Source organism: Curtobacterium sp. PhB137, from assembly GCF_003814955.1.
Taxonomy (GTDB): domain Bacteria; phylum Actinomycetota; class Actinomycetes; order Actinomycetales; family Microbacteriaceae; genus Curtobacterium.
In genome coordinates, this window is the sequence record NZ_RKQO01000004.1 from 954,034 (window position 1) to 1,011,704 (window position 57,671).

Sequence of the window (57,671 nt, forward strand, 5' to 3'; positions counted from 1 at the left end):
CCGCGAAGGCGTTCACGATCGACCCCGCCGACGGCTCGATCGTCGCGCAGGTCGCCCCGGCCGCGAACGGCGGGTCCGCGGGGCTGCTGCGGGTGGCCGCCGTCGGTGCGGGTGCCGGGTCCGGTTCTGGTTCTGGTTCGGGTGCGGTGACCGAGGTCGGCACCAGCCCCGCTGGCGGGACCGTCCGCGCCGTCACCCGCACGGCAACCCTGATCGGCTCGGTCACCGGGACGATCTCGTCGGTCGGCGTCGACTGGACCGGCAAGCGCGCCGTCGTCTTCGACCAGGCCGCCGCCCTCGCCCGCGTCGTCGCCCTCGACACCGGGGCCTCGGTCGCCGACGTGTCGATCGGCGCCGCCGCGACGTCCGGGGCCACCGGCGGGACCGTCGTCGACTCCCGAGGCCGGGCGTGGTGGAGCAACGACGGCGACGCCACGCTCCGAGCCGTCTCGCTGCGCGGGACCCCGGCCGTGACGACCTCGATCGACCGGGTCGGCGGTGCCGCGTACCTGGCCGTCGACGAGTCCGCGAAGCGCCTCTGGGTGTCGGCCGCCGGCAGCACCGACACCGGCAACGTCGTCCGCGCCTACGCGATCGACGGCAGCACCGCGCCCACGCTCGGTGCCGAGTACCAGCCCGGCACCACCTACACCGGCGACCCGATCGTGGTCGCTGCCGACGGCCGCGCGGTGGTCGGCGTCGTGAACGCCGCGACCGACGCCGCCGACCAGGGGCTCCGAACGTTCACAGTCGTGACCACCCCGACCATCACGGCGCAGCCGGCCGACGTCGCCGTGACGCTGACCGGCGCGACCACCGGAACCGACGGCAGCACGACCCCCGCCACGCCGCAGCAGGTGTCCTTCGCGGTCACCACGACCGGGACCCCGACGCCCACCGTGCAGTGGCAGCAGCACACCCCGTCCGGCTGGGCCGACCTGCAGGACGGCCCCTCGGTCGCCGGCGCGACGACCAGCACACTCCGCATCACGGCCACCGAAGGGCTGAACGGCGACCGGTACCGCGCGGTCGCCACGAACGTCCTCGGTGCGACCGTCGTCGGTCGGGTCGCCTCGGACACCGCGACCCTGCGCGTCACCGTGCAGGCGCCGACGAACCCGGGCGGCGGCACCGGCGGCGGGGGAACGGGCGGCGGCGGCACCGGCGGCGGGTCGACCGTGGTCGGTGCGGACGGGTCGATCACCGGGGCGGAGAACGCCCGGGGTGCCTCGACGAACGTGCGGCCGGCCACCGGCCTCTCGACCGCCGCGGCGGGCACGAAGCTCACCGTGACCGGCTCCGGCTTCACGAAGAACACCAACGGCTCCGGGTTGTACGTGCTGTTCGGGTACGTCACGAAGCACCCGAGCGCCGGGGGAGCGGCCGGCGCGGGCTACGACTACGTCCCCGGGTCCGGCGGCACCGGGCAGGACGGCCAGGGCTTCGTCGCCTGGCCCGACAACACCGGCACCGGCGCCGCAGCGACCGCGAAGTTCAGCGGCACGAAGAACGCCGGCTTCACGCAGGGCGGCGTCATCGCGCGCTCCACCTTCACCGGCCAGTCGACGAAGCGTGTCGACTGCCTGTCCGGGGCCGTGCAGTGCGGGGTCCTGACCATCGGTGCGCACGGCGCCGCCGACGCTGCGCTCGAGACCTTCACACCGGTGTACTTCGCCGGACAGACGGTCCCCGGCACCCTGCCGACCGGTCCGACCACGGGTGGTGGTACCGGCGGCAACGGCGGCACGGTGATCCAGCCGCCCGTCGTGCAGCTGCCGCCGGCCGCCACAGCACCGACCATCACGAACGCTTCGGACACGGCGCCGACGGCCGCGCCGACCGCAGCGCCGCGGAACACCGCCGCCCAGCCCCGGAACAGCGCGAAGGCCCCCTCGGCCGCCGAGCCGCCCACGGCCCCCGCCGCGGACTCCGACGAGCTGGCACGCAAGATCGAAGCCGGCGACATCACGACCGTCGCGGCCGCCGACGCCGGGATCCCCGACGAGGTCACCGCCGGTGACCAGCTCGAGCTCCGCCTGCCGTGGACGGGCGACGACGAGGGCGGGAGCGTGTGGACCTACTCCGAACCGGTGCAGGGCGACGACTTCACCGTCGAGGACGGCACAGCCACCGCCACGGTCGACACCACGGGCCTGGAGGTCGGCGACCACCACGTCGTGCTCGTCGGTGACCAGGGAACGGTCGTCGCGGTGCCGTTCTCGGTGACCGACGGCGTCGAGGCGGTCACCGAGCAGGCCGACGGGTCGGTCGCCGCCGCGGCCGCGTCCGACGGGAGCAGCGGCGGGGGGATGTCCACCGAGACGCTGCTGCTCGTCGTGATCGGGTTCCTCGCCGGGCTCGTCGTGCTGGCGATCGGGCTCGTGGTGCTGCTGCTGACCGGGGTGCTGCAGGTGCGGACCCGTCGCACGCCGCGGGGGGCATCGGCTGCGGCGGGCGTCTGACGCCGGCGTCGTGCGACGTCAGGTGCGGGCGCGCCCGAGCCCGGCGAGGAACAGCGCCTCGGCCAGGGCCATGTGCTCGATCTCGGACGGATCGACGCTCTCGTCCGGCGCGTGCACGTTCGCAGCCGGCTCGGACACCCCCGCCAGGATGACCTCGACCCCCGGGATCGCCCGTTCGAGCGTCGCGCAGAGCGGGATCGATCCGCCGCCGCCGAGGGAGCCCACGGAGGACACCCGGTACGACGATGCCAGTGCGCTCCGGAACGCCGACGAGTACTGCCCCGCCGTCGCCCGGAAGCCGTCGCCCGTGCCCGTGACCCGCGCGGTGACCTCGACCCCGGCGGGCGCTCGCCGCAGCAGGTGCGCCACGAGCAGATCGCCGGCGGCAGCGGGGTCGACGCCCGGCGGGACCCGGAGGTTCAGCGCGGCACCGGCGGTCGCCTGCACGGACGGCGACGACCCGGCGACCGCCGGCGCATCGATGCCGACGACGGTCAGCGCCGGCCGTGCCCAGACCTGGGATGCCGGGTCCCCGGACCCGATCGGCACCGCGCCGTCGAGCAGCCCGGCGTCGGCGGCGAACCGGTCGGCGTCGTAGGGCAGGCCGTCCCAGGTCTGCGAGGCCTCGAGGCCGTCGACGGTGGTGTCCCCGGCGTCGTCGTGCAGCGTGGCGAGCAGGGCCACCAGGGTCGCGATGGCATCGGGTGCGGCACCGCCGAACATCCCGGAGTGCACGTTGCCGTGCAGCGCACGGACGCGCAGCTCGACGAACGCCGTGCCGCGCAGGGTGGTCACGAGCGCGGGGACCCCGACGGCGGCGTTGCCGGCGTCCATCACGACGGCTGTGTCGACGTCGGCGAAGTCCGCTGCGTGGGTGGACACGTACTGCTCGAGACCGTCGGTGCCCTGCTCCTCGGACCCCTCGACGACCACGACGAGTCCGACCGGGAACGAGCCGTGCACGTCGAGCAGCGCCCGCAGCGCCACGAGGTGGGTGACGACCCCGCCCTTGCAGTCAGCAGCACCGCGACCGTACAGGCGACCCTGGCGCTCGGTCAGGGTCCACGGGTCGCTCGTCCACGCTGCGAGGTCGCCCGCGGGCTGGACGTCGTGGTGGGCGTAGAGCAGGACCGTCGGGGCGCCGGGCGGGGCGGGGTGGGTCGCGAGGACCGCCTGCGAGCCGTCCGACGTCGTGAGGAGGCGCGAGGTCAGCCTGAGGCCGTCGAGCGCACCCCGCACGCGCTCGGCGACGCGGCGGCAGTCGTCGAGCGACTGCACGGCCGGGTCGTGGACGGACGGGATGGCGACGAGCGCCGCGAGCTCGTCGAGCCCCGCGGGCATCCCGGCGCGGACCGCGTCGCGCAGCGCTGCGTCGCCGGTGCTCACGAGCGCCCGATCTCCCAGATGCGGAACTCACCAGAGGCGTCGACCGACTTCGTCAGCCCGGTGAGCGACTTCTGCCCGATGACGTTCTCCTGCCCGGCGAGCAACGGGATGAGCGGCACGGACTCGGCGGTGTCCTGCTGGATCTCCTCGATCTGCTTCGTCCGCTCGGTCGCGTCGGCCTCGACCGCCTGCGCGGCGACCAGTTGCTGCACGGCCCGGTCGTCGAAGTGGTTCGCGAGCAGGTTGACGTCCTCGGAACCGTAGGCCGGCGTCAGGTACGACGAGGCGTCGGGGTAGTCCTGGAAGAACCCGAGCTGGAAGACCGGGTACTCGCCCTTGCCGACGTTCCCGACGTAGGTGTCCCAGCTCGCCGACTGCAGGTCGACCGTGAACAGGCCGGTGTCCTCGAGCTGCTGCTTGATCAGTGCGTACTCGTCGTCCGACCCGGCGCCGTAGTGGTCGGTCGTGTACTCGATCGGCAGCGTGACGGGCGTGCGCACGCCGGCCTTCTCGAGGATGGCCGCGGGGTCGGCGCCGTCGTACTCCGTCTGGAACGCATCGGTCGCGCCGGTGAAGTCGGACGGCACGATCGAGTACGCCGGAGCGTAGGTGCCCTGGTAGACGTCCTTCGCGATCGCCGCGCGGTCGACCGTCGCGGCGACGGCCTGGCGGATCGCGGTCTTCTGCGCGGTGTCGTCACCGGGCATCGTGTCGAGGTTGAAGCCGAGGAACCGGACCTCGCCCGACGAACCCTGGACCCGCTGCAGGCCGTCGTCCTCGGACAACGAGGTGACCTCGGTCGGCGTGAGCTGGCGGTACGCCACGTCGGCGTCACCCTCCTGCACCGCGAGCTTGAGGTCGGCGGACTTCGTGTACTGCTTGATCGTCACGCTCGACGACTCCGGCGCGGTGCCGTCGTACTCCTTGTTCGCCGTCAACGCGATGGTCGCCCCGCCGTCGGCGGACTGCTGCAGCGCGTACGGACCGGACCCGACGACCCCGTCGTCCGCGTGGACCTTCGTCCCCGAGAACACACTGCTGTCGACGATCGCCCCGGCCATGCTCGCCAGGACGTACGGGAACGTCTGGTCGTTCGCCTGCTTCAGGGTGAACGTGACCTCGTCGCCGTCGGCCGCCACGGACGCCATGTTGGCGAGCAGCGACCCCGGACCGTTCTCGGAGCCGATGCCGACCTGGCGCTCGAACGAGAACACGACGTCCTTCGCCGTCAGGGCGTCACCGTTCGAGAACGTGAGCCCGTCACGGATCCGGCACACGTAGTGGGTGCCGTCGGTGAAGTCGCACGACTCGGCGACCTCGGGACTCGTGGTGGTCTCACCTGCCGGGTAGGTGAGCAGGTGCTGGTACAGCTGCGTCTGCACCGTGTAGCTGCCGCGGTCCCAGGCGCCGGCCGGGTCGAGGGACGTGACGGGATCGGTCGTCCCGATCACCAGGCCGTCGGAGACGTCGGTGGACGCCCCGGTCGAGGCGCAGCCGGTGAGCACGGCGGCGACGGCAGCGGAGAGCGCGAGCGCGGAGAGGAGTCGGGTCGTCACGGGGTTCCTGAGTGGGATGGTTTCGAGAGGGAGAAACGGGGATGTGCGGCCCCGCCGGTCGCGAGGTCGGCGATCATGTCGCCGAGCAGCGGTGCGAACTTGAAGCCGTGGCCGGAGAACCCGGTCGCGACGGTGACGGGACCACGTCGGTCGATCACGAAGTCCTCGTCGGGGGAGTTGTCGTACAGGCAGCTGATGAAGGTCGGCTTCGTCGCGTCGACACCGGGCACGTACCGCGCGACGTAGGCCTGCAGCCGCTCGGCCTCGGCCGGCACGGCCGTGAAGTCGCGGTGGTCCGGATCGACGACGGGGCCGGTGCCGTGGAACCCGACCTTGACGCCTTCGCCCGGGGTGAGCAGGCCGTACACGTCGTCGTCGGCCGCCCAGTGCACGAAGCTCGGCCACGCCTGGTCCGGCAGACGGCTGGGGAAGTGCGCGGGCTGCTCCTGGGTGACGCGGATGGCCGGGAGGCCCGCCCCGCGTCCGGCGAGCAGGTCGCCGACCAGCGCGGGTGCCCACGACCCCACGGCCGCCACCACGGACGAGCTGCGGTGGGTGGAACCGTCGGACAGCGTCACGGTCACGTCGTCGCCGTGGTCGTCGAGCCCCGTCACCCCCGTGTCGAAGCGCAGCTCGGCGAGCCCGGTCCGTTCCGCCAGGGTGAGGAACACCTCGATGGCGCGGTCGGACCGGATGCGACCGGCCGTGGCGTGTGCGAGCACGTGGCCCTCGAACGCGATCCCCGGCCAGCGTGCGGCCGCGGCGTCCGGGCTGAGGGTCTCGTGCGGGATGCCGGCGTCCGTCAGTGCGGCGGCGATGGCGTCGACGACCTCGGCGCGGCCGTGGTCGACGGCCCCGGTGCGGACGATGAGCTCCTCGTCCGCAGCGCCCTCGAGCGCTTCCCACAGCGCCAGCGCGCGGGAGGTCAGGGCGACGTACTCGGGGTCGGCGTAGCCCTGCCGGAAGATCCGGGTCGCGCCGTGGGACGAGCCGTTGTGGTGCCCGCGCTCGTGCTGCTCGACGAGCAGGACGCGCTCGCCGCGGAGTGTCAGGGCGTACGCGGTGGCGGCGCCGACGACCCCGCCGCCGATCACGACGTGCGTCGGGGCCCGGTCGCTCAGCACGTCGCTCATGCCACGGCTCCGGCTCGTCGGGCGTCGGCCTCGCGCCGCGCCGGCATCATCGCCACCACCTCGGCCTCGGTCGGGGCCGCCGCCGGGAACCGTGCCGGGGCGTAGCGGCTCGCGTCGCCGAGGGTGGTCGTGCCGGTGACGCTCAGTTCCGCCGCGATCCGCCCGAGGCCGGGACCGTGCGTGACGCCGGACTCGTTGTCGCCACCGGCCACCACGAGCCCGTCCAGCTCGGGGACCGCGCCGACGATGAAGTTCCGGTCGGCGGTCATCGAGACGACGCCTTGCGTGGGGGTCTCGTCGACCCCGAGCACGCTCGCGGCGGCGGGGAGCAGCCGGGCGACGATCGGGTGCAGGTACGTCCGCATGGCGTCGAGCAGGTCCGTGCGGACCGGTCGGCGGTCGGGTTCGTCGCTCCGGTCCGCACCGCCGACGTGCAGCGGCTCGTACCCGGGCCCGGCACCGTACGTCAGGCCGCCGCGGTGCTCACGGATCCACAGGCCGTGCAGCTCCGGCAGCATCAGGGTCGGCAGGGTGCCCGGCAGACCGAACGGCGTCGTCACGAGCCGGCTGGCGACGACCCGGACCGTCGGCAGCTCGCGCCCGAAGGGGGCGAGGAGGGCGTTCGTCCAGCTGCCGGCGGCGAGCACGACCTTCGCGGCGTCGATGACCTCGCCGTTCGCGGTCCGGACGCCCGTGACGGAGCCCCCACGGGCCTCCAGACCGGCGACCGGCGTGTGCTCGCGGATCTCGACGCCCCGCGCACGGACCGCGTGCACCAGCGCTGCGGCCGTGTCCGGCGCACTGATCTGGATGCCGTCCGGATGGAGGAAGCCCGCGGTGACGGCGGTCGGGTCGAGTCCAGGCACGAGGTCGGCCGCCTCGGCCGGGGTGAGCGTGCGCGCACCGGCCGGCCGGATCGGGTGCTGCTCGAACGGCGGCAGGTGGTCGGCCCGGCCCTGCTCGGTGACGGTCAGCCAGACGTTGCCGTTCTGCCGGTACCCGGTCGGGCCGTGGCCGGCGCCGGCGAGGTTGCGGTAGAAGTCGATGCCGTACTGCTCGACGTCGCGTTCGGACTCGTTCCAGTACCAGGCGTACCCGGCTGCCCACTGGCCGACGAACCCGGCGCCCGCGGTGGTGGTGCCCCCGGCGACCGTGCCGCTGTCGAGGAGCAGGACCCGCTGCCCGAGCCCGGCGAGGTGCCACGCGGCGCTCAGTCCGATGATGCCGGCGCCGACGACGACCACGGGGGATCCGGAGGAGGACATGGAGCGAGCGTAGTGTCCCGGGGTCCCCGACAGGTGTCGTTCATGACGCCGTGTGACGCGGTGCAGAACGGCGATCGCCGCCCCGGTCGATCAGCGGTCGGTCAGCGGTCGAACGCGTCGAGCACCGCCGATGCCGACCGGGCCACCAGGGCGTCGTCGTAGGCGGCGTCGGGGTCGTTCCGCGTGGTCAGGACCGAGAGCACGATCGGGTCGCCGCCGGGCGGGGTCACCCGCGCCACGTCGTTCCGGATCGGCCCGGCGCCCCCGGACTTGTCGACCACGACCCAGCCGTCGGGTGCGCCGGCCCGGATGAGTGCGTCGCCGGTCGCGTTGCCGCCCATCCAGTCGACCAGCAGCGCGGTGTCGGCGCGGTCCAGGGTGCTGCCGTCGAGCACGGTCGCCAGGGCTGCGGTGAACGCCGCCGGGGTCGTGGTGTCCTCAGTGCTGCCCGGCTCGATGGTGTTGAGGTCCGGCTCGCCGTGGACCACCTCGGTGGTGGTGTCGCCGAGCTCGGTCAACGCGGCGTCCAGGCCGCTCGGACCGCCGATGCGCGTGAGTACGAGGTTCAGGGCCGTGTTGTCGCTCATCCGGACGGCTGCCTCGGCCAGCTGCTCGTACGACAGCCCGTCGGCCACGTGCTGTTCCGTCACGGGGGAGTACCCGGCAGCGGCGACGTCCGCGGCCGTCCAGTGCACGACCTCGTTCCGGGCGTCCGCGGGCACCGAGCGCAGGAACTGTGCCGCGGCGAACGCCTTGATGGTCGAGGCGTAGCCGAAGCGTCGGTCGCCGTTGTACGCGACCCTCTCACCCGTGACGGTGTCGGTCGCGACGACGCCGACCGTCGCGTCGTACTCGCGTTCGAGGCCCGCGATTGCTCGGCGGACCGTGGCGGTGGTCGCGGCGTCCGTCGTCGGCGGCGGCGTTGTCGCAGGGGTGCTCGTCGGTGTGCTCGTGGACCGTGCGGACGACGTGGCCGACGCGGTCGGTCCGACGGAGCCGCCACCGGAGCACCCGGCGAGGACGAGCACGGCGACGGTGCCGCCGACGACCAGGGGGAGAGCACGGTGCATGGGAGCACCCTGCCGCTCGACCCTGGTCACACGCCGGGAACCGGCACCCCGACCCGGGCGACGGAGACCTGCGTGCCGACGCCCCGCTCGCGGGCGAGGTCGATCAGCCGGGCAGCGACGGCGAGGTCCTGCGCGCCGAGCCCGACCGAGTCGAACACGGTGATCTCGTCGTCCCCGGTCCTGCCGGGTGCGCGTCCGGCGATGACCTCGCCGAGTTCCGCCGGGTGGAGGTCCTGCGGGACCGCCCCCTCGACCACGGCCTCGAGCAGGTCACCCGACTTCGTCCAGGCGGTGGCCCGGCTGTCGACGAAGAGCGTGCCGCGCCCCATCGCCGCGCCGTCGAGCTCCCGGTGCGTCGGGCGGGGCCGGGCCCCGACCGCGTTCACGTGCTGGCCGGCGTGCAACCAGGCGCCGCGGACGATCGGGTCGACCGAGGGCGTCAGGGTGCAGAGCACGTCGGCCTCCTCGACCACGCGACGGACCTCCGGCGCGACCACGCACCGCCGGGCCACGTCCGGTCCGACGGCCTCGAGGAACCGGGTGACCGTCCCCGACGACCGGGACCACAGGACGATCCGCTCGAACGGTCGCGTCGCCTCGAAGGCACGGACGTGCTCGACGGCGAGGTTGCCCGCGCCGAGGATCCCGAGGGTCCGGCTGCCCGAGCGGGCGAGGTGCTTCGTCGCGACGACGGTCGTCGCCGCGGTCCGCGCCCGGGTGATCGTCATGCCGTCGAGCACGGCGACGCACTCGCCGGTGACCGAGGAGGACACCAGGATCGTGGAGCGCTGCGACGGCAGCCCTCGCGCACCGTTGTCGGGGATGTCGGCCATCAGCTTGACGGCGACGAGCCCGAGCCGGTCGGAGCGCACGGCCATCGGCAGGAAGAGCGCGTCGTCGGCGCCGGTCAGGGCGACCGGGGCCGGCTGCTGCATCGCGCCGGTCCCGAGGTCGGCGTGGACGGCCTCCACGGCCCCGACGACGTCGACGGCGTCGATGAGACCGGCGACGTCGGCAGCGCCGAGGACGACGGTCACGACGCGGTGACGGCGGTCGAGGCGCCGAGCAGCTCCTCGAGCGACGGGGTGTGGGTCGTGAGGCCACCGTCGAACAGGATGCGCATCCAGCGGTCGGAGGCATCGCGGTCGACGACCGCGGAGTCCCAGACGCCCCCGGCAGCCATCTCGTCGGCGGCCCGTCGCAGCAGGGCGGCGTCCTTCTCCGGCCACCGGGCGGCGAGCACGGCCGCGATCTCGGCGTCGGCGTCGCCCGCGGTGATCTTGGCCATCGCGGCGGCGATGCCGTCCATGAACCGGTCGACCCGGTCGCCGAGTTCGTCGATGCGGTCCGTGCGCGTGTAGTAGACGCTGTTCGGCATCACGCCACCGGCGTCGAGGTGCCGGAAGACGATCGTGCCCCCACCGGCGGCGACGAGTTCCTGGGCGGAGACGAGGTCGAGGATGATCGCGTCACCGAGCCCGCCCTGGTACAGCTCGATGAGCATCGCGGTCGACAGGTCGCGGACGAAGCGGGTCGCCGCGACGTCGAACCCGGCCTCGCGGACGAGTCCGGCCGTGAACTCGTACGGGGCGCTGCCGCCGGCACCGGGCGCCAGGACGACCTTGCCGGCGAGCCAGTCCAGCGTGATCGGGGTCGTCTCGTCGCGGGCGACGATGGTCATCGGGAACCCGTGGTTGAGCTGCCCCACGACGGAGAGCTTCCGCGGGGTCCCGGCGTACATCGCGGGGACCCAGAGACCGCCGAGGGCGAGGTCGGCCTCGTGCGAGTCGATGTCGTCGAGGACGCCGGTCCACGGGTCGCAGGCCTTCGCGGTGACGGACAGGCCGCGCTCGGCGAACAGACCGCCGACGTCGGCGACGTACTCGGGCAGGTAGTTGAGGCCGTTCGCGGTCGCCGAGATCTTGAGGGTGTCCATGGTGTTCTCCGATCGTGGGGTGGTGGGCCGGGGTGTCCGGCCCACCGGGGTGGTGCGGTTGGTGCGGGTGGTCAGGTGGGTCAGGCGGTGGTGGTCGTGAGGGCGTTCTCGTTGACGTCCTCGAGCGACCGGCCGCGGGTCTCCGGGGCGAAGCGTGACGCGACCACGAGGACCGCGTACATGACGGCGGCGAGTCCGAAGACGCCGGCGAAGGCCCACGAGCCGTACAGCGCGATCGCGGCGAACGGCATGACCGCTCCGGCGATGTTGCCGATGCCGTTGACGATCGAGGCGCCGGAAGCACGGATCGCGGTCGGGTAGACCTCGGCGGTCCACGCCGCGAGGGTGGTGTTCGTCAGCATCGTGAAGAACTGGAACAGGGCACCGAGCACCAGGATCGCGGCGGTGTCGTTGCCGAAGGCCGCGAACGCCAGGGCGGTGAGGCAGCCGAGGATCCCCGCGACGGCGATGAGGGGCCGTCGTCCGACGCGGTTGGCGAGGAGCGCCGCTGCCGTGCACCCGAGGAGGGATCCGATGTTCATGATCATCGTGTAGAGCAGGCTCTGCGACACGGTGTACCCACGCTCGACGAGCAGGGTCGGCATCAGGAAGTTCAGCGTGACCTGCACACCGAAGGCCATCCACGAGGCGACGCCGATGGCGATCGTCCGGCGGAGCACCAGCTTGTGGAACACCGCTGCGGGCGACGAGTGCAGAGCGACCGGCGGCAGGTCGGCCGGCGTCAGGCGCACCGGGGGAGCGGCGTCGGCGGGCGGGGTGAGCGTGTTCGAGGCGAGGACCGCGAGCGAACGGTTCGCTTCGTCGACCCGCCCCTTCGACAGCAGCCAGCGAGGCGTCTCGGGCAGCTTGCGGCGGTACAGGACGACGAACAGGGCTGGGATCGCGAGGATCACGAACGTCCAGCGCCAGACGTGGTCGTCACCACCGAGCGGGGCGGCCAGCGGGCCGAGCAGCAGCAGGAACAGGCCGTAGGAGATGAAGTTGCCGATGCCGCCGGCGCCGACGTTGATGGTCGCGATGAGGCCGCCACGGTACTTCGTGGCCACCATCTCGGACAGCATCGCGATGCCGATCATGAACTCGCCGCCGACGCCGATCCCGACGATGAACCGGCTGACGAGCAGCATGTCGAAGTTGAAGGAGACGGCGCTGAGGAGGCCGCCGAGCGTGTAGACGAGCAGGTTGAGCCCGAGTGAGAACCGCCGACCGTACTTGTCGGCGAGCCAGCCGGCCAGGAACCGGCCGACCAGCCCACCCAGGACGGTGGCGGTGTTGATCGTGGAGAGCTGGACGTCGCCGATGGCGAGCGAGGCCTTGATGTTGGTGGCCATGGCGCCGACGGAGTTCTGCTCGAGCGTGTCGAAGAACTCCCCGGCGAGGATGAGCATGAGGACCCAGAACTGGGCCCGGGTGAAGCCGATCGAGTCGAGGGCGGATCCGATGCCGCCTTCGGTTCGGGCAGCGGAAGCGGTTTGGGTTGGTGCGGTGGAGCGGGTTACAGCAGTCATTCGTAACTCCAGCGGGGGAAGAGTGAGGTGGGTGCACCGTGCGGTCACTCTTTTGTATACGAAAAGCTGTTTCGGGCTGGTTTCGAACACGAGACGGTTCGTTACGGCTGCCTGAATCACCTGGATATTCAAGCATGCAGACGGGGCCGCGCCAAGCTCGCGGGCTGTTTTGTATACGTTCTTACGGGTTCAGGGCCCGGTAGATCGCTTCGTCGCGGCGCAGGTGCTCGTCCATCAGCAGCCCTGCCTGCACCGAGGCGCCGCGCAGGATCGCGCCGGCGACGGCGGTGTGGTCATCGCTGCTCGATGCCACCTCGTCCTGCGTGACCCGCTCGAACGCCCACGCCGTCTGGTGGATGAGGTGGTCGATCATCGTCTCGAGCCGGCTGTTCCCCGAGGCTCGTGCCACCAGCCCGTGGAACGCGAACCGCGGTGACTGCGCGGCCTCGACCTCTTGGTCGGACCGTTGTTCGCGACCGACGGCACGGAGCAGGTCGGCGCACTCGCCACCCTGGCGACGGGCGGCGAGCTCGGCGGCCAGGACCTCGAGTCCTCGGCGGATCTGCATGAGCTCGATGACCACCTCGGTCGAGGAGTCGGCGACCCGGACGCCCTTGAACTTCTCGGACTCGACGAACCCCTCGGTCTCGAGCTGCCGGAGTGCTTCGCGCACGGGGACCCGCGAGACGCCGAAGCGTTCGGCGAGGGCGTCTTCCTTCAGCCGGGAGCCACGTGCGAGCGTGCCGGCGATGATCTCGGCCCTGATCGCCTTGAGGACAGATGCCGGCTTGGACTCCACAGCACGATGCTAGTTGGAGCGAGTGACGGGAATCGAACCCGCGCTACCAGCTTGGGAAGCTGGAGTTCTACCATTGAACTACACTCGCGCACCCCGCAGAACGGGACTCGGCAAGCCTAGCGGATTCTCGCCTGGAAGCCAGCCGACCGCGCACCGTACGCCTCCTGTCGGGCGTGTGCCGGGCCTCCCGAGTCTCCGCTGTGAGCACGCCAGCCTGACGGACAGGTGTCGTCCTCGTGTGTACCGTCCAGGGAGTTCCAGCGCCGAAGAACCCGAGGAGGACCGGATGGTCAGGCATCCCCTCATCGACGACGTGGTCGGTCCCGCCATCGTGGTCGAGTCCGCCTCGCCGGTCGTGTGGCTGACGGACGCGCTCGCCTCACTGCTCCGCCGGTCGGCGGACGCCGGCCGCATGGTCGTGCTGCGGACCGGGCGCGAATCCGCGATCACCCCCGCCCTGCGGCACGCGCTCGGTGCCTACGGTGCCGCGTGGGCAGTCGCCGACTTCGACGGGACACTGCGCGACGGCCGGACGGGTGCGGCAGCCTCGGGCATCGAGGACTTCGTGCACCGCGGCCCCGAACTCGTCGGCACACCGTCTCCCGAGCACCCGGTCGCAGCCGACTCCGTCCGCCAGATCAGCATCGACCTGACGCTCCGCCACCACGCCGAGCGTGCCGTGGACATGGGGTCCGCGATCGAGGCCCTGTGCCACACCGTCGGCACCTGCCCCACCCGCTGGGGCACCGCCGAACCGCTCACCGTTCCGTGGGACCGATGGGTCGTCACGCAGTACGCCAAGCACGAGGCACCCGGGGTGTCGACCTCGTACGCCGTCGGCGAGGGCTTCTCTGCCACGATGACCGCCCACCTGGTCGGTGGCGTCGTCGTCGAGACGATGTCCGCCGTCTTGACCGTGCCCGAGGAGAACACCGACCCGGAGCTCGCGAACCGCCTGTTCGACGCCGTGCAGCAGGTCGCCGACCAGGTCGTGCCCGTCTTCGGTGTGGTGATGCAGCGCCGGGGGGACGCCGACCACCTGATCCGCGCGGTGTCGCACGGCGAGCCGTCGCCGCTCGCCGTCGTCGTCGGACCCGAAGCCTCCGAGTTCCTGGACCGCGACGGGGTCTGGCCGCCACCGCGCACCACGACGGCGACGTTCGGCACCCGGTCCGGGGCAGGCGACCGGTCCGGGGCGGGCGGCCCGTCCGGAGCAGGCGACACCGGTGCCGCTGACAGCGACATCGTCGACGGCGGCATGATCGTCCGCTTCGAGGACGGCTGGGAAGCCCTCGAGTCCTTCCTCGACCGCATCGACGAGGACCGCTTCCTGCAGCTCGTCGGCGGAGCGCCCCTCGACCCGGCCCACGACGAGGGCACGCTCGACGGACACGTGCGGGACGCCCGGGTGGCAGGCGGTCACGGTGCCGCGTGACGTCACCATCCTCTGCCGCCAGCCGGTCGAGCCGCGGGAGGTCGCCGAGGCGCTGCTCCTGCACGACGAGTCCTGGGGTGTCCGAGCCCTCGACGACGGCCCGATGCTGCAGGTCTGCCGCGACGCCACGCACCCGGTGATCACCGTGCTCGGGGTGCGGCGGGTGGACTCGTTCGACGAGGTCGAGCGGATCCTGCCGGACGCTCCCACGATCGCGACTCCACTGTGGTGGGTCGACACCGTCACCCCCGCCGGGGCCGACGGCGAGTCCGGGATCTCGGCGGCGCTCGAGGCCGCACTCGACCTCGACGCGGTCTGCATCGTCCACGGCGACTGACGGAGCCGACGCGGCCGGCCGGCGACGTCCGCCGGACGCGACGACTGCCGGACGCCACGCCTGCCGGAGCGACTCGTCGCGCGGATCGGCCACGCCCTGCCCCCAGTTGTGGTGAGAACTCACGTTTCGAGACCCGTGAGTACCCAGAGCCGCTCTACGGTGTGAGGACCCGAGCCGACGAGCCGGGCGAGCACGCTCCTCGTCGGCACCCTTCTCACTGAACAGGGCTCCAGTGCGTACACACCACCAGGGGCGCGCCGTCGCGCGCGCTCGCAAGATCCTCACCGGCGTGGTCGTCGCCGGTCTCGCGGGCGTCGCGCTCGTCGGGGTCGGAGCGACCACCGCGTCCGCCGCGGCACCCGCGCAGACCACCTTCGTGAACGAGGGGTTCACCGGCGCGAGCGCCGGCGACGCCTACATCCTGCCGTCGACGCAGTCCGGTGCCGCGAACGTCGCGTGCCTCACGGCGAAGCCCGCAGCCGGTTCGGCGAACACCGGCTCGATCCCGACCTGTGCGGGCGCCACGGACGCCGACGGCAGCGGCGCGCTCCGCCTGACCGGTGCGGTGAACAACCAGGCCGGTGGCCTCGGTGCGAAGCAGTCCGTGCCGATCACGAAGGGCATCGACGCGGTCTTCGACAGCTACCAGTACAACGGCTCCTCGGCCGACGGCATCGTCTTCTACCTCGCCGCGACCGACCCGTACAACCCGACCGTGCCGGCGAAGATCGGCTACCTGGGCGGTTCGCTCGGCTACAGCGCGAGCACGACGAACAACGCGCAGGGTCTGTCCCACGCGTACCTCGGCATCGGCCTCGACCGCTACGGCAACTTCGGCAACCGCCAGTTCGGTGGCACCGGGTGCGAGTCCGACCAAGCGACCAACGGCAGCCTCACGGCGAACGCCGTGACCGTCCGAGGCCCCGGCGACGGCGGCACCGGCTACTGCGTGCAGTCCCGCACCGTGGTCAACGGGTCGCTCAACAAGACCGGCGTCACCGACCGTGCGCAGGCCAAGGTGCCCGTCGAGATCGTGATCAACCCGACGTCGTCGGCGCTCGCCGCGCAGGAGAACACCGCGGTGTCCGTTCCCGCCGGTCAGTACGCGGTCGTCTTCACGTCCATCGGCGGCTCGCAGCAGGTCGTCCGTGGCGCGCTGCCGAAGCTCACCACCGGCAACGCCGCGAACGTCGACCCGTCGTGGGTCGACCCCGCCACCGGCTACCCCTACAAGCTCACCTACGGCTGGGTCGCGGGTACCGGCGGACAGAACGACATCCACGAGGTCAACTACCTCCGCACCACGACGGCTGCCGGTCCGGTGCCGGTGCTGACCGCCAGCACGGGAGGCACGGCCACCGTCGCGCACGCCGGTTCCGGCGCGTACACGGTCACCCCCACCGTCTCCGCTGACGGTGGCTCCGAGTCGCAGCTCGTGCGCACGACCACCACGTTCCCGGCGGGCGTCACGCCCGACGTCTCCGGTGTGACCGGTGCGGGCTGGACCTGCCAGCCGCCCGTCGGGCAGGTCGTCACGTGCGACCAGGCCGTCGACGCCGGATCGCCCCTCGCCCCGGGCGCCGAGCTGCCCACCCTCTCCATCCCGTACTCGGTCACGGGCGCAGCGCGCACCGCGACGATCTCCACCGTCGTGGCGTCGACCGACGCCGAGGCGGTCACCGTCACCCGCGGCCTGACCGTCGAGCCGCAGGGCACGACGCTCACGGTCGCCGACGCCACCGCGACCGTGGGCGACACGGTCACGCTGACCGCCCAGGTCGCGTCGTCCGCGAAGACCGGTGCGACCGCGCCGACCGGCACCGTCACGTTCACCGACACCGACACCGAGACCGGCGCGGTGCTCTGCACGGCGACGATCGTCGACGGTGCGGCCTCGTGCGACACGACGACGTCGACGGTCGGCACCAGCGGGGTCACCGCGACCTACGAGGGTGACGCGGACCACACCGCTGCGTCCGGCACGGGTGCGCTCACCGCGACCAAGGTGCCGACGGCCGTCGCGGTCGAGTCGACCCCGACGTCCGCTGCGTACGGCGAGCAGATCACGCTCGACGTCACCGGCCTGGGCTCCGGCTCGGAGACGGTCGCCGCGCCGACCGGCACGGTCGAGTACCGCGAGGGCTCCACCGTCCTGTGCACGGCGACGCTCCCCGACACGAGCTGCGTGGCCGAGGGCCTCGGTGCCGGCACGCACACGGTGACCGCCGTCTACTCCGGCGACGCGCTGCACGCCGGCTCGACCTCGGTCGCAGTGGACCTGACGGTCCGCAAGGCCTCGACGACCATCGGCACCCAGCCCGGTACCGGTGGTGGCGACCCGAGCGACGGCGGTGACCCGAGCGACGGCGGCGAGCCGACCGCACCCGACACCACGGTGACGGTCACGCACGGCGAGACCACCACGCTCGACACCCCGAACGTGCCCGAGGACGCCACCGGCACCATCGAGTACGTCACCGACGACGGCACCGTCCTGTGCACCGCGACGCTGCCCGACACCACGTGCGCGATCCCGTCCGACCTGCCGGGTGGCAAGTACACCGTGCACGCCCACTACAGCGGCGACGACAACTACGAGGCCGCCGACGGTGCGCCGTTCGAGCTGGTCGTGACCGCGCAGTCGACGGCCCTCGTGGCGAGCACCGACGCGACGGCTCCGGTCGTCGGCTCGAAGGTCCGCCTGACCGCGTCCGGCCTGCCCGTCGGCGCGACCGGCACCGTGACCTTCACGGCCGCGGACGGCTCCGTCCTGTGCACCGTCACGCTGCCCGAGACGACCTGCGAGACCGACGCCCTGCCGGTCGGCACGAACACGGTCACGGCTGCCTACAGCGGTGACGCGTCGTTCGCCGCGTCGAGCAGCACGCTCGAGGTCGTCGTCGCGGCGCTCCCCGCCGTCGAGCCGACGCCGGAGCCGACCGACGAGCCGACCACGCCGGAGACCTCGGCGCCCGCCCCGGGACCGTCGGACTCCGCCGACCCCTCGGCGACGGCCGCACCGATCGCCCCGTCGGCGTCGGCCACGGCGTCCGCCACGCCTGCGCCGACCACCACCGGTGCGCTCGCGTTCACGGGTTCGCCCGTGGCCGTGGGCACCGCGATGGCACTGGCGGCAGCACTGCTCATCGCGGGCCTGGTGCTCCTGATGGTCCGTCGCACCCGGGCCGCTCGCGGCACGGTCGCCGACACCACCGCGGAGTAACCGGCCGCACGGACGAGGACGGCGCCCCGGGCAGATGCCCGGGGCGCCGTCCTGTTCGTGCGCCTGGTGTCCGTCAGTCGCGGCGCGCGGTGTCGGACGCGTTGATCGCCGCCAGACGTTCGTTGTACGCCTTCAGGTCGGCGTCGCCGTCGCGTTCGGCCTTGCGGTCGAGCCGCTTCGCGTCGCGCTTGTCCGTGCGGATCCAGTTCCGCACCACGAGCAGCGCGACGAAGACCATCGGCAGCTCGGAGGCACCCCAGGCGATCCCGCCGCCGGTGTGCTGGTCGTCGAGCAGGGCGGCGTCGTTCGTCTGCCCGAGAGCGTGGAACCAGTCGATCGCGAACACCGACTGCGAGGTCATCACGGCGACGCCGAAGAACGCGTGGAAGGCCAGGGTGGCCAGCAGCGCGATGATCAGGATCGGGTACGGCGGGCGCTTCGGCCCCGGGTCGACGCCGACGAACACCCAGAAGAACAGGTAGCCGCTCAGCACGAAGTGGACGACCATCGCGACGTGCCACTCGTGCGACTGCATCGCCGCCTGGTACGCCGGCGTGAAGTAGAACACCACGAGCGACCCGGCGAAGATCACACCAGCGACGGCGGGCTTCCCCATGAACTGCATGTACCGCGAGTGCACGAAGAGCATGAGCCACTCGCGGGCCCCGCGGGAACCGTCGTTGCGGACCGGCAGGGTGCGCATGGCGAGCAGCACCGGACCGCCGAGCACGAGCGGCAGCGGCACGAACATCATGAGCAGCATGTGCTGGACCATGTGCGACGAGAAGTGGATCATGCCGTACACGGCCGGTCCGGCCGACGTGGTCCAGATGAACAGGGCGCAGCCGATGACCCACGCGATGGTGCGCCCGACGGGCCACTTGTCGCCGCGCTTCCGGAGCTTCCGCACGGCGAGCAGGTACCAGACGGCACCGACGACGGCGAGCCCGAGCCACACCCAGTCGATGTGCCACTGCGTCAGGTACGTGTGCATCGTCTGGGCCGGCGGGAACGGGAACCCGATCAGGCCGGAGCGGGTGTCCTCACCGGTCTCGGGCGTCTGCGGGATCGGCGGCTGCGAGCGGGACACGGCCACCGAGACGCCGATCGCCACGGCCATGAACACGATCTCGGCGAGCGCGAACCGGGTGAACCGACGGCGGTCGAGCGGCGCGCGGAGCAGCCCGGGCACCAGCTTGCGGCGCTGCACGACGCCGGCGACACCGAGCAGCACCAGGATGACGGCCTTGACCGTGATGAGTGCGCCGTACGGGGTGGTGACGAGGTCGAGCGGACCGGTCAGCCGCAGCGAGGCGTTGACGATGCCGGAGAACGCGACGGCGCCGAACGACCACCCGGCCAGCGTGGAGTAGCGGGAGACCACCCGACCGGTCGCGCCCTTCGTGCGGGTGCGCAGCAGCACGACGGCGACGAGCCCGCCGGCCCAGACGCACACCCCGATCAGGTGGATCGCGAGGGAGTTCACGGCGTTGGCGTGCTCGAGCGAGCCGGCGGCGTGGCCGGACAGTGCCAGGGGGAGCAGGGCGAAGAGGCCGAACACGGTGGCGACGGCGAGCGTCGTGACCCGGGTGGCGAACGCGGCGAGCACGGTCGCGATGAGGATCGCCGCCGCGGAGACCACGAGCGCCTGACCGATCTCGACCTGGAACGCGAACAGCATGAAGTTGCGGGCGAACACCGGACTGGTGAGCGGGACGCCGAGGGTGTTGGCGCCGGTCAGCACGACGGTGACGGCCGCGGCGAGGAACCAGATCGATCCGGTCGCCGCCGCCCAGCGCGTGGCGCGGTGCTGCACGCTCGAGAGTGCCCGGTGGTCCTTCTTCTGTGCCGGCAGCGCGAACGCGGCGACGATGAGCAGGCCGACGGTCAGCGCCGCCATGGTGTCGTGCACCACGCGGGCGATCGGCAGGCCGTACTCGACCACGTCGCCGGCGGACACCAGCTGCTGGTTCGCGGTGAACGCTCCGGTGATCGTCAGGCCGAGGATCGAGCACGCGACCGCGAGCGGGATGGCGACGACCAGCACGGTCGCGACGGTGGACGTGCGCGCGGTGACGGGCGCGGATTCCGGCGCCGGGCCTCCAGGCTGGGTTGCGGGGGACGTGACGGTCATCAACCTTGTTCCAGGGACGCGTGCGTCCGCGAGACCGCGGACCCTCCATGGTAGGCGGGTCGGTCTGGAGGCGGGGTGTCAGTCCGCAGCGCGCGCTGCGGTGCGCCTCAGGCTCGCGCCGACGACCCCTGCAGGTCGCGGATCCGGCCCAGCTCGTCGAAGTCGACCGTGATGGTCCCGTCCGCCAACGTCAGCGTGCGCCCGTCCCAGGGGACACCGCGGAGCGACGCCCAGCTCCCCACAGCGCGGCGGTGGTCGTGCACCTCGGTCGTCTGCAGGCCCTCACCGAAGACCCGGACCATCCGGGGGACCGTCGGTGGCGCGAACAGCAGGCCCTCGAACAGCACCCAGAGGCGGGAGCCTCCGCCGACGTGCCCGCCGAAGCCGAACCACGAACCCGTCGCCAGCCGTGCCGCGATCGACATGTCCCACGCGAACTCGTACCCGGCGTCTGCGGCGTCGGCCTGCCGGTGCTCGCCGAACGGGACCTCGCCCTGCACGAGTTCCGGGATGCCGAGCCGTTCGCCCAGCGCGCGGGTGGCGTTCGCGGCGGCGAGCACCGACGCTGGGTACTGCGACGGGTTCGCCCAGCCCCAGAGCCAGCTGCGCGGCCCCGGTGCGGCCGACCCCAGGAGCTGGATCCGGAACTCGCCCGGGTGCGGTCCGACGAACTGCAGGGTGCCGGCGGCGAGGTCGACGTTCCAGCGTTCGTGGTCGTCGTACCGGTCGGCGAGCTGCAGCTGCGCCTCCCAGGCCAGGAAGACCCCGTCGCTTACCAGATCGTCCATCCCCCGTGAGCGCGCCATGGGGGAACCCTACGCCGGGCGGTGTTCCCAGATCCCCTCGCTGCCGACGCCCACGAACCCGACGGCCTCGTTCACGTCGAGCATCGGGCGGTTCTCCTCGGCGTTGAAGGTGATGATCGAGGGGTGCCCCGGGTGGTCGCGCTCGATCGTCTCGATCCCGACCACCTTGAGCAGCCACCCGAGCCGGTGGCCGCGGTGCTCACGCAGCACCAGGGTGTCGCCCTGCATCACCGGCTGGACCACGGGCCCGGGGACGGCGAGCTGGGTGAAGCCGACGAGTCCGCCGGACGACACGTCCTCCACGGCGACGGTGCGCATGGTGCGCGGGCCGTCGTCGAGGTGCTGCTCGTGCGTTCGGAGCCGATCGACCGTCCAGGCGTCCTCGGGCTCGGCCATGTCGCCGGCCGGGGCATCGGTGCTCATCCGGGTCAGGAGGAGTGCGACGTCCGTCTGCCACCGGGACGGAGTCGGTCCGGCCCAGGTGTGCACGCGGTACCGGTCGGCCGCCGCCCGCGTCGCCGCCGCGCGGACGCCGGAGAGCGCATCGGGGTCGGCCGGGAGCTCCAGACGGCTGATCCGGTTCACCTGCCCGAACCGCCACCCCCGGCTCGTCAGGAACCGGGCTCCGGGTTCGTCCTCGGGCACGACGCCGAACCCGGTCGGTGCACGGAGGTACCCGGGGCCCGCTGCGGGGCCGACCTGCCGTGACACGGCGTACGTCTTCCACTGCGTGCGGCCCTGCTGCCTCGCGACCGCTTCGACGTGCTCGGCCAGGAGCGTGCCGATGCCACGGCGCCGGTGCTCGGGCGCCACGCTGACCGCCATCCAGCAGTTCGGGGCGTCCGCGACCGCCTTCGATTCGTACGAGCCGGCCCCCACCGCGGCCCCCTCGTCGTCACGGACCAGGAACAGTCGGCTGGGCGCGTCGGGGTCGATCAGGTACGGCAGTTGTTCCTCGGGCGTCCAGAGCAGTTCCGGCAGTCCGGTGATCGACACCTCGGCGCGGTTCTGCACGTCGACCCACTCGCGGAACGCCCGCACGGTCCCCGGGCCGTCGTCCATCGTGGCGGGGACCACGAGTTCGTGGACGGTGTACGCGGTCATGTCGGTTCCTCCCAGCGGTGCGAGGCCGCCCGGCCCCGGACAGCCTCGCAGCATATCGGCGGGGGTCCGCTGCCGCTAGGCTGCACGGCGTGCTGCTCTCCGATCGCGACATCACCGCCCAGCTCGCCGAGGGCCGGATCGGTCTCGACCCCCACGACGCCTCGCTCGTCCAGCCGTCGAGCATCGACGTCCGGCTCGACAAGTTCTTCCGGCTGTTCGACAACCACAAGTACCCGCACATCGACCCGGCGGTCGACCAGCCCGACCTGACCCGGCTGGTCGAGACCGACCCGGACGAGGCCTTCGTGCTGCACCCCGGCGAGTTCGTGCTCGGCTCGACGTACGAGGTCGTCACGTTGCCCGACGACATCGCCGCACGGCTCGAGGGCAAGAGCTCGCTCGGACGCCTCGGCCTGCTGACCCACTCGACCGCGGGGTTCATCGACCCCGGGTTCTCCGGCCACGTGACGCTCGAGCTGTCGAACGTCGCGACGCTGCCGATCAAGCTCTGGCCCGGCATGAAGATCGGGCAGCTGTGCTTCTTCCAGCTGTCCAGCCCTGCCGAGAAGCCGTACGGCTCGGCCGAGTACCAGTCGCGCTACCAGGGCCAGCGTGGGCCGACCCCGTCGCGCTCGGCGCAGAACTTCCACCGCGCGGACGTCTCAGCGCGCCCCTGACCGCGGTTCACCCGACCCGGAACGACGTCAACGACGTCGTGCGATATCGATGACGTCGTTCCGAGTCGACACCGCCATGTCTCCCGGCGGACGAAATGTCGCATTCTGTGTATCGTTGCAGCATGTCCGTAGTCCCTCCACGTCCGGCGCCCACGGTGTCGGCGGCCGCGCTCATCCGTGACGCCCGTGACCGCGCCGAACTGACGCAGGTGCAGCTCGCCCGCCGCGCCGGCGTCACGCAGAGCGTCATCAGCACGTACGAGAACGGCCGACGCGAACCCTCGCTCGCCGCACTCCAGCGCATGCTCCGGGCCGCGGGCTTCACCACGTCGATCGACCTGCTCCCGGTCGAGGACCCACCGCCGCTGCGTGAACGCGTCGCCGCCGCGCGGCAGGACCTGATCGCCGTCGTCGAGCGGTTCGGTGGCCGGAACCCCCGGTTGTTCGGCAGCGTCGCCCGTGGGGACGACGGCCCGGGCAGCGACGTCGACCTGATGATCGACGTCGACGCCGGGCTCGGCATCTTCGCGCTCATGCGCATCCAGGACGGCGCCGAGCGACTGCTCGGCGTGCGCGTCGACGTCGTGGACGCCGCCGGCATGAGTCCCGAGGTCGTCCGACGCGCGGTGCCGCTGTGAGCCAGGAACCGGTGACGCCCCGGCTGGTCGGCGACCGACTCGACGACGTCATCGGCGCGTGCGAGGCCATCGGCCGGTACGTCGGCGACGAGCGGCTGCCCGAGGACCTGGTGCACGACGCCGTCCGGATGCGGCTGGTCGAGATCGGCGAGGCGGTCCGTGTCCTGCCGAGCACCGTCACCGCGAGCGAGCCGGACATCCCGTGGTCGCGGGTGTCCGACCTCGGCGACCGGCTGACCCGGCGCTACTTCGACACCACTCGCGCGGTGGTGTTCGGCACGGCCCACACGGACGTGCCGCACCTGGCCGACGCGGCGCGGCGGTTGCGCGCGACCCAGCCCTGACCCGGCGGGTCGCGCGGGCACCGGACGTGCGTGCACGGCGGACGGGAGGCACGGATCACGACGTGCCCCGGGCCTCCCGTCCGACCGTGGCCGGCCCCACGACGACGCAGGACGGCCCCGTCTCGCCGAAGCGAGACGGGGCCGTCCGTGTGAGCAGGGGAGATCAGCCCTTCTTGGCGAGCTCCTCGAGGGTGTCGTTGCCCTTGTAGGCCTCGACCGCGTTGTCCTTCGTGACCAGGATCGGCGTCAGCTCGACGGCCGGGACGACCTTCGAACCGTTGTCGTTGTTCTTGTCCTTGGTCGTCTTCGGGGTCTTGCCGTCGGCGAGGTCGGACACCAGGTCGATGGCCGCCTGGGCCTCTTCCGTGGTGTTCTTGTAGATCGTCGAGTACTGCGTGCCCTTCATGATGAGCGGGATCGAAGCGGTCTCCGAGTCCTGCCCGGTCACGACGGGGTTGTCCTTGCCGGCGGCCTTGGTCGCGGTGAGGATCGCACGGGCGAGGGTGTCGTTCGGCGACAGGACGCCGTCGAGCTTGGTGTCACCCGTGTAGTACTGGGCCAGCAGGTCGGTCATGCGCGACTGGGCCTTCTGCGCGAGCCAGCCCTGCGTGTTCACCTTGGCGAACGTGGTCTGACCCGAGACGACCTTGAGCGTGCCGTCGTCGATCTTCGGCTGCAGGACGTCCATCGCACCGTTGAAGAACACGGTGGCGTTGGCGTCGTCCGGCGAACCGGCGAAGAGCTCGACGTTGTACGGTCCGTCGCCCTTCTTCTCCTCGAGGCCCTTGAGCAGTGCCTGGGCCTGCAGCTGGCCGACCTTGAAGTTGTTGAATGCGACGTAGTAGTCGACGTTCTTCGTGTTCAGGATGTTGCGGTCCCAGGCGATGACGGTCGTGCCCTGGGCCTTGGCGGCCTTGACCTGCGAGCCGAGCTGCGAACCGTCGGCAGCACCGATGATGATCGCCTTCGCACCCTTGGTGACCATGCCCGAGATCTGCGACTGCTGGTCGGGGACCGGGTTGCCGGCGTTGGCGTACTGGATGTCGGCCTTGAAGCCGGCGTCCTCGATCGACTTCTTGAACGCGGCGCCCGCGAGCACCCAGTTCTGCGAGGTCTTGGCCGGCAGGGCGACGCCGATGAGGTCGCCCTTCTTGATGGACGAGCCGGAGCCGTCGCCCGAGTCGGAGGTGCCACGAGCCGAGCAGCCGCTGAGGGCCAGGCCCGCGACGAGTGCCAGACCGATGCCGGCGATGAGCTTCTTGCGCATGAGAGTGCTTTCTCTTCGTTGAGGTGGTGGTGCTGTGAGGGGAAGGGTTGGACTAGGGGAGGGTGATCTTGTCGGGCTGGTCCTCGATCGAGCGCGGCTGCTGCTGGGCCGCGGGGACCTCGGCTGCGTCCTTGCGCTGGAACTGCCGCATCATGCCGCCGATGAGCGACGGGCGGCCCTGCGACTTCGAGTAGACGTCGAAGGCGACGGCGATGAGGAGCACGAGACCACGGATGATCTGGACCTTGTTGGACTCGATGCCCATCAGCTGCAGACCGTTCGACAGCAGCGCCATCACGAGGCCACCGATGATGGAGCCGGAGATGGTGCCGATGCCACCGGCGACCGCTGCGCCACCGACGAACACGGCGGCGATCGCGTCGAGCTCCCAGCCGGTGCCGTCCGCGGGGCCCGAGGCGTTCGAGTAGCCGACGAACACCATGCCGGCGATCGCGGCGAGGACCGACATGTTCGCCATGACGAAGAAGTTCACCTTGCGGGCGCTGACGCCGGACAGGACGGCGGCGCTGGAGTTGCCACCGACCGCGTAGACCTGGCGACCGAAGATCGTGTTCTTCGTGATGAAGCCGTAGACGATGGTCAGGACACCGAGGATGATCGCGACGATCGGGATCGACGTGCCGACCGGGCCAGCGCCGAACAGGTACGTGGCGACGAGGGTGACGGCGACCAGGATGCCGGTGCGGACGACGGAGACCCACAGCGGCGGGACCTCGGCCTGCATCTTGCGGCGACGGGCACGACCGCGGACCTCGACGATGATCAGGACGGCGATGGTCACGGCGCCGATCAGCAGCGTGCCGTTCGAGAACCCGAAGTCGGGGCCGAAGTCACCGAGGAAGCCGGAGCCGATGGTGTTGTAGCCGTCCGGCGTCGGGACCGAGGTGGACGCACCGATGATCTGGTTCGCACCGCGGAAGATGAGCTGGCCGGCCAGGGTCACGATGAAGGCCGGGACCTTCACGAACGCCACCCAGAAGCCCTGCCAGGCACCGACGAGCGCACCGACGACCAGGCCGAGCACGATCGCCAGCCAGACCGGGAAGTGCCAGACCGACATCGACTGGGCGACGATGATGCCGACGAACGCCGCCACCGATCCGACGGACAGGTCGATGTGGCCCGCGATGATCACCATGACCATCCCCAGCGCGAGGATGAGGATGTAGGAGTACTGCAGGAACAGGTTGATCACGTTGGTGGGCTCGAGGATGAGCCCGTCCGTGGTGAACCAGAAGAAGATGACGATCGCGACGAGGGCGATGATCATGCCGTACTGGCCGATCGAGTTGCCCTTGCCGAAGAGCAGTTTCAGGTTGTTCATGAGACGGGAGCGCCCTTCCGCGCGGAGGTCATGCTGCGCATGAGCGTTTCTGGATCGGCCTGGTCCGCGGGGACGTCGGCCGTGATCTGGCCCTCGAAGATCGTGTAGATGCGATCGGAGAGGCCGAGGAGTTCGGGGAGCTCGGAGGAGATCAGGATGATGCCCTTCCCCTGTGCTGCGAGCTGCTGGATGATGCCGTAGATCTCGAACTTCGCGCCCACGTCGATGCCACGGGTCGGTTCGTCGAGGATGAGGATGTCCGGGTCGGTGAACATCCACTTGGACAGGACGACCTTCTGCTGGTTCCCGCCGGAGAGCTTCCCGACGTTCTCCTCGACGCTCGGCACCTTGGTGCGGAGCATCTTCCGGTACTTCTCGGCGACGTCGTACTCCTCGATGGAGTCGACGACGCCGCCCTTCGAGATCTTCTGCAGGTCGGCGGAGACGGTGGACCGCTTGACGGTGTCGAGCAGGTTGAGGCCGAGGGCCTTGCGGTCCTCGGAGACGTAGCCCATGCCGTTCTGGATCGCCTGCTGGACGTTCGTGACCTTGATCTCGTGGCCGTCCTTGATGATCTCGCCGCCGAGCCAGGTGCCGTAGGAGCGACCGAACAGGCTCATCGCGAGCTCGGTGCGGCCAGCGCCCATCAGACCCGCGAAGCCGACGATCTCGCCACGCTTGACGTGGAAGTTCGAGCCCTTGCAGACCAGGCGGCTGGCGTCGAGCGGGTGCTGCACGGTCCAGTCGCGGACCTCGAAGAAGGTCTCGCCGATCTTCGGGGTGCGGTCCGGGAACCGGCTCTCGAGCGACCGGCCGACCATGCCGCGGATGATGCGGTCCTCGTTGACGCCGTCGCCCTTGACGTTCAGCGTCTCGATGGTCTTGCCGTCACGGATGATCGTGATCTCGTCGGCGATCTGCTCGATCTCGTTGAGCTTGTGGCTGATGATGATGCTCGAGATGCCCTTGGCCTTCAGCCCGACGATCAGGTCGAGCAGGTGCTGCGAGTCGTTCTCGTTCAGGGCCGCGGTCGGCTCGTCGAGGATGAGGAGCTTGACGTCCTTGTGCAGGGCCTTCGCGATCTCGACCAGCTGCTGCTTGCCGACACCGATGTTCTTGATCTGGGTGTCCGGGTCGTCGGCCAGGCCGACGCGGGCGAGCAGGTCCTGTGCACGGAGCTGGGCGCTCGTCCAGTCGATCACGCCGAACTTGCCGGGCTCGTTGCCGAGGAACAGGTTCTCGGTGATCGAGAGCTCCGGGATCAGCGCGAGTTCCTGGTGGATGATCACGATGCCGGCCTGCTCGGACTGCTTGATGTCCTTGAAGCGGACCTCTTCGCCCTCGTAGACGATCTCGCCGTCGTAGGTGCCGTAGGGGTAGACGCCCGACAGGACCTTCATCAGGGTCGACTTGCCGGCGCCGTTCTCGCCGCAGATCGCGTGGATCTCGCCGGCACGGACGTTGAGGGAGACCTCGGACAGCGCCTTGACACCAGGGAACTCCTTGGTGATCGAGCGCATCTCGAGGATGGTCTCGGGTGCGGTGATCGACCGGGTCTCGAGGCCGGTGTCGATCGGGGTTGACGCCACAGTGCATCTCCTTCTGCCGCTGCGATGCGGCAGTTGTTCGGGTGGTTCTGCTGCGGCAGCGAAAGGGCGCAGGTGGCCTGCGTGGACTTCGTTGTCGCGTCCGGTGCCCCGCTGGTGTGACGCTCATGTGAACGGTCACATCGGCTGGACGGAGGTAATTTACGCACAGCCCCGGTGCGGCTGTCAATTCGGATTGGTCGCGTTTTCGTAACGGCCTGCGTGATCCCGCATGAACGTCCCCCGGACGGGAGGCACGGTGCCGGCCCGCCCCGCGTCCTGCGGATCGACCGTGGGTGCGTCAACGACCGCGCGGGGCTCCCGTGGACGCCCGCACGACGAGCTGCGGGACGATGTCGATCGGCCGCAGGAGCTCGTCGTCGCCGGGCAGGAGCAGGTCGACGCAGCGGCGGCCGAGCTCGGCGAAGTCGACCTGCACCGTGGTGAGCGGTGGCCAGAAGTGCTTCGCCTCGGGGATGTCGTCGTAGCCGACCACCGACAGGTCGCCCGGCACGTCGAGCCCGTACGAGCGGGCCGCGTGCATGACGCCCAGGGCCATCTGGTCGTTCGAGCAGAACACCGCCGTGCAGTCCCGCCACCGCAGGAGTTCGCGGCCGGCGTGGTAACCGAAGTCCGCCGTCCAGTCGCCCAGGATCGGCGGGACGACGGACATGTCGCGGTCCGACATGGCGCGCAGGAAGCCCTGCATGCGGGCGTCCGCCTCGATCCAGTCCTGCGGGCCGGCGATGTGCCGGATGTACTCGTGACCCAGGTCGAGCAGGTGCTCGGTCGCGAGTCTCGCGCCCTCCATCTGGTCGACCCACAGGGCCGTCGGGTCCTCGCCGACACTGGCCCGCATCGTCACGTACGGCGTGCGGATGCCGAGTTCCTCGATCAGGTCGAACACCCGCTGCTGGGGTGCGATGACCACGATGCCCTCGACGTCCAGGTCGAGCAGGTGCCCGAGCCCCTCGCGCACGGCTGTGTCGGTCGCCTCGGCGATGTTCGCCGTCGTCACCGAGTACCCGCGCAGCATCGCCGCGTCCTCGATCGCCTGCAGTGCGACCGCCGGGCCGTAGTGGGCGCGCCGGGCTGTCAGGACGCCGATCGTGTGGGTCCGGCTCGTGACGAGGGCCCGCGCCGCACGGTTCGGCCGGTACTGCAGCTGCTCCATCGCCGCCAGCACCTTGTCGCGCGTGGCGTCGCGGATGGCGTCGGAGTTGTTCAGCACCCGCGACACGGTCTGGTGGGAGACGCCCGCGATCCGTGCGACGTCACGGATGCTGGGCGAACGCGGTTGCTGTGCCCGCGATGACGCCATTGCTGCTCGTTTCCGCCCGGGGCCGTGGCACGTCGATGTGCACGTTCACATTCCGGGCCAGATCATTATGCACGTCCAGCGGATCGACGCCACCTGAACGTCCTCGAGGCTGCGGCCCGGCGGCGTGCCGGGCCGCAGCCTCGCTGCGCCCTCGCTGCGCCCTCGCGGCGCGTCAGAGCCAGTTGCGCTTGCGGAAGATCGCCCAGAGCACGCCCATCAGGGCGAGCATGCCGAGGATCGCGACCGGGTAGCCGTACCGCCAGTGCAGCTCGGGCATGTGGTCGAAGTTCATCCCGTAGACACCGGCGATCAGCCCGGGGGCGAACAGGATCGCCGCCCACGACGAGATCTTCTTGACCTCCTCGCCCTGACGGTGCGCGGCGCGGGCGAGCTGCCGGCTCTCCTCGCCCTGCGCCAGGCTCGCGCTGGTCATCCGCCGCATCGCCTCGTTCTGCTCCTGCGACACCAGGGTCGCGTGCAGTGTCAGGGCGTTCTCGAGCAGGGACCGGAACGAGTCCACCCGCTCCGTCACGCGCAGGGCGTGGTCGAGCACGTTGCGCAGTCGGTGCTGCACCTCGTCGTCGACGCGGTACTTGTCGGCCCCGCGGAGCAGGCCCTTCACCATCGCGGGCACCGGCTTCGTGGCGCGCTGGAAGGACAGCACCTCGCTGAGCAGCTGGTAGATGCGCTTCGAGACACCGGGGTCGACCTGCCCGGCGAAGAGCTGGTCCTCGATGGCGTCGATGCCGTCCTGCAGCACCTCGACCACCGGGGCGTAGCCGTCCACGACCTCGTCGAGCACTGCGGCGGTCACGGCCTCGGAGCCCAGCGCCAGGAACTCGGGGTCGGCCTCGACCTGGGCACGGAGCGCCGCGAGGTCGGGGCGCTCGGCGTGCCGGACGCTCACCACGAACCGGTCGCCGACGAACAGGTGCACCTCGCCGAACTCGACCGTGCCCGCGGCGCGGTCGAACCAGGCCGGGCGGAGCACCAGGAAGAGCGTGTCGCCGTACCGCTCGAGCTTCGCGCGCTGGTGCCCCTTGCGGGCGTCCTCCACCGCATTCTCGTGCAGGTCGAACTCGGTCGCGACGGCGTCGAGTTCCTTCGGGTCCGGGCGGAGGAGTCCGATCCACGCCAGGTCGCACCGTGCGACCTCGTGGCGTGCGCCGAGCGACAGGGTCGACGGAGAATCGATGCGACGTCCTTCGACGTAGATCGCGTTGTCGATCATTGCCATGCGCGTGCTCCTCGTGGTCGGGAGCAGGCAGGCGCGATGCCGCGGACGGACCGCGGCGGGCGGAGGAGATCTAGGACACGGGCGCGGCGGCGAGGGGGAGGGGCTGCCGGCCCGCGCGAGGATGGTCACCCGACATCGCGCCTCACCTGCCCTTCTCCTGGTCGTGCGGCCGCGGTGCGCAGCCTCGTGGCCACAACCGTGGCCGACGTCCGACCCTACTCCGGACGCACGAGGGAGCCAAGCGCTCGTCCGAGACTCGGCCTGGGCGACGGTTCTCGTGCTCGCCGGCACGAGGAGTGTCGCGGAGCGCGAGTCTCGGCCCAGGCGGCCGCCAGGGTCAGCGGGTGATGTGCAGGCCCGCGGCCTCGAGCTCGGTCAGCTGCCAGCCCAGCCAGGGGCTCCAGCCGAACGGCGCACCGGCGACGGCGGCCCGCAGCGAGTCCTCGGAGACCCAGGCGTACTCGGCGACCTCGTCGTCCGCGGGGGCGGGCAGGTCGTCGGTGACGGCGCGGAACACCGGGCAGACCTCGTTCTCGACGATCCCCGAGGCGTCGACCGCGCGGTACCGGAAGTCCGGCAGCACGAGCTCGACGTCGCGCACGGTGATGCCGAGTTCGCGCGATGCCCGGCGGGCGATGGCGTCCTCGAACGACTCGTCGGGGCCGGGGTGCCCGCAGAACGTGTTCGTCCAGACACCGGGCCACGTCTTCTTCGACAGGGCGCGACGGGTCACCAGGACGTCCCCGTCGGTGTTGCGGACGTGGCACGAGAAGGCCAGGTGGAGGGGCGTGTGGTCTGTGTGCACCGTGAACTTGTCCGCTGTGCCGATCGGGGTACGGTCGTCGGCCAGCAGGACCACGGTTTCCGGGAAAGCGCTCATCTGCACCGATAGGTTAGGCCAATGAGCGAGGAAGCGGCCACCGTGGCGCACATCGACCTCGCGCTCGTCGACGACTGTCTCGAGCGCTTCTTCGTCGTGTCCTCGGCTCGTGCCGCGCGCTACGGCCGTCCGTCCGAGGAACTCTGGCGGGTGCTCCGCAAGGCGAGCCTGGGCGGCAAGCGCTTCCGACCGCGCATGGTCCTGACCGCGTACCTCGGCCTCGGCGGGGACGACGTGCACGCTGCCGCGCACGTCGCCGCGGCCTACGAACTCCTGCACACCGCGCTGGTGGTGCACGACGACGTCATCGACCGTGACTGGGCGCGCCGCGGCCAGCCGAACGTCGCGGGCTCCTACCGCGACGCCGGCACCACCGGTGGGCTGCCGCTGCCGACCGCCGAGCACCGCGGGATGAGCGCCGCCGTGATCGCGGGCGACCTCGCACTCTCCGGCGCCCCTCGGTTCATCGAGTCCTCCGGCGTGACGGGCGAGCGTCGTGGGCGTCTGCTCGAACTGCTCGACGAAGCCGTGTTCGCCAGCGCCGCCGGTGAGATGACCGACGTCGACCTGGCCCTGGGCGTGATGCCGACGGTGGACGAGGTCCTGGCGATGGAACGGGCGAAGACGAGCGTGTACTCGTTCGAGGCGCCGCTGCAGTCCGGTGCCGTGCTCGCCGGCGCGCCCGAGACCGTCGTCACCGCACTCGGCGCCTTCGGCCGCGAGATCGGCATCGCGTACCAGATCGTCGACGACCTGCTCGGGGTGTTCGGCGACGAGACGACCACCGGCAAGAGCGTGCTGGGGGACCTGCGCGAGGGCAAGCGGACCATGCTCATCGCGTACGCGGCCACGACGGACTGCTGGCCGGACATCGCGCCCTACCTGGGTGACCCGGACCTGACCGAGGACCGTGCGGCCGAACTCCGTGCGACCCTGGTCACCTGCGGCGCCCGTGCCGCAGCCGAGTCCCGGATCGCCGACCACGTCGCACTCGCCCGTGCCGAGCTCTCCGGACTGCCGTACGACCTCGCCGACCGCCTGGAGGGCCTCGTGACCGAACTCGTGGAGCGCGCCCGGTGACGACCGACACCACCCGGACCGGCAGTGCGCCGTCCGGTCGGCTCCCCCTGTACGACGCCACGGCCGAGGCAGCGTCGAGCGTCGTCATCGACCGCTACTCGACCTCGTTCGGCCTGGCGAGCCGGTTGCTCGCCAAGGACACCCGCGAGCACATCCGCAACGTCTACGCGCTGGTGCGCGTCGCCGACGAGGTCGTCGACGGTCCCGCGACCGAGGCGGGGCTCGACCCCGACCTGGCACGGACGGTCCTCGACGAGCTCGAGGCCGACACCGAGCGCGCGATCGCCCTCGGTTTCTCGGTGAACCCCGTCGTGCACGCGTTCGCCCGGAGTGCACGGGTCACGGGCTTCGGCGCGGAGCTCACCAAGCCGTTCTTCGCGTCGATGCGGATGGACCTGGAGCGCACCGAGCACGACGACGCCTCGTTCGCTGCGTACGTGTACGGCTCGGCCGAGGTCGTGGGGCTGATGTGCCTGCGTGCGTTCGTGTACCGCGCCGGCCGCCCGACCTTCGACCAGGCTGAGCTCGTCGCGGGAGCCCGTGCGCTCGGCGCCGCGTTCCAGAAGGTGAACTTCCTGCGTGACCTGCACGCCGACTTCGAGGTGCTCGGTCGCTCGTACTTCCCGGGGGTCGACATCCGCTCGTTCGACGAGGCCACGAAGCAGCGCCTGGTGGCCGACGTGCAGGCCGACCTCGACCACGCGGCCCGGACGATCCGGCTGCTGCCGGCCGACGCCCGGAACGCCGTCGGACTCGCGCACGCCCTGTTCCAGGAACTCAACGACCGCATCGCCCGCACACCGGCGACGCGCCTGGTGACGACGCGCGTGCGCGTCCCGAACCCGGTGAAGGCACGCCTGGCCGCACAGGTGCTCGCCGGACGCGCCCCCGTGCGGTCGAAGGTGGCCACCCGTCGGCCAGGAGGCACGTCATGACCCCGCCCCGCGCCTCCCGTCCGACGGCCGTCGCCACCACCACCCGGCGCAAGGTGCCCGCCCGACGCGCCGTCGTGATCGGCGGCGGCATCAGCGGACTGGCGTCCGCGGCGCTGCTCGCGCGGGACGGCTTCGCCGTGACCGTGCTCGAGCAGCGGTCGCAGCTCGGCGGCCGTGCCGGTTCGTGGGAGCGCGACGGCTTCCGGTTCGACACCGGGCCGTCGTGGTACCTCATGCCCGAGGTGTTCGACCACTTCTTCCAGCTGCTCGGCACCTCGGCCGACGCCGAACTCGACCTCGTGAAGCTCGACCCCGGGTACCGCGTCTACAGCGAGGGCAACGACGAGCCGATCGACCTGCGCGCCGACGCCGAGGCGAACATCGCACTGTTCGAGTCCGTCGAGCCCGGAGCCGGCAAGCGGATCCGGAAGTACCTCGCCTCGGCCGAGGACACCTACGCGATGGCGATCCGCCGGTTCCTGTACACGACGTTCCAGGACCTCACGAAGCTCGCCGCCCCCGACGTGCTCCGTCGCCTGCCGAAGCTCGCCCGGCTCCTGCTGCAGCCACTGTCGTCCCGCGCTGCCTCGGCGGTCAAGGACCGGCGGCTCTGGCAGATCCTGGGCTACCCCGCGGTCTTCCTGGGCACGAGCCCGTACGCCGCACCGAGCATGTACCACCTGATGAGCCACCTCGACCTCGCCGACGGGGTGCTCTACCCGAAGGGTGGCATCACCGAGGTGATCGCCGCGGTCGAGCGGGTTGCCCGTGCCGAGGGCGCGAAGATCATCGCCGGCGCGAAGGTCGAACGGATCGTCGTCGAGGACGGCGTCGCCACCGGGGTCGTGCACCGCGACCGCGACGGCGTGCAGCACACCGCACCGGCCGACCTGGTCGTGAGCGCCGCCGACCTGCAGCACACCGAGATGCAGCTGCTCGACCGCGAGCACCGCACCCACGGCGCCGAGCACTGGAAGACCCGCGACCCCGGACCGAGCGCGGTGCTCGTCTACCTCGGTATCGACGGACCGACGCCCGGCCTGCTGCACCACACCCTGGTGTTCACCGAGGACTGGAAGGCGAACTTCGGCGCGATCTTCGGCAAGGACCGGCACGTCCCCGACCCCGCGTCGATCTACGTCTGCGCGCCGTCCGAGACCGATCCGTCCGTCGCGCCCCGCGGCTCGAGCAACCTCTTCATCCTGGTGCCGCTGCCCGCCGACCTGTCCATCGGCAAGGGCGGGATCGACGGCGCCGGCGACTACGAGGTCGAGCAGATCGCCGACCGTGCCATCGACGTCGTCGCCGAGCGTTCGGGCGTCCCCGACCTGCGGGACCGCATCCGGGTCCGCCGGACGATCGGACCGCGCGACTTCGCCGACGACCTCAACGCGTGGAACGGGTCGATGCTCGGCCCCGCGCACACGCTCAAGCAGAGTGCGTTCTTCCGCGAGAAGAACGCGTCGGCCAAGGTCGAGGGGCTGTACTACGCCGGGGCGTCCACGATCCCGGGCATCGGTCTGCCGATGTGCCTGATCAGCGCCGAGGTCCTGCTCAAGCGGATCCACGGTGACACGAGCACCGAACCGCTGCCGACGCCGCTCGGCACCCCGCGGAACCAGGCCGGCACCGTCTGATGCCCGGGCTGTACCTCGCCGGCCTGGTCGTGTCGCTGATCGGCATGACCGTGCTCGACGCCCGCTTCCGGCTGTTCTTCTGGCGAGCACCGTGGCGTGCGGCTGCGGTGATGGTCGTCGGTGTCGCGTTCTTCATGGTGTGGGACGTCGCCGGGGTCGCGTACGGCATCTTCTTCATCGGCCCGCAGCACCTGCTGACCGGGGTGCTCCTCGCCCCCGAGGTCCCGCTCGAGGAGCTCTTCTTCCTGCTGCTGCTCTGCTACTCGACGATGGACCTGGTCGGCTTCGTCCGGCCCGTCGTGCAGCGGTCGCTCGGACGGCGGCGCCCGTGACCGGCTCCGGCGCGTACGCCCTCCTGGCCCTGCCGTTCTTCGCCGTCGTGGCGGTGGTGGCGGTCGTCGCCGGCATCGTGGCCGCGCGCCGTGCACGAGCGGCGGGACGCGCACCGGGGCCCGGCCGCCGGGTCGCACTGGTCACGTCGCTCGTCGCCGGGATCGCGCTGCTCGTGATGACGATCGTGTTCGACAACGTCATCGTGACCCTGCGCATCGTCGCCTACGACCCCTCGCTCATCAGCGGCGCGAAGATCGGGGCGATCCCGGTCGAGGACCTCGCGTACGCGATGGCGGCGATCGTGCTGCTGCCGAGCCTGTGGGTCCTGTTCGACCGGACGGGCCCGCGCGACCCGGCCGCCGCGCGCCCCGCGCCCGACCCGACCACCGCACCACCGGAGGACACCCCGTGAACGCCAGCACCGCCTCCAGGCCGTCGACCCTGCGCGCCCTGTTCGTCTCGTCGCGTCCGATCAGCTGGGTGAACACCGCCTACCCGTTCGGTGCCGCGTACCTGCTCGGCAGCGGGGTCGGCGTCAGCGTTGACGACAGCAGCGGCGGCGGCGGGTTCTCGCTCGTCGCGTTCCTGGTCGGCGTCGTGTACTTCCTGGTGCCCTACAACCTGGCGATGTACGGCATCAACGACGTCTTCGACTACGAGTCCGACCTGCGCAACCCGCGCAAGGGCGGCGTCGAGGGGGCGCTGCTCGACAAGAGCGTCCACCGCACCACGCTCTGGGCCGTCGTCGTCACGAACGTGCCGTTCCTGGTCGCGCTCGTCGTGCTCGGGGCGGTGAGCGGGAACGGGCCGTGGTCGTGGCTCGTCCTCGCGATCAGCGTGTTCGCCGTCATCGCGTACTCGGCGCCGGGGCTGCGGTTCAAGGAGAAGCCGTTCCTCGACTCCCTGACCTCGTCGACCCACTTCGTCTCGCCCGCGATCTACGGCCTGGCGCTCGCCGGACCGCACTGGACTGGCCAGCTCGTCGCCGTCTGCATCGCGTTCTTCCTGTGGGGGGTCGCCTCGCACGCGTTCGGCGCGGTGCAGGACGTCCTGGCCGACCGGGCCGGCGGCATCGGGTCCGTCGCGACCGTCATCGGTGCGCGGGCGACCGTGCGACTCGCGTTCGTCGCGTACCTGGTCGCCGGCGTCGCGCTGCTGTTCTCGGCGTTCCCCGGGCCGATCGCCGCCGTCGTCGTGATCCCGTACGCGCTCAACGTGCTGCCGTGGTGGAACATCACGGACCAGGGCGCCGAGGCCGCGAACGCGGGGTGGAAGCGGTTCCTCTGGATCAACTACCTGGCCGGGTTCATCGTGACGATGGCGCTCATCGCCTACGCCTTCACCCACTGAGCGCGCGGGTCGCGTCCCGTCCCGCCGGTCCCGTCGGCGTCTCGTCGAGGTTCCGAAATCTCGGCATCTCGACGTCGCCCGGCGCGATCCGTGGAACCTCGGCGCCGCGCACGCGGCATGTCGTGGAACCTCGCCGCCCGGCGCGCGCAGCACTGACAGACTGGACGGACGCGTCACGGGAGTCGTGACGCCGCAGCCACGAAGGAGTGCACGCATGACGGTCCGGATCATCCACGTCGGTCTCGGAGGGTGGGGCGGCAACTGGGCCCGCACCGCCATCCCAGAGGTCTCCGAAGTGGAGGTGGTCGGGATCGTCGACCCGGTGCCGGCGACGCTGACCGCCGTGCAGCAGGACCTCGGGCTGCCCGCGTCCGCCGCGTTCGCGTCCCTCACCGAGGCGCTCGCCGGGGTCGAGGCCGACGCCGTCGTCATCACCGCCCCCGCCGTCACCCACGTGCCGCTCGCGCTCGAGGCCCTGGACGCCGGCAAGCACGTCCTGGTCGAGAAGCCGTTCGCCAACACCACGGACGAGGCCGTCACCGCCGTGCGCCGTGCCGAGGAGCTCGGCCTCGTGCTGCAGGTCAGCCAGAACTACCGCTGGTACCCGGCACCGCGCGCCGTGCAGGACCTGCTCGCTGCGAACGCCGTGGGCGAGCTCTCCGCGATCAACATCGACTTCCGGCAGTGGGACAACGACCTGGCGTTCGAGGAACACCCGCACTACAAGTTCCCCCACGCCATGATCAACGACATGGCCATCCACCACTTCGACCTGCTCCGGATGGTCACCGGACAAGAGGCCGTCCGGGTCTTCGCCAAGGCGACCTTCCCGTCGTACAGCAAGTACCAGGACGAGGCCATCGCCTCGATGCTCATCGAGCTCGACGGTGGGCTGGTCGTCAGCTACCGCGGCAGCTGGCTGAGCCGCGGCCCCCGCACGGCGTGGGCCGGCGAGTGGAGCATCCAGGGCGAGGACGGCGAACTCTGGTTCACCAGCCGCGACGGAGCGCCGAACGCGGTCGACGGCGACGTGGCCACCCTCCGCCGCACCCAGGACGACGAGGCCGAGCCCGTCGAGCTGCCCGTGCTCGAGCACACCGACCGCCAGGGCGGGCTGCAGGCCTTCGCCCGTTCGGTCGAGGGCGGTCCGGCGCCGGCGACGAGCGGCCGCGACAACCTGCGCAGCCTCGCACTCATGGAGGCAGCTGGTCGTTCGGCTGCCAGCGGCCAACCCGAGGACGTCGTCGTGCCGTCCTGAACGCCGTGACCGGCGGACGGGAGGCCCGTGGCGGGCCTGCCACGGGCCTCCCGTCCGCCCTGGGGTCCGCGTCCACTGCCCCGGGAGCGACACCGACCAGGTGGCCGCACCGCGGCCATCTGGGCGCGCCCCCGGCCCGGCCGTGTAGAAACTGGGGAATGGCCAAGGACAGTCTCCCCGAGCTCGAACTCGCGAACGTCCGCACGCGTGAGCGCATGACCGACACCGTCACCGAGCTCAAGCGCCGTGCGAACCTCCCGGCGCGGGCACGGCTCGCAGCCGCGAAGACCCGACAGCGCTGGCACCGTGACCCGACCCCGCTCGTCGCGATGGGCATCACCGGGCTGACCGGTGTCGCGGCGATCGTCCTCGGCATCGCGCTGCGCAACCGCCCCGCCGGGCACCTGGCAACGCCACCGGCGAGTTCGGCCTTCACCGCGTTGCTGCCGTTCGGCGCGCGCGGCGACGGCCCCTCGGCGGCGGAGCAGGCGCAGTCCGGCCGCAAGGGTCGGAAGGCCCGGGCGAAGGCCGCCGAGCAGGCGCTGGACCGTGACCCGGCGCACAAGGCCCGCGTGAAGCAGCAGACGGGCATCGCCGCGGTGCAGCGACGGGCGAACAAGAACCGCAAGGCCGCCGTGAAGCGGTCGAAGCAGGCCCTGAAGGCGCGGGGGTAGTCCGATGGCGCAGGAGCAGCAGAAGCCGGACCCGGACGACTCCCGGAAGCCCGACAGCCCGACCGACCTGAACAAGCCGACGCTCGTCTACACGCTGAAGAAGACCCTGCGTGAGTTCTCCAGCGACCAGTGCACCGACCTCGCCGCGAGCCTGACGTACTACACGGTCCTCGCGCTCTTCCCCGGGCTGCTGGCGATCGTCTCGATCCTGGGCCTCGTGTCCGACCCGCAGCAGACCATCGACTCCCTGCTGACGATCATCGGCAACGTCGGGTCGCAGAGCGTCGTCAACCTGCTGAAGGAGCCGATCGAGGGCCTCGTCCGGTCGCCCGCCGCCGGCATCACGTTCGTGGTCGGCATCGTCGGCGCGATCTGGTCGGCTTCCGGGTACGTCGGCGCCTTCGGCCGGGCGATGAACCGGATCTACAACGTCCGCGAGGGTCGACCGATCTGGAAGCTCCGCCCGACCATGCTCGGCGTGACGGTGTTCACCGTCGTCATGCTCGTCGTCGGCCTGCTCGTGCTCGTCTCGGGCCCGCTCGCCCGGAGCTTCGGTGACGTCATCGGACTCGGCGACGCCGCCGCGACGGTCCTGCTGATCGTGCAGTGGCCGATCCTGCTCGTCGTCGCGATCATCGTCGTCGCGGTGCTCTACTACTGGGCGCCGAACGTCAAGCAGCCGAAGTTCCGGTGGGTGAGCGGTGGGTCGATCCTGGCGATCCTCATCCTGATCATCGCGAGCGTCGGCTTCGGGTTCTACGTCGCCAACTTCTCGAACTACAACGCCACGTACGGCTCCCTCGGTGGGGTCATCGTGTTCCTGCTGTGGCTCTGGATCACGAACAACGCGCTGCTCTTCGGTGCCGAGTTCGACGCCGAGCTCGAGCGCGGCCGGCAGCTCCAGGCGGGCATCCGGGCGGAGGAGGACATCCAGCTCCCCGAGCGCGACACCCGCCAGATCGAGAAGCAGGACGAGAAGCGGGCGCAGGACGTGCTCGAGGGGATCAGGATCCGGCAGGGCGCCGACGGCGACTGACCGAATCCGGTAAACTGGTGCAGCGGACCCGCCCCACTCTCGTGGATCAGGCGGGTCTAGCTGTTTCTCCGGGCACGTGCAACGGCGCACCGTTTCGGTCCAGGGGTCGCAGGTGCTGGTCGTACCAATCCCATCCGAACGCGTTGCGTGGGTGCCGATTGAGGTGGATGTTCACCGTGTACGCCACGAGGTCGGCGATCTGCGCCCACTGCGAACGACGGCTGTCATGTGCCACCGGGTCCTCGAGCACGCGGCGCGTCTACTCCAGGCGTCCGTGGTGGTCGGCGCGCTACGGTGCGACCGTGCCCGCCTTCCTCGACGGGCTGCCGTTCTGGCAGCTCGTCCTCGCGCTCTTCGTGATCGTGTTCTGCCGCGCGCAGGCCACGTACTGGGTCGCGCGTCTCGCAGTGACGGGTGCCTCGCGCTCCCGCTGGGGCGGCTGGCTGCAGTCGCCGGCAGTCCGCCGCGGCTCAGTGCTCCTCGAACGCTGGGGCCTGCCGGTGGTGACGGTGAGCTTCGTGGTGGTCGGGCTGCAGACGGTGATGAACGCGGCCGCGGGGCTCGCCCGCGTGGCGTGGTGGCGGTACACGATCGCGATGGTGCCGGGGTGCGTCGCGTGGGCCTTCCTCTACGCCACCGTCGGGCTCGCGGTGTTCTGGGCGGTCGTCGCCGCGCTGGCCGGCTCGCCGTGGGGCATCGCAGCGGTGGCCGTCCTGGTCGTCGCGATGGTCGTCGCGGTGACGGTTCTCCACAGATCCCGGACGCGGACGGGAGGCCCGGCCCGGCTTCCGTAGGCTGGCCCACGTGACGACAGAACAGCTCCAGAACCGTCCGGTCGCCCTGGTGACCGGTGCCACCCGCGGCATCGGCCGCGCGATCGCGACCGACCTCGGTCGCACCCACCACGTGTTCGTCGGCGGGCGGAACGCCGAGGCAGTGGACGCCCTCGTCGCCGAGCTGCCGAGCGCCGTGCCGTTCGTCGGCGACCTCGGCGCGGGGGACCTGCCGGCGCTGCCCGACCGGCTCGACGTGCTCGTGCACTCCGCCGGCGTCGAGCAGGGCACGACCATCGCCGACACCCCGCGTGCCGTGTGGGAGCAGGTCTTCGCCACGAACCTGTTCGCGGTCGCCGAGCTCACCCGGGTGGCGCTGCCGGCACTCCGGGCGGCTCGGGGCATCGTCGTGCCGATCAACAGCGGTTCCGGGTTCCACTCCGGCCCCGGCGGTGGTGTGTACGCGGCGTCGAAGTTCGCACTGCGGGCCTTCGCCGATGCCCTGCGCGAAGAAGAACGGGCGAACGGCGTCCGGGTCTCGAGCGTGCACCCGGGCCGGACGGACTCGGACATGCAGCGGGCGCTGACCGAGAAGCTCGGCGAGGACTACGACACCGCGTACTACCTGGCGCCGGAGGACGTGGCCGCCGCCGTCCGGACGGTCGTCGACCTGCCGGAGCGCGGCACCGTCGAGTCGCTCGCGATCCGACCGACCCGACGGCGCTGACAGCGGGCTACGACAGCTCGATGCGCGCGTCGAGCTCGAGTCGGTCGAGGAACGTCTCGTCGTGGCTGACCACGACGAGCGCGCCGCGGTAGGCCCGCAGCGCGTCGACGAGCTGGTCGACGCTCGTCAGGTCGAGGTCGTTCGTCGGCTCGTCGAGCACCAGCAACTGCGGCGGCGGGTCGGCCAGCACCAGGCTCGCCAACGCCACCCGGAAGCGCTCCCCGCCGGACAGCGCCCCGGCGAGCCGGTCGACGGTGTCGCCGCGCACCAGGAACTTCGCGAGGCGGTTCCGGACCTCGGCGACGGCGACGTGCGGGGCGTCCCGTCGCACGTTGTCGAGCACCGTGGCGGAGTCGTCGAGGGTGTCCTTCCGCTGCGGCAGGTAGGCGATCCGCTCGACGTGGGCGACGGCACCGGTGTCGGGCAGCGGGTGCTCCCGGGCCTCCGGCGAACCGACGAGCTGTTCGAGCAGGGTGGACTTGCCGACGCCGTTGTCCCCGGTGACCGCGATCCGCTCCGGCCCCTGCACGATGACGTCCCGTCCACGCACCGTGACGGTCGCGATCTGCCGTGACGCCGGGACGTCCGGGTCGGGCAGGGTCACGTGGATGGACTCGTCGTCGCGGAGCCGGAGCTGTGCCTCCCGCTTCGTCTCGAGGGCAGCGGCCTCGTCGTCCGCGTACCCGACGCGCAGCCGGCCGGCGGTCTGCTCGCCCTTCTTCCGCAGCTCGTTCGCGTAGCCCTTCGGCATGTTCTCGACGGCTTTCACCCCGGCGCGCGCTCGCCGGGCGATCTTCGTCTCGGCCTCGATGCGCTGCCGCTTCTCGGTGCGGTGTCGCTGTTCGGCGACCCGGACCTCCCGTTCGACGGCCGCCTGCTGCACGGCCACGTGCTCCTCGAACGCACTGAACGTCCCGCCGAACACGGTCATCGCACCGGCGCGGAGCTCGCACGTCTCGTCGACGTGCTCGAGGAGCTCCCGGTCGTGACTGACCACCACGAGGGTGCCACGCCAGTCGTCGACCAGGTCGAGCAGGAGCCCTCGTGCCCGACGGTCCAGGTTGTTCGTCGGCTCGTCGAGGAACGCGATCGGACGACCGCGCAACCGCACCCCGGCGACGGCGACGAGCACGGACTGCCCGCCCGACAGCGTCGACACCGGGCGTTCCAGGTCGGCGCCGTCGAGTCCGACGCTCGCGATCGCGGCGGCGGCCCGTTCCTCGAGGTCCCAGTCGTCGCCGACCGCCTCGAAGTGCTCGGGCGACGCGTCACCGGACAGGACGGCCCGGAGCGCGGTGAGCGTCGACCGGATGCCGAGCAGGTCGGCGACGGCGTCGTCGGTCCCCGTTGCGAGGCGCTGCGGCAGGTGGTCGACGGGGCCGGACGTCGAGATGGTGCCCGACGTGGGGTGGAGTCGGCCGGTCGCGAGCCGGACCAGCGTGGACTTGCCGGCCCCGTTCCTCCCGACCAGGCCGGTACGGCCACGCCCGAAGGCGGCGGTGAGGTGGTCGAGGGCGACGGTGCCGTCGGGCCAGGCGAAGGTGACGTCGTGCAGGACGACGGATGGACTGCTGGGCATGGGGATGCCTCCCGGTGTCGATGCTGGGCGCACGACACCGAACCCACCGCTGTGCGGTGGAGCGCCCGACGGGGGCGCGCGATCACGGTGTCAGCGCGTGGGCTGAGCAGAACCGGTGATCGACAGCAATCCGTCTTCTTCCGTCGGGGACCCCCGTGTCCGCCATCCGTGCCGCCGGTCGGTCTCCCGCCCCGGGGGCCTCGTGATGACGACGAGGTGCCTCCCACGGTAATCCCGGCCACGGGGACGCGCAAGGGATGACAGGCTGGGGGCATGCCGGAGAACCTGTTGCCGAACCCGTCGACGAACCCTGAGACCCTGCTGCCCGCTGAACCCGAGGTGACCGCGGCACTCGCCGCCGACGCCCCCGTCGCCAGCGTGGTGGTGTCGCACCCGTCGTCGAGCCTGGCGTGGGCCCTGCTCGCCGACGAGGCCTGGGAGCGTGGCGCGGCGCTCGAGTCGTACGCCTACGCCCGCGTCGGGTACCACCGCGGGCTCGACGCCCTGCGCAAGGCCGGCTGGCGCGGTGCCGGTCCGGTGCCGTGGGCGCACGAGCCGAACCGGGGCGTGCTCCGTGCGCTGCTCGCGCTGCGCCGTGCGGCCGAGGCGATCGACGAGCCCGGCGAGCCCGAGCGCCTGACCGACTTCCTGAACGCGAGCGACCCCGAGGCACTGCGCGCCCTGTCCGCCGACGCGTAGGCAGCGCGGTCGCGGCGCAGTCGACAGATCGCGCCCCGTGATCGTCGTCGCGCCCCGAAGAGCCGGGGCGCGACGACGGCAGCGGGGCGCGGACGAGTCGGACGCAGCCCGCCCCGCCCTACGCCAGCACCACGCTCCAACTGAACGCCTGCGGCCAGAGCTGGTGCTCCGGCAGCACGTCGAGGCCGCACGCCCGGCTGCCGAGCCCGTGCTGTGCCGCGTCGAGGTACAGGTACAGGTGGTCCGACGTCGGCAGCTCGTACGGGTGCTCGGCGCGGTCGATCTGCTGCGCGGTCCACGGCGACAGGGTGAAGCCCGCACGGTGCGATCCCACGGTCGACACCGTGAACGGCCCCACGGACAACGAGCGCAGAGCAGGCCGGTGCCCGGTCTCCTGCGGCCGCGAGTACTCGACCCCGAGCGACCGCACCGGAGCGGTGAACCGACCGACCCGGGCTGCGTGCGACGAGTCGGCGTAGGACTCGAGCGGCCCGGTGCCGAACCACGTGGCCGTCTCGTCGGCCAACCCGGCCGGCAGGTCGAACCGCACCCCGATCCGCGGCCAGGTGACGTCCCACGCCCCGAACGGTACCGCGTCGGTCTGCAGCACCAGCCCGTCGGACGTCAGGGTCCAGCGGTGCGTGACCTCGAGGCCCCACCCGCTGTTCGCCGCCGCCACCCGCACCCGCTGTTCCAGGCCGGAGTCGGTCCGTGCCACCGACACCAGGCGGTGGGTCAGCCGGTCCAGTCCACGGTCTCGCCAGCGCGAGGCCGACGGGGGAGCGTCCGGGTCACCGACACCGTGCGTCAGCACCGGGTCCGCCGTCTCGTAGCCGCCCTGCGACGCCAAGCGGTCGTTGTCGGTCGGGGCGCGCCAGAGTTCCAGGCGGGGTCCTGCGACCTCGTGTCCCTTCCAGGACACCAGGTCGCCGCGGTCCGAGAACGTCCCGTCGCCGAGACGGTCGCCGTCCCACCCCTGCCGGGAGGCCCGTGGTGCGTCCGCCACACGGCTCGCGACGAGCCGCTGGGTGCGTGCGACGACGTGGCCGGTGTCCGCCCACGCGGTCGGGCCCGCCAGTTCGGCGGTCAGGTCGAGCCAGAGCTCGTCGCCGGGTGTGAGTTCGGCCGTGGCCGCGTCGAGCACCTCGGTCGGCACCGGGACGGTCGCCGACTCGCGGGCGGCCACCACACCGGCGGCGAACCGACCGGAGGCCTCGACAACGCCGTTCCGCGACAGGGTCCAGCAGAACCGCAGCCCGGCGGTCGAGGCCGAGTGGTACCGGTTCTCGACCAGGATCGTGGTCTCCGACACCGCCAGGCGGATCGGGGCGACGACGGCGGCGAACTCGGCGAGCCCGGGCGTCGGGGAGTCGTCGGGCAGCACCAGGCCGTCCATCACGAAGTTGCCGTCGTGCACGACCTCGTGGAAGTCGCCGCCGTAGGCGTAGTAGTCCTGGCCGGACGCCGTCTGCGCCAGGAGCCCGTGGTCGCGCCACTCCCACACGAACCCGCCGTGCAGGCGCGGGTACCGGTCGACCAGGGCCTCGTACTCGGCGATCTGGCCGGGGCCGTTGCCCATCGCGTGGACGTACTCGCAGTGGATGAACGGCTTCGAGCGTTGCCGTGCGGCCTCGGCCGGGCCGCAGCCGAGCAGGGGCGTCGGGGTGCCGCCGCCGATGGACTCGGTCTCCTGCAGCGACGGGTACATCCGCGAGTACACGTCGGTGTACTCGCCCGTGTAGTCGCCCTCGTAGTGCACGGGCCGCTCGGCGTCGCGGTCGTGCACCCACTGCGACATCGCCGCCAGGTTCCGGCCGGTGCCGGACTCGTTGCCGAGCGACCACATCACGATGGACGGGTGGTTCTTGTCCCGCTCGACGGTCCGTGCGACGCGGTCGAGGTAGGCGTCCGCCCAGGCCGGGTCGTCCGACGGGTTGCCGACCCAGCCGGTGAAGATGAACCCGTGGGTCTCGAGGTCGGTCTCCAGGATCACCCAGAAGCCGAGCTCGTCGGCCAGGTCCAGCACGCGGGGGTGCGGCGGGTAGTGCGAGGTGCGGATCGCGTTGACGTTGTTCCGCTTCATGAGCGCCATGTCCGCGCGGGCGTGCTCCTCGTCGAAGACCCGGCCGCGCACGGGGTGGGTCTCGTGCCGGTTCACGCCGTGGAACACCACGCGCTCACCGTTGACCAGGAACCGGTCGCCCTCGATCGACACGGTGCGGAAGCCGAGCCGCAACGAGACGGTCTCGCCACCGGCGGCACCGCCGGCGTCCGTGCCGGTCGACAGCGTGGCGTCGTACAGCTTCGGCAGCTCCGCGCTCCACGGCTCGACGCCCTCGACCTCGATCGGCACGACCTCGTCGGCCGTCGCCCACGTCACGTCGACGCCGAGGTCGGGCACCGCGAACCGCACCGGGAATCCAGCGTCCAGCGTCGGGAACGTGATGGTCCCGCTGCCGGTCGCCGGGCGTCCGGACGCAGCGGTCCCGGCCGTCGCGGCACTGCCCAACGTGGGCGCCCAGGAAGCCCTGACGAACACGTCGTCGATCGGCGCCGTCGGACGGGCGAGCAGCGTGACGTCGCGGAAGATCCCCGGCAGCCACCACTGGTCCTGGTCCTCGAGGTACGAGGCCGCCGACCACTGGTGCACCCGCACGGCCAGGTCGTTCGACCCCGGACGGAGCAGCTGCGTGACGTCGAACTCGGTCGCCAGGCGGGACCCGGTCGACCAGCCCACGAGCGTGCCGTTCAGCCACACCCGGAAGTGCGACTCGACCCCGTCGAACCGCAGCAGCACCCGACCGGCGGCCGCGAACGACGCCGGCAGCTCGAACGTGCGCCGGTGATCGCCGGTGGGGTTCTCGTCCGGCGGGTGTGGCGGGTCGATCGGGAACGGGTACTGCAGGTTCGTGTAGCTCGGCGACCCGTGCCCGTGCAGCACCCAGTGCGACGGCACCGGGAGCTCGCCCCACGCGGGGTCGTCCTCCACGGCGGCGTCGGTCGCGAACGCGTCGGACACCGATGCGACCGGCGACCACCGGAAGCGCCAGTCGCCGTTCAGTGACAGCGAGGGTGCGTCGGTGTGGAGCGCGGCCCGCGGAGGGAGCCGTGATGCCGAACCCGGCGAGGTCGAGTGGAGGTCGTCGAGTGCGGAGTTGGTCAACCCTTGACCGATCCTTCCGTGAGGCCCCCGCGCCAGAAGCGCTGCAGGACGATGATGGCGATGACGAGCGGGATGACCGAGACGAGCACCCCGCCGGTGGTGAGCTGGTAGAACTCCGGCAGGCGGTCGACCTGCGAGCGCCAGTTGTTCAACCCCAGTGTGATCGGGTACAGCTTCTGGTCTGCCAGCATGATGAGCGGCAGGAAGAAGTTGTTCCAGATGCCGACGACCTGGAACAGGAACACGGTCACCAGGGCCGGGGTCATCTGGCGGAGCACGACGGTGTGGAAGATCCGCAGTTCGCTGGCACCGTCGATGCGTGCCTGTTCGAGCAGCGTGGTGTCCACCGACGCCGCCGCGTACACCCGGCACAGGAACAGGCCGAACGGGGAGACGAGGCTCGGGATGAGCACGCTCCAGTACGTGTCGGTCAGGCCGAGGGTCGAGAACAGCAGGAACAGCGGCAGCGCCGTCGCGGTCCCCGGCACGAGCACGCCGCCGAGGATCGTGCCGAACACGAACTGCCGACCCTTGAAGTCGTACTTCGCCAGCGCGTACCCGCCGGCCGCGGCGAAGTAGGTCGCCAGGACCGCACCGACGCCGGAGTACAGGATGCTGTTCGCGATCCACCGGACGAAGATGCCGCCGTCGTACGTGAACACCTGCTGCAGGTTGCTCCACAGTGCGAAGTCGCCGCCGAACCAGAACCCGTTCGTCGAGAACAGCGCGCCGGTCGTCTTCGTCGCGGCGATGACCACCCAGTACAGCGGGACGAGGAAGTACAGCGCGACGATGACGAGGATGCCCGTCACGACGATCTGCGAGCGGGGAGACCGGTCGAGCTTGCGGCGCTGGTGCGCCGAGATCGACGTGGTGTCCACGGGGACGGCGGTCTTCGCCGTGGCCGGCGCTTCGATGGCTTCGCTGGTCATGCGTCCGCCCCCTTCGTTCCGTTCTGCAGACCGGACCTGGCCTGGAGGCCCGGTGCGGCTTGGGAAGTACCGGTGCTGCCCGCCGCAGCGCGCGTCTGGAGCGCGGTGCGGGCCTCCAGGCCGTCACGCTTGGCGCGCTTGCGCCGGTCGCGTTCGTCCTTCGGCGCGCGGTTCGTCAACGCGAGGAACGCGAACGACAGGATGAACGCGGCCAGCGCGATGATGACCGCCTGCGCACTCGCGACGCCGTACTCGTTGAACGCGAACGCGTTCGTGTACGCGGCGTAGTTCGGCGTGTACTCGGTGTCGATCGCCGGGGCGACCGTGGACAGGATCTGCGGCTCGGCGAAGAGCTGCAGCGTCCCGATGATCGAGAACACCGTCGTGAGCACCAGGGCCGGGGCGATGAGCGGGATCTGGATCCGCCATGCGACCTGGAACGGGCCGGCACCGTCCATCTTGGCGGCCTCGTAGACCTCGCCGGGGATCGACTTCAGCTGCGCCACGATGATGAGCATGTTGTAGCCCGTGTAGGTCCACGTGACGATGTTCGCGATCGACCACAGCACGCTGTTCGCGCCGAGGAAGTCCGGCTGCAGCCCCATCGACTGCAGCAGCGACACGATCGGCGACAGGCCGGGCACGTACAGGAACGACCACAGGATCGTCGCGATGACGCCGGGGACGCCGTACGGCATGAAGTAGATCGCGCGGAAGAAGCCCGGCCAGCGGGCGCTCGCCGACTCGAGCAGCAGCGCGAGGATCGTGCAGGCGATGATCATCACCGGGACCTGCACGATGCCGAAGAGCAGCATGCGGCCGATCGAGGCGACGAAGCCGGAGTCCTGCAGCGCGATCGCGTAGTTGTCGAAGCCGGCGAACTTGCCGACGACGCCGTCCTCGCCGAACAGGCCCTCGCGGTCGACGGTCGTGAACGACTGGAACAGGGCGCTGATGATCGGGATGATGAACGTCAGCAGGAACAGGGCCAGGAACGGCGCGAGCAGGATCCACGGGGCACGCTTCTGCGCACTCGTGGCCTTCGTGCTCGTGCGGAAGGCGGGTCGCGTGCTGGTCTGCTGGCTCATCGTGCCGTCCTGACGCTGAGGCCCTTGTCCTTGAAGGACTGGACGATCTCCCGCTGCGCGAGTTCCACCGCGTCGGAGAGCTTGAGGCCGGAGGTGAGCTTCCGGCGGAACTGGTTCTGCAGGCTCGTGAACGCCGACTGGGTCACGGGGGACCACGACCAGTCGATGTTCTGCTCCTTCGAGGCCGGCACGAAGACGTCCTCGTTGTAGTTCTGGCCGGAGAACCACTTCGACGGCTGCTCACGCTGCTTGCCGATGTAGTCGACCGCGGGCGACCAGCCGATGCCGCAGTGCTTGATCATCGCGTCGATGCCCTCCTTCGAGGTGGTCATCCACGTGATGAACTCGAGCGCCTCCCTCGGGTGCTTCGCGTTCGCCAGGACCGCCGCCGTCGACCCGCCGATGGCGCTCGAGCCGAAGCCGTCGGCGCCCCACTTCTGCATCGGGGCGACCTTCCACTTGCCCTCGCCGCCCTGCACGGACTCGATCAGGGCGTCGCCCCAGCTCGCGCTCGTGACGGCGGCGATCTTGCCGCTCGCGGCCGAGGCGTACCAGCCGGGGGAGTACGCACCGGCGCTGGTGTCGACGAGCTTGTCGTCGATGACCCCGTCGAAGAAGTCCGCGACCATCAGGGTCTTGTCGTCGGTCATGTCGACGACCCACTCGTCACCGTCGACCTTGAACCAGCGGGCGCCGGCCTGCTGTGCGTACGCGGCGAACGGTGACGCGTCCGAGACCGGGAACACCTCGAGGTAGTTCTGCTTGCCCGTCTTCCGGACCTTCTCGGCCAGGTCCCGCCACTCGTCCCACGTCGTCGGGGGTTCACCGCCGGCCTGCTCGAGCAGGGCGGTCTGGTAGTAGAAGCCCATGGGGCCGGTGTCCTGCGGGATGCCGTAGATGCCGTCGACGAACGACACCTGCGCCCACGCCGCCTCGTCGTACTTGGACTCGAAGTCCTTCGCGCCGTAGCGGGCGAGGTCGACGAGACCGTTGGCGAGCATGAACTCGGGGATCTGCCGAAGCTCGACCTGACCGATGTCCGGACCGCCGCCGGCCGCCAGTGCGGAGTACATCTTCTGGTACCCGCCGCTGTTGCCACCGGGGATCCAGTTCGCCGACACCTGGATGTTCGGGTGCGTCTTGTTCCAGACGTCGCAGACCTTCTGCAGGTCCTTCAACCAGGCCCAGTAGGTGAGCTGGACGGTCTCGCCCGACGCGGCGGCCGGCACGAGGGCGGCCTTGTTCACGTTGGTGGAACCGGGGACCGCGCAGCCGGCGAGCAGCCCTGCCGCCGCCGTGCCGATGCCGAAGCCCAGGAGTTGTCGTCTGGAGATGGGTCGTGGTCGTGGCGTCATTGCCGCACTCCGGTTCGTCGTCGATTCGGGGTCCAGGTCAGCCAACCACAAAACCGAGCGTCGTTGCAGATTCGCGCCTGGGTGTTCGCTCCCGACTGTGGACGCCCGGTGGCGGCGAGGTGGAGTGTGGTCGCACGTGAGAGCGCCGGGGCTCATCAGCTCCGGCAACCGTCCGAGAGGAGCTGCCATGACGTCGACCAACGCGACGAGCGAACTGCACCGGATCCTGGGAGAGCGACTGGAGGGCGGCGGCACCTGGGCCTGGGCCTACGCCGACGTCTCCGGCAACGTCGAGGATCCCCGACGACAGGCGGCGCTCAAGCTCCGCGGTGTCGAGGAGGGGCTCCGGGCACAGGGTGCGTCCGACGAGGTCGTCGACGCCGTCGCCACCGAGTTCGAGCAGGAGCCCGGCGTCCCCTCGCCCGTCACCCGGTACGTGCTCGTGCACGACGGCGAGGTCGTGCTGAGCGAGGTCCTGCCCGGGCCGCTGCACGGATCGGAGTCCGTCGGCGTCGGAGCCGTGCCCGACCTGGTGCCGCTCGTCGCCCACCGTCCCGTCGACCTGCCGTTCCTGGTGGTCCACGCCGGCAAGGAGGGCGGGGCCTTCCGTGCCTACCGCCTCGGGCACGCTCCGGTCGCGGCCGACGCGTCCGAGCAGCAGGTGGCAGGCCGGAACGACACCCTGCACTACGCCAAGGCCGGCACCGGGTGGAAGCAGCCGCACTGGCAGCAGCACACCGAGGAGATCTGGAAGCAGAACTCCTCGGAGACCGCTGCCGCCGTGGACGAGGCCGTTCGGACGATCCGCCCCGGACTCGTCGTCGTCGCCGGTGACGTCACCGCCCGCGAGCTGCTGGTGAAGGCACTCTCGTCCGAGACCCGTGCACTCGTCTCGGTGTTCCCGGGCGACCCGCGAGCCGACGCCGGTTCGAAGCAGGCGTTCGTCGAGCACGTCGAGACCGCACTCGCCCGCGTCGTCGCCACCCGCCGTCACGACCTCGAGGACTCGCTCCGCACGCACGTCGGGCGTGGCGACAACCAGGTCGTCACCGGCCTCGGACCCGTCGTCGAGGCGCTGCAGCAGGCCCAGGGTGCGACCGTCGCCCTCGACGCCGTGGCCATCGGCGACCGGACGCTGCTCGCGCTCGCCGGGGCGCCGTGGGTCGCCACCGCACCGGAGCAGGCCGCGGGGACGCCGGTGATCGGGGCGGTGCCGGCGGTGTGCGCGCTCGTGCGGGCCGCGGTCCTGACCGACGCCGAGCTCGTGCTCGTCAACGCCGCGTCGCTGCCCGGTGGCGCTCCCGCCGCCGCGCTGCTGCGCTGGCCCGTCGGCCCGGTGGTCCCCGCCTAGCGAGCCGCGCGCGCACCTTATCGAAACGGGCGTACCTGGTCAGTTCTTTCGACCAGGTACGCCCGTTCCTACAGTGCATCGCGCGGGTCAGTCGTGCGACCGGTCCGCGCGCGGGACCAGCGGCAGGGCCAGCAGCGGCAGCACGGCCACGATGCCGAACGACGCCGCGAACCCGAGCGCCGTCACCAGGGCCCCGATTCCCGGGCCGACGGCGCTCGCCGCGATGAACTGCCCGGTGTTCTGCGTGCCGAGGGCGCGACCGGACCAGAACGGCCCGGCCGCCTCGGCGACCGACGTGTAGGCCAGCCCGTTGTCCGCCACGGTGACGCTCGTCGCGATCACCAGGAACACGGCTCCGGCGGCCAGGTGCGTGACGTCGACGAGCGCGAGGAGCCCCATCACGACGGCGGCACTCACGACGACGATCCGAAGCGGTCCGACGCGTGAGCCGGCCCGGTCGCTCCAGACCCCGACCAGGATCCGTCCGATCGCCCCGACGAACTGCGACGCCCCGACGAGCAGCCCTGCCGCGGCCGTCGACCAGCCCAGTCCGACGAGCCACACCAGCCCGTAGGTCGACAGGGTGAACTGCGGCACCACGAGCAGGATCGACACCGCGTGGATCCGCCAGAGGAACCCGCTCGCCCGGTACGGGTTCGCCGTCGCGTCGGCCGGTGCGGTGTGCCGGGCCGGTCGTGGCGGGTTCTGGATGCCGATGGCGCAGAGCACCGCGAGCACGGCGCAGAGGACGATCGGCAGGACGAGGGCCGCGCGGATCCCGGGCCCCTCGGCGAGCTGCGGCACCGTGACGGCCGCGAGCGTCACCCCGAGCGGCTGCGACATCTGCCGGATGCCCATCGCGAGCCCGCGCCGCTCCTTCGGGAACCACCCGACGACGACCCGGCCGCTCGCGGCGTTCGTCGACGCGCTCGTCATGCCGCCCAGCAGGAAGGCCAGCCCGAGCAGGACCGGGTCTCCCGCGGCGAGCCATGCCCCGACCACCGCGAGGGTCGTCAGCACGAGCCCGCCGGCGATCACGATCCGTTCGCCGATCCGGTCGGTGATCGCGCCCCAGGCGATGAGGGTCAGGACCATGCCGAACGTCGGCGCGGCGGCGAGCACGCCCGCGACGGTCAGGGACGTGCCGTTCGCGTGCAGGTACGGGATGAGCAGAGCGGGAGCCGTCACCACCAGGGTCCCGGCGGCCTGCGCGGCGACCCCGAGCGCGAGCATCGTCCACGCTCGGCGGCCGATCGTGGTGGGCGTCGGGGGTGCGGCGGTCGCGGTCATCGTGGTGGCTCGCATCGTTTCATGTCGGAAGCAATTGGTATACCACAACGGTATACCATTCCGACGGTGTCCCCGCTAGAGTTGTTGGCCGTGACCGACACGACCGATGCAACCCCGGTGTCGCAGACGGCCCAGCTCTACGACAACCTGCGTGCCGCGATCCTGACGCTCGACATCGCGCCGGGTGAGCGCATCTCGGAGCGCGGTCTCGAAGCGCGGTTCCACGCCTCGCGGACCCCCGTCCGTGCCGCACTGTCGCGGCTCGAGCGCGAGGGCCTCATCCTGCACGAGGGGCGCTCGTGGACGGTCACTCCGATCGACCTCGACGAGATCGCCTCGCTCGCCGAACTCCGGGGCGTGCTCGAACCCGCCGCCACCCGACTCGCGGTCGAGCGGGCGAGCGCCGAGCAGCTCGCCGAGGTCCGCGGGCACCTCGACGCCCTGCGCCCGACGCCCGACCAGCAGGCCGGCATCCGGATGGGCTCGACGTTCCACCTCGACCTGGCGGCGCTCGGCGGCAACCGGTTCATCACCGACGCGATCGCCGATGCCCTGACCCGTCTCGAGCGCACCCGGTGGATCGAGGTCCGCACGCCCGAGGCCCGCGACGCCGCGTGGGACGAGCACAGCGCCATCATCGACGCCGTGCGCGACGGCGACGCCGACCGTGCGGCCGGGCTCGTCGCAGCGCACGTCGCCGGGACGAACGACCGGTTGCTCGGTTGGATCGCGCAGGAGCGCCGCCGACTGCGCGGCGCGGGCATGACGATCGTCGGGGCGACCGAGCGCTGACGCGAACCGCGTGACCTGACGGCACGCGTGGAGCGTGGAGCGTGACCCGATCTGCCGGGCGAGCAGGGCACTGGACGCGACCGCCCCGGAGACGCGACCCGACAGCAGGTGCCGGTCCGCGCCTCCTGGCCGTCGCCCGGTCGACGCCGGACGTGACCCGCTACGGGCGGTACGCGCGCTCCTCCGTCGCGTCGAGCTGGTCGAACGTCGAACCGCCGCCGTCGGTGCGCTCGAGCAGCGCGTCGCGCACCTCGGCCTCGTCGTGGCTCGCGCGGTTCGCCAGCTTGCTTCCGGATCGTGTCGCCTGTGACATGTCGGTGTCCTTCCCCTGCGTGTGGGCATCGTGGTGTGCGCGGGCATCCTGCCCGCCGGTGCGCTTCCTCACGGGACGTACTGAGGTCGTGACAGTGTCGCGCGGTCGCTCCGGCCGCCGCAAGGGCTTTCGTCACATGTGGAGAAGTGCCGTCACGGACCGTGCCTAGGATGGTGCGGCCGCGCCGCCCCGGTGCGCACCAGCGGACGTCGGACGGGAGGCACGGCTTGGCTGCACCACGTACCGCACCTCCCACGGTCTACGACGTCGCCAGTGCCGCGAACGTCTCGATCGCGACCGTCTCGCGCGTGCTCCGCACGCCGGACGCCGTCCGCGAGGGCACCCGGGACCGCGTCCAAGCGGCGATCCGCAGCCTCGGCTACGTGCCCTCCGGCAACGCCCGAGCCCTCGCCGGCAAGCGCACCGGCGTCGTCGGACTGCTGCTGCCCGGGTTCGACGTGGTGCCCGACGAACGGCCGGACCTGGTCACCGACGGGGGCGTCCGCGTGGTCGACGACCGCCGCCACGTGACCCAGCCGTTCTCCTCGAACCTGTACTTCGACGAGGTCCTGCGCGGCGCCGAGACCGAGGCCTGGCAGCGCGGACTCGCGCTCATGGTCGCCGCCGGTCGGGGGTCCTCGCGCGACGTGATCGTCAACGACGTCGCCGGCCGGGTGGACGGCCTCGCCGTGCTCGCGCAGACCGTGCCGGACGACCTGCTCGAGCACGTCGCGCGTCGGATCCCGGTCGTGGTGCTCGCCGACGACCGGCGGTCGCACGGGTTCGACTCCGTGAGCGTGGACAACAGCGCCGGCATGCGGACGCTCGCGTCGCACGTGATCGGGCGGCTCGGCATCCGGTCGCTCGCCTACGTCGCAGGCCCGATCGACTCACCGGACGACATGGAGCGCTCGACGGGCTTCCGGTCGGCGTTGGCGGACCACGGGGTGCCGGCGTCGTCGGTCCGGGTGGTGCACGGCGACTTCGGCCGGGCGCGGGCGCGGGAGCTGGCGGCGACGCTGCTGGCGGACGAGGTGCCCCGGGCCATCGTGTGCTCGAACGACCAGTCGGCGCTCGGGGTGCTCGACGCCGCCACCGCCCGGGGCCTGCGCGTGCCCGAGGACGTCGTCGTCACCGGGTTCGACGGCATCGACGCCGGGCGCTTCTCGTCGCCGCGGCTCACCACCGTGCACCAGCCGATGGGGGAGCTCGGGCGTGCGGCGGTGCGGGCGATCGTCGACCGGCTGGACCACCGCGAGGGGCCGCCGCGCGCCGTCCGGCTACCGGTCGAGGTGCTGCTGCGCGAGAGCTGCCCGCCGGCGCTGTGACGCGCGGCGCGGCGAGCGGCGCGGCGAGCGGCGCGGCGGTGCGGCGAGCGGCGCGGCGGTGCGTCCGCACCGTGCGGCTTTGGTCATCCCGTGCGACGTTGACCGCCCGGTGCGGGCCTGTAACCGCGCACGGAGCGGGCAGCCTCGCACCCGGCGACGGAACGCGCACCGTGCGCAGCGACCCTCGCTCCGACCCTCGCTCCGACCCTCACTGCCGCCGCCCGCCACTGCGTACCACCCCGGCACGGAACCCCGGTGTTGCGCGACGCGATGTAAGCGCATACATTGACCCAGTACCGATTCGACACGGAGGTCGACCGAGCAATGACGCTTCCCCCACAGCGCACGCGCGGCAAGCGCGACCCCGGGACCCGCGCTCCCGGAACGCGCCCCGGCAGCACCCGACGACGCGGCCGCCTCGTCGCGGCGATCGCCGGGCTCGCAGCCGTGGCCCTCATGGCCACCGGCTGCAGCATCCAGGTCCGGTCCGAACCCGATCCCACGATCGGCAAGGACACGATGCTCATCAACGCGGACCACGGCAACCCGCTGTTCGACCGCAACTTCAACCCGTACATCGCGAACGCCCGCACGGCCTCCAAGTGGATGTACGAGCCGCTCATCGAGATCAACCCGCTCGACGGCAAGGGCACCCCGTGGCTGGCCAGCAAGTGGAGCCAACCGGACGCCAGCACGATCGACATGACGATCCGCCAGGGCGTCGAGTGGTCCGACGGCTCGCCGTTCTCGGCGAAGGACGTGGCCTTCACTTTCGACCTGCTGAAGAAGTTCCCGGCGATGGACGTCAAGGGCGCCTGGCAGCACATCAAGAGCATCGAGGTGGACGGCGACCACGTCGTCTTCCACCTCAAGAGCGACGACGTGCCGAGCCTGAACATCATCGGCGCGACGTACATCCTCGGTGAGCAGCACTGGGGCGGCGTGAAGGACCCCACGACGTTCCGCGACCCGAACCCGGTCGGCACCGGTCCGTTCGTGCTCGGCAACTACACCGACCAGCAGTACTCGATGGACAAGAACCCGACGTACTGGCAGGCCGACAAGATCGCCATCAAGCACCTCATCCTGCCGGCGACGAACACGCAGCTCGACACCGTCACCCGCGGCTACGACTGGGCGTACTCGTTCATCTCGGACGTCAAGGGCACCTGGGGCGCCGCGTCGAAGACCAACCAGTGGTGGTTCCCGGCCGGTGGTGTGATCGGCCTCATCCCGAACCTGACGAAGGCCCCGTACAACGACGTCAACGTCCGCAAGGGCATCTCGCTCGCGCTGAACCGTGACGACATCGCCGAGACCGCGTCCGAGGGCAACCTGGCGGCAGCGGGCCAGACCGGCCTGATCCTGCCGAACCAGGAGAAGTACCTCAACCCGGACATCCCCGACCAGGGCATGATCACGCAGGACGTCGACGCTGCGAAGGCCGCGTTCGCGAAGTCCGGCTGGACCGAGCAGGGCGGGAAGATCATGAAGGACGGCAAGCAGCTGTCCATCACCATCATGACCGCGAACGGCTACTCGGACTGGCTCCGTGCCGCGCAGGAGGTCCGTCGCGACCTGACGGCCATCGGCGTGAAGGTGACGATCCAGGCACCGCAGCCCGCCGGCTACCAGCAGAACATCAACAACGGCACGTTCGACATGGCGATGGGCGGCATGGGGAACGGTGACGTCTACCAGGCGTTCAACTCCCTGCTCAGCAGCGACTTCTACCAGCCGGTCGGCAAGTCGACGGTGAACAACTACGAGCGCTACAAGAACGCCGACACCCAGAAGCTCCTCGACGAGTACAAGGCGACGACGGACACGGCGAAGCAGCAGGAGATCCTGAACCAGCTGCAGGAGATCGTGTACGACGAGCTGCCCGTGATCGGCATGTACTACGGCGGGCTCTGGGGGCTGTTCAACACCGGCAAGTTCGTCGGTTGGCCCAGCGCCGAGGACCCGTACATGGCCCCGCAGAACTACGACTCCGCACCGCTGCTCATCTTCTCGAAGCTCCGGCTCCGGGACAGCGCAGCCGGCCAGGAGATCCTGAAGCAGCAAGAGGACCAGAAGTGAAGTACATCCTCCAGAAACTCGTCCTCTTCGTCCTGACCCTCTGGGCCGCGGTCACGCTGAACTTCGTGCTCCCGCGCCTCATGCCGGGCAGCCCGTCGGACGCCGCGCTGGCGAAGCTCAGCCAGAACGGCCCCGTCACCGAAGCCACCAAGAAGGCCATCGAGGCCCAGCTCGGCGTCCCCACGGGCAACCTGTGGGACCAGTACGTCAACTACCTGCACCAGGTCGTCACACTCGACTTCGGGGTGAGCTACACGTTCTACCCGCAGCCGGTCGGCGACCTGGTGTCGAAGGCCCTGCCGTACACGCTCATCCTGGTCGGCGTCGTCACGATCCTCGCGTTCGTCCTCGGCACCCTGATCGGCGTCGCGGCGGCGTGGAAGCGCGGCACCTGGCTGGACTCGCTCCCGACGCTGTCGGGCTCCT

At 71.2% G+C, this 57,671-nt stretch carries 48 protein-coding genes, 1 tRNA gene and 1 pseudogene (2 of these 50 only partly in view); 24 read left to right on the forward strand and 26 right to left on the reverse strand.

Annotation, left to right across the window (positions count from 1 at the left end):
* On the forward strand, window positions 1-2,462 hold the 3' portion of the coding sequence (locus tag EDF28_RS05040; RefSeq protein WP_123937375.1) for an HtaA domain-containing protein. The gene continues 1,111 nt to the left of window position 1, outside the view; the window shows 2,462 of its 3,573 coding nt (coding positions 1,112-3,573); its start codon lies off the left edge, out of view; the stop codon is at window positions 2,460-2,462.
* Window positions 2,463-2,480: 18 nt separating this feature from the next.
* On the opposite strand, the gene EDF28_RS05045 is transcribed toward EDF28_RS05040, so the two are convergent.
* The 10 genes from EDF28_RS05045 to EDF28_RS05090 all read right to left on the reverse strand — a co-directional run bounded on the left by EDF28_RS05045 (window position 2,481) and on the right by EDF28_RS05090 (window position 13,224).
* The gene (locus EDF28_RS05045) at window positions 2,481-3,848 is read right to left on the reverse strand and encodes a M20/M25/M40 family metallo-hydrolase (protein WP_260154535.1); all 1,368 of its coding nucleotides are present in this window, start codon (window positions 3,846-3,848) and stop codon (window positions 2,481-2,483) included.
* On the reverse strand, window positions 3,845-5,404 hold the full coding sequence (locus EDF28_RS05050) for an ABC transporter substrate-binding protein (RefSeq protein WP_185094131.1): 1,560 nt from the start codon (window positions 5,402-5,404) through the stop codon (window positions 3,845-3,847). The genes EDF28_RS05045 and EDF28_RS05050 overlap by 4 nt, the downstream gene beginning before the upstream one ends.
* Window positions 5,401-6,537 (reverse strand): FAD-dependent oxidoreductase, encoded by a 1,137-nt coding sequence (locus EDF28_RS05055; protein WP_260154536.1) that lies wholly within the window; start codon window positions 6,535-6,537, stop codon window positions 5,401-5,403. The genes EDF28_RS05050 and EDF28_RS05055 overlap by 4 nt, the downstream gene beginning before the upstream one ends.
* Window positions 6,534-7,802: an FAD-binding oxidoreductase gene (locus EDF28_RS05060; RefSeq protein WP_123937377.1), complete on the reverse strand. Its 1,269-nt coding sequence runs from the start codon at window positions 7,800-7,802 to the stop codon at window positions 6,534-6,536. Before EDF28_RS05060 ends, EDF28_RS05055 begins: the two co-directional genes overlap by 4 nt.
* 101 nt (window positions 7,803-7,903) lie before the next feature.
* Entirely contained in the window at window positions 7,904-8,872 is a 969-nt protein-coding gene (gene bla, locus EDF28_RS05065; protein ID WP_123937378.1) for a class A beta-lactamase, read from the reverse strand.
* A 26-nt stretch (window positions 8,873-8,898) separates the two neighbouring features.
* Window positions 8,899-9,909: an ornithine cyclodeaminase family protein gene (locus tag EDF28_RS05070; RefSeq protein WP_123937379.1), complete on the reverse strand. Its 1,011-nt coding sequence runs from the start codon at window positions 9,907-9,909 to the stop codon at window positions 8,899-8,901.
* A complete protein-coding gene (locus tag EDF28_RS05075) occupies window positions 9,906-10,808 on the reverse strand; it encodes an ABC transporter substrate-binding protein (RefSeq protein WP_123937380.1) in 903 nt (300 codons plus the stop codon). Before EDF28_RS05075 ends, EDF28_RS05070 begins: the two co-directional genes overlap by 4 nt.
* A gap of 80 nt (window positions 10,809-10,888) precedes the next feature.
* Window positions 10,889-12,337, reverse strand: a complete 1,449-nt coding sequence (locus EDF28_RS05080) for an MFS transporter (RefSeq protein ID WP_260154537.1) — start codon at window positions 12,335-12,337, stop codon at window positions 10,889-10,891.
* Between the two features lie 181 nt (window positions 12,338-12,518).
* Complete coding sequence (locus EDF28_RS05085; RefSeq protein WP_123293481.1) at window positions 12,519-13,136, reverse strand: GntR family transcriptional regulator; 618 nt, start codon at window positions 13,134-13,136, stop codon at window positions 12,519-12,521.
* Between the two features lie 14 nt (window positions 13,137-13,150).
* A tRNA-Gly gene (locus EDF28_RS05090) sits at window positions 13,151-13,224 on the reverse strand.
* Window positions 13,225-13,422: 198 nt separating this feature from the next.
* On the opposite strand from EDF28_RS05090, the gene EDF28_RS05095 reads away from it, so the two are divergent.
* The 3 genes from EDF28_RS05095 (at window position 13,423) to EDF28_RS05105 (ending at window position 18,131) form a co-directional block, all read left to right on the forward strand.
* A complete protein-coding gene (locus EDF28_RS05095; protein WP_123937381.1) occupies window positions 13,423-14,571 on the forward strand; it encodes a DUF6177 family protein in 1,149 nt (382 codons plus the stop codon).
* Window positions 14,561-14,908 (forward strand): hypothetical protein, encoded by a 348-nt coding sequence (locus EDF28_RS05100; protein WP_123293483.1) that lies wholly within the window; start codon window positions 14,561-14,563, stop codon window positions 14,906-14,908. The genes EDF28_RS05095 and EDF28_RS05100 overlap by 11 nt, the downstream gene beginning before the upstream one ends.
* Before the next feature lie 232 nt (window positions 14,909-15,140).
* The gene (locus tag EDF28_RS05105; protein WP_123937382.1) at window positions 15,141-18,131 is read left to right on the forward strand and encodes an Ig-like domain repeat protein; all 2,991 of its coding nucleotides are present in this window, start codon (window positions 15,141-15,143) and stop codon (window positions 18,129-18,131) included.
* Window positions 18,132-18,204: 73 nt separating this feature from the next.
* Here the strand turns inward: EDF28_RS05105 and EDF28_RS05110 are convergent, their stop codons facing one another.
* The 3 genes from EDF28_RS05110 to EDF28_RS05120 form a co-directional block, all read right to left on the reverse strand.
* Window positions 18,205-20,265 carry a cytochrome c oxidase assembly protein gene (locus EDF28_RS05110; RefSeq protein WP_123937383.1) on the reverse strand — a complete coding sequence of 687 codons (2,061 nt, stop codon included), beginning with the start codon at window positions 20,263-20,265 and terminating at the stop codon, window positions 18,205-18,207.
* A 107-nt stretch (window positions 20,266-20,372) separates the two neighbouring features.
* The gene (locus tag EDF28_RS05115) at window positions 20,373-21,071 is read right to left on the reverse strand and encodes a DUF6882 domain-containing protein (RefSeq protein ID WP_123937384.1); all 699 of its coding nucleotides are present in this window, start codon (window positions 21,069-21,071) and stop codon (window positions 20,373-20,375) included.
* 9 nt (window positions 21,072-21,080) lie between these two features.
* Window positions 21,081-22,175, reverse strand: a complete 1,095-nt coding sequence (locus EDF28_RS05120; protein WP_185094132.1) for a GNAT family N-acetyltransferase — start codon at window positions 22,173-22,175, stop codon at window positions 21,081-21,083.
* Between the two features lie 89 nt (window positions 22,176-22,264).
* Here EDF28_RS05120 and dcd point away from each other — a divergent pair, with 89 nt between their 5' ends.
* The 3 genes from dcd to EDF28_RS05135 all read left to right on the forward strand — a co-directional run bounded on the left by dcd (window position 22,265) and on the right by EDF28_RS05135 (window position 23,834).
* Window positions 22,265-22,852 carry a dCTP deaminase gene (gene dcd, locus EDF28_RS05125; RefSeq protein ID WP_123339996.1) on the forward strand — a complete coding sequence of 196 codons (588 nt, stop codon included), beginning with the start codon at window positions 22,265-22,267 and terminating at the stop codon, window positions 22,850-22,852.
* A gap of 122 nt (window positions 22,853-22,974) precedes the next feature.
* Entirely contained in the window at window positions 22,975-23,490 is a 516-nt protein-coding gene (locus tag EDF28_RS05130) for a helix-turn-helix domain-containing protein (protein WP_185094133.1), read from the forward strand.
* Window positions 23,487-23,834 (forward strand): DUF86 domain-containing protein, encoded by a 348-nt coding sequence (locus EDF28_RS05135; RefSeq protein ID WP_123937387.1) that lies wholly within the window; start codon window positions 23,487-23,489, stop codon window positions 23,832-23,834. Before EDF28_RS05130 ends, EDF28_RS05135 begins: the two co-directional genes overlap by 4 nt.
* Before the next feature lie 163 nt (window positions 23,835-23,997).
* On the opposite strand, the gene EDF28_RS05140 is transcribed toward EDF28_RS05135, so the two are convergent.
* The 6 genes from EDF28_RS05140 to idi form a co-directional block, all read right to left on the reverse strand.
* Window positions 23,998-25,101 carry a sugar-binding protein gene (locus EDF28_RS05140; RefSeq protein WP_123937388.1) on the reverse strand — a complete coding sequence of 368 codons (1,104 nt, stop codon included), beginning with the start codon at window positions 25,099-25,101 and terminating at the stop codon, window positions 23,998-24,000.
* Between the two features lie 52 nt (window positions 25,102-25,153).
* Window positions 25,154-26,446 (reverse strand): multiple monosaccharide ABC transporter permease, encoded by a 1,293-nt coding sequence (gene mmsB, locus EDF28_RS05145; RefSeq protein ID WP_123293491.1) that lies wholly within the window; start codon window positions 26,444-26,446, stop codon window positions 25,154-25,156.
* Window positions 26,443-27,966, reverse strand: a complete 1,524-nt coding sequence (mmsA, locus tag EDF28_RS05150; RefSeq protein ID WP_123293834.1) for a multiple monosaccharide ABC transporter ATP-binding protein — start codon at window positions 27,964-27,966, stop codon at window positions 26,443-26,445. Before mmsA ends, mmsB begins: the two co-directional genes overlap by 4 nt.
* Before the next feature lie 367 nt (window positions 27,967-28,333).
* Window positions 28,334-29,353, reverse strand: coding sequence for a LacI family DNA-binding transcriptional regulator (locus EDF28_RS05155; RefSeq protein WP_123293492.1), 1,020 nt, complete (start codon window positions 29,351-29,353; stop codon window positions 28,334-28,336).
* 172 nt (window positions 29,354-29,525) lie between these two features.
* On the reverse strand, window positions 29,526-30,590 hold the full coding sequence (locus EDF28_RS05160) for a magnesium and cobalt transport protein CorA (RefSeq protein WP_123937389.1): 1,065 nt from the start codon (window positions 30,588-30,590) through the stop codon (window positions 29,526-29,528).
* Between the two features lie 337 nt (window positions 30,591-30,927).
* The gene (gene idi / locus EDF28_RS05165) at window positions 30,928-31,470 is read right to left on the reverse strand and encodes an isopentenyl-diphosphate Delta-isomerase (protein WP_111085474.1); all 543 of its coding nucleotides are present in this window, start codon (window positions 31,468-31,470) and stop codon (window positions 30,928-30,930) included.
* Window positions 31,471-31,491: 21 nt separating this feature from the next.
* On the opposite strand from idi, the gene EDF28_RS05170 reads away from it, so the two are divergent.
* The 11 genes from EDF28_RS05170 to EDF28_RS05215 all read left to right on the forward strand — a co-directional run bounded on the left by EDF28_RS05170 (window position 31,492) and on the right by EDF28_RS05215 (window position 41,273).
* On the forward strand, window positions 31,492-32,550 hold the full coding sequence (locus tag EDF28_RS05170; RefSeq protein WP_123340003.1) for a polyprenyl synthetase family protein: 1,059 nt from the start codon (window positions 31,492-31,494) through the stop codon (window positions 32,548-32,550).
* A complete protein-coding gene (locus EDF28_RS19145; protein ID WP_260154538.1) occupies window positions 32,547-33,485 on the forward strand; it encodes a squalene/phytoene synthase family protein in 939 nt (312 codons plus the stop codon). Before EDF28_RS05170 ends, EDF28_RS19145 begins: the two co-directional genes overlap by 4 nt.
* A complete protein-coding gene (gene crtI, locus EDF28_RS19150; protein WP_260154539.1) occupies window positions 33,482-35,122 on the forward strand; it encodes a phytoene desaturase family protein in 1,641 nt (546 codons plus the stop codon). Before EDF28_RS19145 ends, crtI begins: the two co-directional genes overlap by 4 nt.
* Window positions 35,122-35,454: a lycopene cyclase domain-containing protein gene (locus EDF28_RS05180; RefSeq protein WP_111085416.1), complete on the forward strand. Its 333-nt coding sequence runs from the start codon at window positions 35,122-35,124 to the stop codon at window positions 35,452-35,454. The genes crtI and EDF28_RS05180 overlap by 1 nt, the downstream gene beginning before the upstream one ends.
* Window positions 35,451-35,867, forward strand: a complete 417-nt coding sequence (locus EDF28_RS05185; protein WP_165901151.1) for a lycopene cyclase domain-containing protein — start codon at window positions 35,451-35,453, stop codon at window positions 35,865-35,867. Before EDF28_RS05180 ends, EDF28_RS05185 begins: the two co-directional genes overlap by 4 nt.
* Complete coding sequence (locus EDF28_RS05190; protein WP_123937391.1) at window positions 35,864-36,805, forward strand: prenyltransferase; 942 nt, start codon at window positions 35,864-35,866, stop codon at window positions 36,803-36,805. The genes EDF28_RS05185 and EDF28_RS05190 overlap by 4 nt, the downstream gene beginning before the upstream one ends.
* A gap of 214 nt (window positions 36,806-37,019) precedes the next feature.
* Window positions 37,020-38,063, forward strand: a complete 1,044-nt coding sequence (locus EDF28_RS05195; RefSeq protein ID WP_123937392.1) for a Gfo/Idh/MocA family protein — start codon at window positions 37,020-37,022, stop codon at window positions 38,061-38,063.
* A 158-nt stretch (window positions 38,064-38,221) separates the two neighbouring features.
* Complete coding sequence (locus EDF28_RS05200; RefSeq protein WP_123937393.1) at window positions 38,222-38,737, forward strand: hypothetical protein; 516 nt, start codon at window positions 38,222-38,224, stop codon at window positions 38,735-38,737.
* Window positions 38,738-38,741: 4 nt separating this feature from the next.
* Window positions 38,742-39,773 (forward strand): YihY/virulence factor BrkB family protein, encoded by a 1,032-nt coding sequence (locus EDF28_RS05205; protein WP_123937394.1) that lies wholly within the window; start codon window positions 38,742-38,744, stop codon window positions 39,771-39,773.
* 302 nt (window positions 39,774-40,075) lie between these two features.
* Window positions 40,076-40,567, forward strand: coding sequence for a VTT domain-containing protein (locus EDF28_RS05210; RefSeq protein WP_123937395.1), 492 nt, complete (start codon window positions 40,076-40,078; stop codon window positions 40,565-40,567).
* Between the two features lie 10 nt (window positions 40,568-40,577).
* A complete protein-coding gene (locus EDF28_RS05215; protein ID WP_123937396.1) occupies window positions 40,578-41,273 on the forward strand; it encodes an SDR family oxidoreductase in 696 nt (231 codons plus the stop codon).
* A gap of 7 nt (window positions 41,274-41,280) precedes the next feature.
* Here the strand turns inward: EDF28_RS05215 and EDF28_RS05220 are convergent, their stop codons facing one another.
* Complete coding sequence (locus tag EDF28_RS05220) at window positions 41,281-42,852, reverse strand: ABC-F family ATP-binding cassette domain-containing protein (RefSeq protein ID WP_123937397.1); 1,572 nt, start codon at window positions 42,850-42,852, stop codon at window positions 41,281-41,283.
* Between the two features lie 273 nt (window positions 42,853-43,125).
* Between EDF28_RS05220 and EDF28_RS05225 the strand changes: the two genes are divergently transcribed.
* Complete coding sequence (locus EDF28_RS05225; RefSeq protein WP_123937398.1) at window positions 43,126-43,551, forward strand: DUF3151 family protein; 426 nt, start codon at window positions 43,126-43,128, stop codon at window positions 43,549-43,551.
* A gap of 118 nt (window positions 43,552-43,669) precedes the next feature.
* On the opposite strand, the gene EDF28_RS05230 is transcribed toward EDF28_RS05225, so the two are convergent.
* The 4 genes and pseudogenes from EDF28_RS05230 to EDF28_RS05245 form a co-directional block, all read right to left on the reverse strand.
* Complete coding sequence (locus EDF28_RS05230) at window positions 43,670-46,714, reverse strand: glycoside hydrolase family 2 TIM barrel-domain containing protein (RefSeq protein ID WP_123937399.1); 3,045 nt, start codon at window positions 46,712-46,714, stop codon at window positions 43,670-43,672.
* Entirely contained in the window at window positions 46,711-47,646 is a 936-nt protein-coding gene (locus EDF28_RS05235) for a carbohydrate ABC transporter permease (RefSeq protein WP_123937400.1), read from the reverse strand. The genes EDF28_RS05230 and EDF28_RS05235 overlap by 4 nt, the downstream gene beginning before the upstream one ends.
* Window positions 47,647-47,813: 167 nt before the next feature.
* Window positions 47,814-48,734 (reverse strand): annotated as a pseudogene (locus tag EDF28_RS05240) (carbohydrate ABC transporter permease); the annotation flags it as partial.
* Window positions 48,731-50,089, reverse strand: coding sequence for a sugar ABC transporter substrate-binding protein (locus tag EDF28_RS05245; protein WP_123293506.1), 1,359 nt, complete (start codon window positions 50,087-50,089; stop codon window positions 48,731-48,733). The pseudogene EDF28_RS05240 and the gene EDF28_RS05245, both read right to left, overlap by 4 nt.
* A gap of 187 nt (window positions 50,090-50,276) precedes the next feature.
* Here EDF28_RS05245 and EDF28_RS05250 point away from each other — a divergent pair, with 187 nt between their 5' ends.
* Window positions 50,277-51,440, forward strand: a complete 1,164-nt coding sequence (locus EDF28_RS05250) for a hypothetical protein (protein WP_123293507.1) — start codon at window positions 50,277-50,279, stop codon at window positions 51,438-51,440.
* Window positions 51,441-51,527: 87 nt separating this feature from the next.
* Here the strand turns inward: EDF28_RS05250 and EDF28_RS05255 are convergent, their stop codons facing one another.
* Window positions 51,528-52,730, reverse strand: a complete 1,203-nt coding sequence (locus tag EDF28_RS05255; RefSeq protein WP_123937401.1) for an MFS transporter — start codon at window positions 52,728-52,730, stop codon at window positions 51,528-51,530.
* Window positions 52,731-52,820: 90 nt separating this feature from the next.
* On the opposite strand from EDF28_RS05255, the gene EDF28_RS05260 reads away from it, so the two are divergent.
* A complete protein-coding gene (locus EDF28_RS05260; protein ID WP_235035805.1) occupies window positions 52,821-53,522 on the forward strand; it encodes a GntR family transcriptional regulator in 702 nt (233 codons plus the stop codon).
* Window positions 53,523-53,682: 160 nt separating this feature from the next.
* On the opposite strand, the gene EDF28_RS19155 is transcribed toward EDF28_RS05260, so the two are convergent.
* Entirely contained in the window at window positions 53,683-53,835 is a 153-nt protein-coding gene (locus tag EDF28_RS19155) for a hypothetical protein (protein WP_185094134.1), read from the reverse strand.
* A gap of 227 nt (window positions 53,836-54,062) precedes the next feature.
* On the opposite strand from EDF28_RS19155, the gene EDF28_RS05265 reads away from it, so the two are divergent.
* The 3 genes from EDF28_RS05265 to EDF28_RS05275 form a co-directional block, all read left to right on the forward strand.
* Window positions 54,063-55,163: a LacI family DNA-binding transcriptional regulator gene (locus EDF28_RS05265; protein ID WP_228505604.1), complete on the forward strand. Its 1,101-nt coding sequence runs from the start codon at window positions 54,063-54,065 to the stop codon at window positions 55,161-55,163.
* 324 nt (window positions 55,164-55,487) lie between these two features.
* The gene (locus tag EDF28_RS05270) at window positions 55,488-57,245 is read left to right on the forward strand and encodes an ABC transporter substrate-binding protein (RefSeq protein WP_260154541.1); all 1,758 of its coding nucleotides are present in this window, start codon (window positions 55,488-55,490) and stop codon (window positions 57,243-57,245) included.
* A protein-coding gene (locus EDF28_RS05275; protein WP_111085432.1) for an ABC transporter permease crosses the window boundary here: on the forward strand, window positions 57,242-57,671 show its beginning. 551 nt of this gene lie beyond the right edge of the window; the window shows 430 of its 981 coding nt (coding positions 1-430); the start codon lies at window positions 57,242-57,244; its stop codon lies beyond the right edge, outside the window. Before EDF28_RS05270 ends, EDF28_RS05275 begins: the two co-directional genes overlap by 4 nt.

Bases quoted from the DNA above. Each gene is read 5' to 3' on its own strand.
- EDF28_RS05055 (WP_260154536.1), bottom strand. From the start codon at position 6,537: ATGAGCGACGTGCTGAGCGACCGGGCCCCGACGCACGTCGTGATCGGC.
- EDF28_RS05060 (WP_123937377.1), bottom strand. From the start codon at position 7,802: ATGTCCTCCTCCGGATCCCCCGTGGTCGTCGTCGGCGCCGGCATCATC.
- bla (WP_123937378.1), bottom strand. From the start codon at position 8,872: ATGCACCGTGCTCTCCCCCTGGTCGTCGGCGGCACCGTCGCCGTGCTC.
- EDF28_RS05075 (WP_123937380.1), bottom strand. From the start codon at position 10,808: ATGGACACCCTCAAGATCTCGGCGACCGCGAACGGCCTCAACTACCTG.
- EDF28_RS05080 (WP_260154537.1), bottom strand. From the start codon at position 12,337: ATGACTGCTGTAACCCGCTCCACCGCACCAACCCAAACCGCTTCCGCT.
- EDF28_RS05095 (WP_123937381.1), top strand. From the start codon at position 13,423: ATGGTCAGGCATCCCCTCATCGACGACGTGGTCGGTCCCGCCATCGTG.
- EDF28_RS05110 (WP_123937383.1), bottom strand. From the start codon at position 20,265: ATGACCGTCACGTCCCCCGCAACCCAGCCTGGAGGCCCGGCGCCGGAA.
- EDF28_RS05115 (WP_123937384.1), bottom strand. From the start codon at position 21,071: ATGGCGCGCTCACGGGGGATGGACGATCTGGTAAGCGACGGGGTCTTC.
- EDF28_RS05120 (WP_185094132.1), bottom strand. From the start codon at position 22,175: ATGACCGCGTACACCGTCCACGAACTCGTGGTCCCCGCCACGATGGAC.
- EDF28_RS05130 (WP_185094133.1), top strand. From the start codon at position 22,975: ATGTCCGTAGTCCCTCCACGTCCGGCGCCCACGGTGTCGGCGGCCGCG.
- EDF28_RS05140 (WP_123937388.1), bottom strand. From the start codon at position 25,101: ATGCGCAAGAAGCTCATCGCCGGCATCGGTCTGGCACTCGTCGCGGGC.
- mmsB (WP_123293491.1), bottom strand. From the start codon at position 26,446: ATGAACAACCTGAAACTGCTCTTCGGCAAGGGCAACTCGATCGGCCAG.
- mmsA (WP_123293834.1), bottom strand. From the start codon at position 27,966: ATGCGCTCGATCACCAAGGAGTTCCCTGGTGTCAAGGCGCTGTCCGAG.
- EDF28_RS05155 (WP_123293492.1), bottom strand. From the start codon at position 29,353: ATGGCGTCATCGCGGGCACAGCAACCGCGTTCGCCCAGCATCCGTGAC.
- EDF28_RS05160 (WP_123937389.1), bottom strand. From the start codon at position 30,590: ATGGCAATGATCGACAACGCGATCTACGTCGAAGGACGTCGCATCGAT.
- idi (WP_111085474.1), bottom strand. From the start codon at position 31,470: ATGAGCGCTTTCCCGGAAACCGTGGTCCTGCTGGCCGACGACCGTACC.
- EDF28_RS05170 (WP_123340003.1), top strand. From the start codon at position 31,492: ATGAGCGAGGAAGCGGCCACCGTGGCGCACATCGACCTCGCGCTCGTC.
- crtI (WP_260154539.1), top strand. From the start codon at position 33,482: ATGACCCCGCCCCGCGCCTCCCGTCCGACGGCCGTCGCCACCACCACC.
- EDF28_RS05180 (WP_111085416.1), top strand. From the start codon at position 35,122: ATGCCCGGGCTGTACCTCGCCGGCCTGGTCGTGTCGCTGATCGGCATG.
- EDF28_RS05195 (WP_123937392.1), top strand. From the start codon at position 37,020: ATGACGGTCCGGATCATCCACGTCGGTCTCGGAGGGTGGGGCGGCAAC.
- EDF28_RS05200 (WP_123937393.1), top strand. From the start codon at position 38,222: ATGGCCAAGGACAGTCTCCCCGAGCTCGAACTCGCGAACGTCCGCACG.
- EDF28_RS05205 (WP_123937394.1), top strand. From the start codon at position 38,742: ATGGCGCAGGAGCAGCAGAAGCCGGACCCGGACGACTCCCGGAAGCCC.
- EDF28_RS05220 (WP_123937397.1), bottom strand. From the start codon at position 42,852: ATGCCCAGCAGTCCATCCGTCGTCCTGCACGACGTCACCTTCGCCTGG.
- EDF28_RS05225 (WP_123937398.1), top strand. From the start codon at position 43,126: ATGCCGGAGAACCTGTTGCCGAACCCGTCGACGAACCCTGAGACCCTG.
- EDF28_RS05235 (WP_123937400.1), bottom strand. From the start codon at position 47,646: ATGACCAGCGAAGCCATCGAAGCGCCGGCCACGGCGAAGACCGCCGTC.
- EDF28_RS05245 (WP_123293506.1), bottom strand. From the start codon at position 50,089: ATGACGCCACGACCACGACCCATCTCCAGACGACAACTCCTGGGCTTC.
- EDF28_RS05250 (WP_123293507.1), top strand. From the start codon at position 50,277: ATGACGTCGACCAACGCGACGAGCGAACTGCACCGGATCCTGGGAGAG.
- EDF28_RS05255 (WP_123937401.1), bottom strand. From the start codon at position 52,730: ATGACCGCGACCGCCGCACCCCCGACGCCCACCACGATCGGCCGCCGA.
- EDF28_RS19155 (WP_185094134.1), bottom strand. From the start codon at position 53,835: ATGTCACAGGCGACACGATCCGGAAGCAAGCTGGCGAACCGCGCGAGC.
- EDF28_RS05270 (WP_260154541.1), top strand. From the start codon at position 55,488: ATGACGCTTCCCCCACAGCGCACGCGCGGCAAGCGCGACCCCGGGACC.